Origin of the sequence: Pseudomonas sp. 22515, from assembly GCF_052044625.1 — a bacterium.
GTDB classification, from domain to species: domain Bacteria; phylum Pseudomonadota; class Gammaproteobacteria; order Pseudomonadales; family Pseudomonadaceae; genus Aquipseudomonas; species Aquipseudomonas alloputida.
Map to the genome: position 1 here is coordinate 1 of NZ_JBQENN010000026.1, position 55,540 is coordinate 55,540.

Here is a 55,540-nt window from a genome sequence, read left to right on the forward strand (position 1 = left end):
GGGCTTTGCCCGTGTTCGCGGGCAAGCCCGCTCCCACAGGCGCCAGCTTTTAGAAATTGAGCAAGACAGTTGCTCCCACAAAGATCGCGTGCGGTTTTCAATCAGTTGCACATTTTTCGCGCAGCTTGCTCCACCTCGGCGCACCGAAATTGTGCATGTTTCCGATGCTGGCGACTGGCCAATCCCGACAAAATCACATAACGCTCTGTTTTTCGGCGCTTTGTCCGAACTGGCAAGGTTTCTGCAAAGACCTGTACGAGCCATGCACTGAAGCAGTTCCTTGTGACCAGGCAGTGCGCACGCGGAGCCGGATGCCGACGACGCGTTACAAAGCCAACCGCTGCGCTTAGACTTGAGACGGGTTTGTTTTCCTGGGGCAAGTCCACCAAATCGGGAGAGAGTTTCATGAAGCTAGTCACAGCCATCATCAAGCCGTTCAAGCTGGACGACGTGCGCGAGTCGTTGTCGGAAATCGGCGTGCAGGGCATCACCGTCACCGAAGTCAAAGGTTTCGGTCGGCAGAAGGGCCATACCGAGCTGTATCGCGGTGCTGAATATGTGGTCGATTTCCTGCCCAAGGTGAAGATCGATGTCGCCATCGATGACAAGGACCTTGATCGGGTAATCGAAGCCATCACCAAGGCAGCCAACACCGGCAAGATTGGTGACGGCAAGATTTTCGTGGTGAATCTGGAGCAGGCAATCCGCATCCGTACCGGCGAAACCGATACCGACGCGATTTAAGCAGCAACAAAGCCTCACCAAACCCAACGCCCCAGGAGAAAACAACATGACTCTGCGTAAGATCGCAGGGCTAGGAGCCCTATTGTCCCTCGTAATGCCCGGGCTTGCCCTGGCAGAGGAAGCTGCCCCAGCGCTGAACTCCGGCGACACCGCCTGGATGCTGACCGCAACGGCGCTGGTGCTGTTCATGACCATTCCAGGCCTGGCCCTGTTCTATGGCGGCATGGTGCGTTCCAAGAACGTGCTGTCGGTGATGATGCAGTGCTTTGCAATTACCGGCCTGATGAGCATTCTCTGGGTCGTCTACGGCTACAGCATGGCCTTCGATACCGCCGGTATGGAAAAGGGCGTGCTCAACTTCAACTCTTTCGTTGGCGGCTTCTCCAAGGCCTTCCTCAGCGGCGTCACGCCCAACAGCCTGACCTCGGCCACCGCGCTGTTCCCTGAAGCGGTGTTCATCACCTTCCAGATGACGTTCGCCATCATCACCCCGGCCTTGATCGTCGGCGCCTTTGCCGAGCGCATGAAGTTCTCGGCGATGCTGGTATTCATGGGTATCTGGTTCACCCTGGTGTATGCGCCGATCGCACACATGGTGTGGAGCGGTGACGGTGCCCTGATGTGGGACTGGGGCGTACTGGACTTCGCTGGCGGCACCGTGGTGCATATCAACGCCGGTATCGCAGGCCTGGTCTGCTGCCTGGTACTGGGCAAGCGCAAGGGCTACCCGACCACGCCGATGGCCCCACACAACCTCGGCTATACCCTGATGGGCGCAGCGATGCTGTGGATCGGCTGGTTCGGTTTCAACGCAGGCTCTGCTGCTGCCGCCAACGGTACTGCCGGCATGGCCATGCTGGTGACTCAGATCGCGACCGCCGCCGCCGCCCTGGGCTGGATGTTCGCCGAGTGGGTCGGTCACGGTAAGCCAAGTGCTCTGGGCATCGCTTCGGGCGTGGTTGCTGGCCTGGTTGCCATCACCCCGGCTGCGGGCACCGTCGGGCCGATTGGTGCGCTGATTATCGGCCTGGTTTCGGGTGTGCTCTGCTACTTCTGCGCCACCACGCTCAAGCGCAAACTCGGCTATGACGATTCCCTGGATGCCTTCGGCGTGCACGGTGTTGGCGGCATCATCGGTGCCATCCTCACGGGTGTGTTCGCGGCCCCGGCGCTGGGCGGCTTCGGTACCGTCACCGACATCGGCATGCAAGTCTGGATCCAGGCCAAAGGTGTGATTTTCACCGTGGTCTACACCGCCATCGTCACCTACGTGATTCTCAAGGTGCTGGATGTGGTGATGGGCCTGCGGGTCAACGAAGAAGAAGAGTCGGTCGGCCTCGACCTGGCTCAGCACAACGAACGCGGCTACAACCTGTAACTGCGACGCGGTAAAAAATTGCCCGGCTTGCCGGGCATTTTTTTGCCAGTTTTTCAGCATTTCCCGCACGGCAAACGGTTTATTCGGCACGTTCGTGACGTAGGTAAAAAACTTACAAGCCACAGGGCGTTTATGGTGCTTTGCTTTTTCCACGGGCGCGCTAGAATGCGCGCCGAAGGGTGTTTGACGAGTAGTCCACACACTTCGCCAGCCTTTGCTAGGCTTGCCAATAGCGTGTGGCCAGCAGGGGCTAATGGATTTGTCAGGTCCTGCCAGGAGCAGGGCCTGCTGGGTGCCGCCTCCCATCAGGAGTGCCGACCCAAGGGCAGTGGCCTAACCCACGGCCAGTTGAATTTTCACTGGTGGCTGCCGGTCTACGGCTGCACTGGTCTATAACCAACCTGCTTTTCGCAAGTCATGAGGTAGAACATGAGCGACGACGATCTGGAAAATGATGACCTCGAAGTAGGCGACGAAGACGAGGGTGATGAGGTCCTTGAAGGGGCGGCTGACGACGGCGTGGAAGACGCTGGCGATGACGACAGCAGCCCGGCACCCGTTGCCAAGGGCAAATCCAAGGCAGCAGTCTCGGTAGACGAGATGCCGAGCATGGAAGCCAAGCAGAAAGAGCGTGATGCACTGGCCAAGGCGATGGAAGAATTCCTTTCTCGTGGTGGCAAGGTGCAGGAAGTCGAGGCCAACGTGGTCGCTGACCCGCCCAAGAAGCCGGACAACAAGTACGGCAGCCGCCCTATCTGAGTGGCTGATCGCAAAAAAGCCCGCCGTCGCTGCGGGCTTTTTTACGCCTGTGGGTTTTGTGTTGCCCGTGCCGGCCTCTTCGCGGGCATGCCCGCTCCCACAGGTTCACCACAGGGTTCAGGACCTGCGCGGTCCCTATGGGAGGGGGCGTGCCCGCGAATGGGCCGCAAAGCGGCCCCGTCAGCGCCAGCGTGCAAGCACGTCAGGTAGTTGCGACAGGCGCTGGATCTCGGCGTCCGGCGCCTGATCGCCAGCCCAGGCCTTGCCTTGCGGGTTGAACCACACCGCCCGCAACCCGGCGCGCTGGGCACCGGCAATGTCATCGCCAGGGTGATCGCCGATGTGCACTGCCGCACCCGCGTCCACCTCGCCGCGGCGCAACGCTTCAAGGAATGGTGCAGGGTCTGGTTTGCCGATGCCCAGGTCCTCGGCGCACAGCGCAAAGCGGAAGTAATCCGCCAGCCCTAGCCGGCTGACGTCGGCATTGCCGTTGGTGACCACGCCCAGGATGTATTGATGGCGCAAGATTTCAAGTACCGGCTGCACCTCTGGGAAGATCTCCACCTGGTGGCGGGCATGCAGGAACACTTCGAAGCCTTCGTTGGCCAGCGTCTGTGCGTGCTGCTCGCTGTAGCCGACCTCTTCCAGGGCATGAAACAGCACGCGCCTGCGCAGGGCACTGATGCGGTGCTTGAGGCCGGGCTCTGCTTGCACCAGGCGCTCGCGGATGGCGAACAGGTGTTCCACCGGCACACTGCCGAGGGTGGGTGCGTTGGCCTCGAGCCAGTCGCGCAGCACGACTTCCGCGGTAGCAATCACCGGCGCGGTGTCCCACAGGGTATCGTCGAGGTCGAAGGTGATCAGCTTGATGCTCATGAGTCTGTGCCTTTGCTGCGTTTGGCCCGAGGGTGGGCGCTGTCGTACACCGCGGCCAGGTGCTGGAAGTCCAGGTGGGTGTAGATTTGCGTCGTGCTGATGTCGGCGTGGCCGAGCATCTCCTGCACCGCGCGCAGGTCCTGGGATGATTCCAGCACATGGCTGGCGAAGGAATGGCGAAGCATGTGCGGGTGCAGGTGTTGGCCCAGCTCACGCTCACCGGCGGCCTTTACCCGCAGCCGAACTGCCTGGGGGCTGATGCGATTGCCCTGGCGGGTGATGAACACTGCACGGTCGCGTGGGTTGCCGATGCCGCGCAAGCGGTACCAGGCCTGCAACGCCTCGCGAGCCTTGCGACCCACCGGCAGTACGCGGGCTTTTCCACCCTTGCCCAGTACCTGCACCAGGCCGGCGGCGAGGTCGAGGTGATCAAGATCGAGGTTGGTCAGTTCCGATAGGCGTAGGCCTGAGGAATAGAACAGCTCGAGGATCGCCTGGTCACGCCGGGCAATGAAGTCGTCGTCGACGCCACCATCGAGCAGCTGCAGTGCGCGATCGGTATCCAGTACCTTGGGCAGCCGACGCTCACCTTTGGGTGCGCTCAGGCCGGTGGCCGGGTCGTGCTGGCACAGGCCTTCGCGGTTGAGGTAACGGTACAGGCCGCGTACTGCCGACAGCAGGCGTGCCAGGCTGCGCGGGGACTGGCCATGGTGGTGCAAGCGGGCGATCAGCTGGCGCAGTTGCTGGATTTGCAGCGCCTGCCACTCGGCAATGCCGTGTTCTTTGCAGTAGGCGATGACTTTTTCCAGGTCGCGACGGTAGCCCAGCAAGGTGTGCTCCGACACCTGGCGCTCGTTGCGCAGGTGTGCGCAATAAGCCTCCAGCTGGCGTTTCATCAGCGTACCGAGCGCAGGGTCTGGGTAACGCGTGGCACAACGCGGCCGAGCACTTCGGCGATATAGCCGAGGAAAAGGGTGCCGACGCTGCTCTTGTAGTGTTGCGGGTCGCGGCTGCCGATGGCCAGAACCCCATGCAGCCCTTGGTACTCAAGAGCTGCCACGGCGCTGGAGCCTACTTCTCGGCGCTGTTCTTCACCGAACAGGAAAGCCAGCTCGTGCTCGCGCAGGTTGCCACTGACGGTCTTGCCACCGCCCAGCAGGGCACCGATGGCTTGCTGCGCCTCGGCATTGCTGACCCAGCGCCCCACCGGCGCGACGTTGTCGCCGAACAGGATCAGGCTGACGAAGGGCACCTGGAATTCCTGGCGCAGGCTGTCTTCGACCGCCATTACCACTTCTTCCAGGCTGCCGGCATCGAGCAGGTCAAGGATCAGCCGGCGGGTCTTGTCGAACAGCCGGTCGTTGTCGCGGGCCACGTCCATCAGTTGCGACAGGCGATGGCGCATTTCGATGTTGCGGTCACGCAGCAGCTTGAGCTGGCGTTCCACCAGCGACACGCTGTCTCCTCGCTGGTGCGGGATGTGCTGTTCGATCAGCAGCTCGTCGTGCTCGGCGAAGAAGGTGGGGTGGGCGCGCAGGTAGGCGACCACCGCTTCGGCATCGAGCTCGGCGGACTGCTTGGGTACAACCTTGGGCTGATCGGTCATGGCGGTTACTCGTTTAGAGACGAACCTGTCCTTCGTAGACGCGTACGGCCGGGCCGGTCATCATCACGGGCTTGCCGGGGCCGGCCCATTCGATGTGCAGGCGACCACCGGGCAGGTCGAGGGACACCGGGGAATCCATCCAGCCCTGGCTGATCGCCGCCACGGCTGCGGCGCAGGCGCCGGTGCCGCAAGCCTGGGTTTCGCCGGCGCCGCGCTCCCACACGCGCAGGTTGGCGCGGTGGCGGTCGATGACTTGAATGAAGCCGGCATTCACCCGCTGTGGGAAGCGTGGGTGGTTTTCGATCTTCGGGCCCAGCTCATGCACAGGCGCAGTAAACACGTCGTCTACACGCAGCACGGCGTGCGGGTTACCCATGGACACGGCGGCTATCGAGTACAACTGGCCGTCAACTTCCAGTGGGTAGCTTGGCGCCTGTGCATCGGCGACAAAGGGAATTTCGGCAGGGATGAAGCGCGGCGGGCCCATGTTGACACTCACCTGGCCGTCGTTCTGCACGTCCAGCACGATGATGCCGCTCTTGGTTTCCACGCGGATGCGCTTTTTCGCGGTCAGGCGCTTGTCCAGCACAAAGCGGGCAAAGCAGCGCGCACCGTTGCCGCATTGCTCGACCTCGGAGCCGTCGGCGTTGAAGATGCGGTAGCGGAAGTCCACTTCCGGGTTGTTCGGCGCCTCGACGATCAGCAACTGGTCAAAGCCGATGCCGGTGTGACGGTCACCCCATTGCTTGGCGTGCTTGGGCTGAATGTGCGCGTGCTGGCTGACCAGGTCCAGGACCATGAAGTCGTTGCCCAGCCCATGCATCTTGGTAAAACGCAGCAGCATGGGCTTACTCCGGCAGCAGGCTTTCGCCAGCATACAGTTCGGCGACGGTCTCGCGGCGGCGTACTTCGAACGCCTGGTCGCCGTCGACCAGGATTTCAGCGCAACGGCCGCGGGTGTTGTAGTTGGAGCTCATGACAAAACCATAGGCGCCCGCGGACTCTACGGCCAGCAGGTCACCTTCGGCCAGGTTGAGTACGCGGTCCTTGCCGAGGAAGTCGCCAGTCTCGCAGATAGGGCCGACCAGGTCATAGGCACGGCCTTCGCCTGCACGTGGCTTGACCGCGCTGACACCCATCCAGGCCTGGTACAGGGCCGGGCGGATCAGGTCGTTCATCGCTGCATCGATGATCGCGAAGTCCTTGTGTTCGGTGTGCTTGAGGTATTCCACGCGGGTCAGCAGCACGCCAGCGTTGGCGACGATGTAGCGGCCAGGCTCGAACACCAGGGCCAGGTCGCGCTCGCCCACGCGTTCGCGGATGGCCTTGATGTAGTCGGCCACCCGTGGTGGCTGTTCGTCGCGGTAGCGCACGCCGACACCGCCACCCAGGTCCAGGTGGCGCAGGTGTATGCCGCACTCGGCCAGGCGGTCGACCAGCACCAGCAGGCGGTCGAGGGCGTCGAGGAATGGCTCGACGGTGGTCAGTTGCGAGCCGATGTGGCAGTCGACACCGACCACTTCCAGGTTCGGTAGCTGTGCGGCGCGTACGTAGATGGCCTCGGCATCGGCAATGGCGATGCCGAACTTGTTTTCTTTAAGGCCGGTGGAGATGTACGGGTGGGTACCGGCATCGACGTCCGGGTTGACCCGCAGCGACACCGGGGCAACCTTGCCCATTTCGGCGGCGACTACTTGCAGGCGCTCCAGCTCGTCGGTGGATTCGACGTTGAAGCAGTGCACGCCAACTTCCAGGGCACGGCGCATGTCTTCACGGGTTTTGCCAACGCCGGAGAACACCACGCGGTCGGCACGCCCGCCAGCGGCCAGTACACGCTCCAGTTCACCACCGGAGACAATGTCAAAGCCTGCGCCCAGGCGCGCCAGCACGTTCAGCACGCCAAGGTTGGAGTTGGCCTTGACCGCGAAGCACACCAGGTGCTCGGTGCCTTGCAGGGCGTCTGCGTAGCTACGGTACTGGGCCTCGATGTGGGCGCGCGAGTACACATAGGTGGGGGTGCCGTAACGTTCAGCAATGGCCGACAGGGCCACGCCTTCCGCGAACAGCTCACCGTCGCGGTAGTTGAAAGCGTTCATCTGGTTTCCTTACTGCGCTGGCGACTGCTCGGGCTCGGGCTCGGACTGCAGCTCGGGCTGCTGTTCTTGTACCGGGGCCGGCTTGGCTTTTGGCTGGTGCTGGTGCGACGTGTGCGCTTTGCCGTTATCGCCATCTTCAGGCAGATACAGCGGGCCTTTCTGGCCACAGGCCGAAACGAGGCAGGCAACAGCGACCAGCGCCGCGAAGGAGGAAATCAGGCGCTTCATGGGTGAAATCCTTAGAAAAATGCAGTATTGCGCCCGAGTATACCGAGCGACCGGCGGCTTGCCTATGCAAGGACCGGTCCGCCGGGCGGGCTATGCTTAGCCTCTGCGCAGCCCCCCGTAGGAGCGGGCTTGCCCGCGAAGAGGTCGGTGAACGCAACGGCTAAACCTTTGCATTCGGCGGCAAGCGCCCGTATCTTGCCCGGCTTGCCTGTAACGCAGCCAATTTCGAGGTTCCTGCAATGAGTTTGAGTGAAGCGCGTTTCCATGATCTGGTCGACGCGACCCAACAGGCCCTGGAAGATCTGTTCGACGAGAGCGGTCTGGACCTGGACATGGAGAACTCCGCCGGTGTCCTGACCGTCAAGTTCGAGGGCGGCGCCCAGCTGATCTTCAGCCGTCAGGAGCCATTGCGCCAGCTGTGGCTTGCCGACCGCTCCGGTGGTTTCCACTTCGATTACGACGAAGACAGCGGCAAGTGGGTGTGCGAAAAGAGCGAAGAGTTGCTGGGTGAAATGCTCGAGCGTATCGTCTGGGAGCGGGCCGGCGAGAAGCTGGACTTCGACGAAATCTGACATGAGTAGCGCCCAGGCCCGGCCGCCCAAGCCGCTTTATAGCAACGTCAGCCCTGCAGTGCCGTCACCGTGCATCAGCGTATGCCGGCTGGACGAACAGCGGGTGTGCACCGGTTGCCATCGGCATGTCGAGCACATTCGCGAATGGCGCTCGGCCGATGACGAACGGCGCCGTCAGATCTGCCGCGAGGCCCAGGTCTTGCGCGAGCAGCGCTAAGGCACACTGAGCGCAGGGGCTTGAGTATTTGCCCGGCTGTGGTAGTGTCGGGTTCTGCGTCGGTGACGCCAAAGCCTTCTCAAACCCCGCCCTTGGGCGGGGTTTTGCTTTATTTGCACATTGAAAACTGCCTGTTCAAAGGAGTCTGACTGGATCATGAGCACCAAGCCTTCCCTCATCCTCACCCGATTGGACGTACAACGTCTGGAGCGTCTGATCGACAGCCTCGACGAGAGTACGCCGGGTGTGCTCGCCCTGCAGGACGAGCTTGACCGCGCCGAGCAGGTGGTCGGTCACGAGGAAGTGCCGGCGGGCGTGGTGACCATGAACTCGCGGGTGCACTGCCGTGAGGAAGCCAGCGGCAAGGACTACCACCTGACACTGGTGTACCCCAAGGATGCCGGGCCGGAAGGCAAGGTCTCGATCCTGGCGCCGATTGGCTGCGCTTTGCTGGGGCTGTCGGTGGGCGAGCAGATCGACTGGCCGGCACCGGGGGGCAAGACCCTCAAGCTGAAGCTGCTGGAAGTGGAGTACCAGCCGGAGGCGGCGGGCGATTACGACCTGTAAGGGCCAGGGGGCCGTTTCGCGGCCCGTTTGCAGCGCAAGGCTGTTGCTACAGAGAGATGCACTCTTTTGTCGCCGCCTTGTGCTGCGAGTTCAGGCGCCCTCCGCCAAAACCTGCTCCAACCCCTCATTCAGAGCCTGCTCCAGCACCCGCTTGTAGCTCAGGTAGGCCTGCGTTGCCCCCAGCCGGTCATCCAGCAACTCGGACAAATCCAGGTCGGTGATATAGCACCGGTACTGCGCTGTGCCACGGCGCTGACCGATGATCTGCCTGGCCACCACCGCATACAGCTGCTCACCATGTTCCAGCTCGGAAAACTCCTGCTGGTCGCAGTACAGCGTCACATGCGCCACGCCCGCTACACCCGCCTGGATAATCGCCTGTACCTCATAGTAAGGCTGGTCGCTGCCCTCGGCCGGGGCCAGGCGCGGCTCGATGTTGCGTGCCTTGCCTGGGCCGGTGGGCAGCAGCTGCGCGTAGTGGATATCCAGCGAGGCGGGTCGCAGGCTATCGAGGGGCAGGCGGGCATCGCGGCGCATCACCACCGAGCGCAGAAAACGTTGCAGTGGCAACAGCAGATGCGCTTCGTCATGCAGCGGCAGGCGTTGTTGCCACAATGCGTTGTATTCATCCAGCACATACACATCGGCCCAGCCGCCCTGCAGGCGGTAGAACACCTGAATGCAGGCTGGCCGGCCTTGCTCCAGCACCAGGCGCAGGTCGTGGTCCTGCAGCGCATTGGCATCCAGGTACAGCGGGCTGTAGGTGCCTCGCTCTTCGCCCAGGTAGGCCAGTAGCGCCTCATGCTCGGCCAGGGTCGTCAGGCTGACATGCTCGGGTAACAGCTCCAGCACATGGGTGTGGTGGGCCACTTGCAGCAGGTAGCGGTGGTGGAGCCCTTGATCCCGCAGCAGCTGGGCGGTGTCGAAAATTTCCTCTACGCGCTGGCCGATCGGCTGGGCGCGGCTTTGGCAGAAGCAGCGTACTCGCACCCTTGGCCGGTGGCCGCGCTGCGCCGGGCTGTTGAGGAAGTCGCGCAGGCAGCGCACCAGCGCGTGTTCACCGTCATAGCGCTGGACCAGCACCTCGTTCCAGCTGTTGACGGTGACCTGGTCCAGGGTCAGCACCAGGTTTTCGCGCACGCCAGCGTAGCTCAACGCGTCGGTGCGCTCTGTGGTCATCAAAACGTTCAGCTCGCGGTGGTGGCGCAGCGGGTCGACGCCGACGTTGACCAGCAACAACACCTCATCGGCAACGCTGGGCTGCAAAAGGCGCACTTCGCTGACGGTCGGCAAGGGCAGGGGGACACTTTGCCGCAGACAGCCCAGCAGGTTGAACAGCTCGAATTCCCCAAGGTCGCTGGCCCCTGGATGCAGCGCCATGCGGGTGCTGCTGTCGATCACTCCGTTGCGATGGGCCCAGGTCAGCAGTTCGAGTAGCTCGCGGCAGCGTTTGATCGGGCTGAAGTGCTGCACCTCATGGGTGCTCAGGTTGCCGCTGTACAGCTCCCAGTGGTAGCTGCCCGGCTCCTTGCGGTTGGGTGCCTGGACCAGCGTCAGGGTGCCTTCGGCGAGGTCAGGGGCGATGCCGGGGTTAATCACTTCGACCTTGCCGGCGCGGCGCTCGAAGGCTGCGTACAGGCGCCGGCCCAGCACATTGAGGTCGCGCTGGTCGGCGCGGCTGCTGGCGTTCTGGGTGCGAGCGAACTGGCTGAGGAAGCGATAACTGAGGTTAAGCTCGGCCACCAGCTCACGCCGCTCGACGGCAACCTGCTGCACTTTCCATTGGCTGCGGCTGTCCAGCAGGGCCAACTGGCGCTGGTCCCAGCCCCACTCGTCGGTCAGGCGCTGCAGCAGCCGGCGTTGCCAGCCATGGCTGCGGCCTTGGTCGCTGAGCTTCTTGTTCACCTTCAGGTACAGGCTGCGCCGTACCAGCTCCAGGCGCGCGGGTTCGCCGCGTTGCAGCAGGTAACGTTCGATGCGCCGGTAGACCATCACGTAGGGGTCCAGCTCGTCGAGGTCGAGCTGGTTGGCAAATACTGCCTGCTTGTAGTCCAGGCTCAGGCAGCGCACCGCAGGGTGTTCGCCGGCGTAGGCTTCGGTCAGCAGCAGTTTGAGCAGCGATTTGTAGGGCGAGTCGATGCCTTTGAACAATTGCCACAGGCCAGCGCCGACGAACTCACCGGGCGGAATGTGCGCCAGGTTGCCGAGGTCAAGGGCTTCCTGGCTGCGGATAAAGCGCTTGGACAGCAACGTCTGGGTGTAGCTGTAGTAGTTGTGTTCCTCGTACACCGGTACCAGCCACCACAGCGGCGTACGCCCGGCCAGCCACAGGGTGGTGCGGTAGAACTCGTCCAGCAGCAGGTAGTGCTGGGTGGTGCCGCAGTCGTCGGAGCCGAGCTGGCCATCGCGCTGACCCTGGGCGAAGCCCTGTGTGTCGATCAGGAAAAAGTGTGCTTCGGCGCCCAGGCTTGCCGCCCAGGCCTCCAGCAGCTGGCACTTGCGGCGCAGCTCACCCAGCAGCTGTTCGGGCAAGCCGGGTGCATGGCACACCCACAGGTCCATGTCGCTGTGCTCGGCCTGCGCCAGCGAGCCCAGGCTGCCCATCAGGAACAGGCCGTGGATCGGGCGTGGCGGGTTGCCATGCTGGGCCTTGTAAGTGAACGAGCGGGCCAGGCGTTGGGCATCGGCCACCAACTCGGCGCTTGGCTCGTAAGCCGATACGCCCGCAGGGGTGCTGCCGGAGACGTAACCCGGCAATAGCGGGTGGTTCACGTGAAACAGCAGCGGCAGCAACGACAGTACCTGTTGCTGGCGCGTTGACAGGCCTTCCTTTGCCCGCTGCAGTCGGCCCTGGTTGAGATGCAGGAAGCGCGCACGCAATGTCGCCAGGACCTTGCGGTCGATGCCTTCGTCCAGGTCAGGGCGGATTTCGTGAGGGTGGTTCATTGCGCGCTCGGGCAGGCCATTGAAGCTGTGGCGAGTTTAGCCTGAGTGGCGGGGTCGGATAAGCGGTAATTGAAATTCTGGCGCCATTTTTCCAGCGCTGGCCTGCTCCAGCTTTCGCTGCGCTTCAGGCATGATGGGCGCATTGAGTTCATGTAGAGAGTGTCCAATGCGTGTATGGATCGATGCCGACGCCTGCCCCAAGGCGGCCAAGGATCTGATCGTCAAGTTCGCCCTCAAGCGCAAGTTCGAGGTGGTGATGGTGGCGGGGCAGGCTGTGGCCAAGCCGGCGTTCGCGATCGTGCGTCTGATCGTGGTGCCCAGCGGCATGGATGCGGCCGACGATTACATTGTGGAACACGCCGTGCCTGGCGAGCTGGTGATCTGCAGTGACGTGCCGCTGGCCGACCGTCTGGTGAAAAAGGGCGTGGCCGCACTGGACCCGCGTGGGCGTGAGTTCGACGAGCGCAACATGGGCGACCGTTTGGCGGCACGCAACCTGTTCACCGAGCTGCGTGAGCAGGGTCAGGTGGGGGGCGGGCAGGCGGCCTATGGCGAACGCGAGAAACAGGCGTTTGCCAATGCACTGGACCGGATCATTGCCCGGCTCTCGAAAGGCTGAGCACTGACACGGCTCCTGTCGGCAACAGCCCAGCGTGGCGCGGTGGATGGCACCGACTCTGCCGGTGTTCGCGGGTGAACCCGTTCCTACAGGCGATTGCGCAGGCTTTTCAGATTTGAGCAAGACAGTTGCCCCACAGGTACCGCGTGACCTTGAAGCCTGCGCTGGACCTGTGGGAGCGGGCATGCCCGCGAAGAAGCCGATGCAGTAAGTTACTCGTGCGCCAGCTCCAGCACTCGGTCCACCAGCTTGTAGATCCCGCCCGCCGCCTCGCTGATCGACTTGGCCTCCATGTACGCCGGGGTCGTCACGAGCTTGCGCTGGGTGTCTTCGACAATGTCGTGTACATCGCATTCTTCATGGGTGCCACCCATCTTTTCGACAGCCGCCGCAGTGCCGGCATCGCTCCCGATGGTGCAGACAACGCCCGGCCCATAGATCTTCGCCGCCAGCGCCGGCGAGATGCAGATCAGGCCAACGGGTTTGCAGGCGTCGGCAAAGGCTTCGGCCAAAGCCAGCACGTCTGGGTTCACGCTGCAATTGGCGCCTTCCACGGCAAAGTTGGAGAGGTTTTTTGCTGCCCCGAAACCACCCGGCACGATCAGCGCATCGAAGTCTTCGGCCTTGGCCTCACGGATATCCTTGACCTCGCCGCGGGCAATGCGCGCCGACTCCACCAGCACATTGCGCGATTCGGGCATTTCTTCGCCGGTCAGATGGTTGATTACATGCATCTGTGCGATGTTCGGCGCGAAGCACTGCACCTGCGCACCGCGCTGGTCGAGGCGCAGCAGCGTGATCACGCTTTCGTGGATTTCGGCGCCGTCATACACGCCACAGCCGGAAAGAATCACCGCTACTTTTTTTGTCATGCTCATTACTCCAGTGTCGAGGCGCTAAATGTCCTCTAGTTTGGCAGATGTCGCCATAGGGATTCCTGCGGGGGCGGCCTAATCTTGGTGGATAACGCCTGAGGTCGCGCCCATGGACCTGATACTGCTGGCCGTGCCGTTCTTTTTTGTGCTGATAGCCGTCGAGCTGGTCGCCGACCGCGTGCGCGGCCGGCACAATTTCACCCTGGCCGACTCGATCAACAGCCTGAGTACCGGCGCACTGTCGACCAGTACCGGCCTGCTGACCAAAGGCGTAGGGCTGGTCACCTATGCTCTGGTCTTCGAGCACCTGGCGCTGTTGCAATTGCCGGCGCAGGCAGGGTGGGTCTGGTTGCTGGCCTTTGTCCTGTACGACTTCTGCTACTACTGGCTGCACCGCCTGGGGCATGAGCGCAACGTACTGTGGGCTGCGCACTCGGTGCATCACCAGAGCGAGGAGTACAACCTCACCACGGCGCTGCGCCAGACCAGTAGCGGGTTCCTCTTCTCGTGGTTGTTCTACCTGCCGCTGGCGCTGCTGGGTGTGCCGCCACTGGTGTTCATCACCGTCGCCTCGCTCAACCTGCTGTATCAGTTCTGGGTGCATACCCGGCATATCCCTAAACTTGGCTGGCTGGAGTGGGTGTTGATCACGCCGTCCAATCATCGCGTCCACCATGCGCAAAACCCTGCTTACTTGGATCGCAATTACGGTGGTGTGTTCATTCTCTGGGACCGTCTGTTCGGCACGTTCAAGGAGGAGGACCCGGCCGAGCCGGTGGTGTTCGGGGTGACCACGCCGCTGGCCAGCTGGAACCCGCTATGGGCCAACCTGCAGTTCTATGCCCAGCTCTGGCACGACGCCCGGCGCACCACTAGCCTGTGGGACAAGCTGCGTATCTGGTTCATGCCTACCGGCTGGCGCCCGGCCGATGTGGCCGCACGCTACCCACAGGCCAAACAGGACTTGGCGCTGTTTCGCAAGTTCGAGATTGCCCTGGGGCGCGGGCAGCAAGCCTATGTGGCGGCGCAGTTCGTGGTTTATGTGGCCTTGGGCAGCTACCTGATGGATGTGGCCGACCGCGTGCCGGCCGCCGCGCTGGTGCTAGGCTGGTCACTGATGGCGTTTGGTTTGTTCGTGCTGGGCGCGTTGCTGGAGAACCGGCCCTGGTCTGCACGCCTGGAGCTGGCGCGGTTGTGTCTGAATGCGCCGGCATTGTACCTGGCCGGCGCCTGGGGCTTAGCGGTGGTCGCCCCGCTGGCCTGGTTTCTGCTCGTGGCTTACAGCCTGCTCAGCCTCTGGGGGCTGGGCCTGGCTCGCCGCCCTGCGCTCCGCGCGCAGAGTACGGAAGCGCCGGCGCAGCCACAGCAGGCCACCCAGCGCCACCAGGCCGCCAAGCACCCATAGCTCGTAACGTTTGACGTTGCCTAGCAAGCCTTCGAGGATGGCGCCGAAGTGGTAGGCGGCGGCGCCCAGGGCCACTGCCCAGATGCCCGCGCCAATCCCGTTCAGCAGCAGGTAGCGGCGTGGCGGGTAACCCGACAGGCCGATGGCCACCGGCATGACCGTGCGCAAACCATAGACAAAGCGGAAGCTCAGCACCCAGATATCGGGGTGGCGGCGGATATGGTCCAGCGCCCGGTCGCCCATTGCCTGCCAGCGCGGCTTGCGCGCCAGGATCCTGCGCCCGTGGCGTCGGCCCATGAAGTACCACAACTGGTCGCCCGCGTAGCTGCCGAAGAAGGCCACCAGGCACACCAGATTGATATCCATGTAACCGCGGAACGCAAGGAATCCCGCAAGCACCAGAATGGTCTCGCCTTCAAAGAAGGTGCCTAGAAAAAGGGCGAAGTAGCCGAAATCCTGCAGGAATTGTTGAAGCATTTTCTGAGGTGCTGGCGAAATGAACGCGCAGCCTACCCCTTCGCGCGCGTTCGTGAAAGTGTCCAAATGTGTCTCGACGTGAACATTTCCAGCGCAGACAATGCCAGAGGCCACTTGCCACGGCTTGCCCATGTGTGTAACACGGGCGTCATAATGGGCGCTTATCTTGCCGCTCAATAGATGATAGGGCGTTAACGTCCTCAGGAACGCCAGATGAATAATGAAGTGCTAAGCCCTGTCGCGATCAAGGATGCTCAGGAGCTTCCAGAAGAGATGCTGCAGACCCCGCCAGACCTGCCTCCGGTGGCCGAGCCTGTAGCGGAACAGGTGGTCGAACCTGTGGCTCCGGTGCCCGCGCCGTCCCCGGCCATCGCCGTCCCTGGCCTGGACGACAGCAGCCTGTACATTCATCGCGAACTCTCGCAACTGCAGTTCAATATCCGGGTGCTGGAGCAGGCACTGGACGAGAACTACCCGCTGCTGGAACGCCTCAAGTTCCTGTTGATCTTCTCCAGCAACCTCGACGAGTTCTTTGAGATTCGTGTCGCAGGCCTGAAGAAGCAGATCAACTTCGCCCGTGAACAGGCCGGCGCCGATGGCCTGCAGCCGCACCAGGCGCTGGCGCGTATCAGCGAACTGGTGCACATCGAGGTAGAGCGCCAGTACGCGATCCTCAACGACGTGCTGCTGCCAGAGCTGGAAAAGCACCAGATCCGCTTCATCCGCCGCCGCTACTGGACACCCAAGCTCAAGACCTGGGTGCGCCGCTACTTCCGCGACGAAATTGCCCCGATCATTACTCCGATTGGCCTCGACCCGACTCACCCGTTCCCGCTGCTGGTGAACAAGAGCCTCAACTTCATCGTCGAGCTCGAGGGGGTGGACGCCTTCGGTCGCGACTCGGGCCTGGCGATCATTCCGGCACCACGCCTGCTGCCGCGGGTTATTCGCGTGCCGGAAGAGGTGGGCGGCCCGGGCGCAAACTACGTGTTCCTGTCGTCGATGATCCACGCGCACGCCGACGACCTGTTCCAGGGCATGAAGGTGAAGGGCTGCTATCAGTTCCGTCTGACGCGCAACGCCGACCTGGCGCTTGACTCTGAAGAGGTCGACGACCTGGCCCGCGCGCTGCGCGGCGAGCTGTTCTCGCGCCGCTACGGTGACGCCGTGCGCCTGGAAGTGGCCGACACCTGCCCGAAACACCTGTCGGACTACCTGTTGAAGCAGTTCAGCCTCAGCGAAAGTGAGCTGTACCAGGTCAATGGCCCGGTCAACCTCACCCGCCTGTTCAGCATCACCGGCCTGGACAGCCACCCGGAGCTGCAATACACACCGTTCACCCCGGCGATCCCCAAGCTGCTGGCGAACGCTGACAACATTTTCAGTGTGATCAGCAAGCAGGATATCCTGCTGATGCACCCGTTCGAGTCCTTCACGCCAGTGGTCGACCTGCTGCGCCAGGCCGCCAAGGACCCGCACGTGCTCGCCGTGCGCCAGACCCTGTATCGCTCGGGGGCTAACTCGGAAATCGTCGACGCCCTGGTGGACGCAGCGCGTAACGGCAAGGAGGTCACTGCGGTGATCGAGTTGCGTGCGCGTTTTGACGAAGAGTCCAACCTGCAGATGGCCAGCCGCCTGCAAGCAGCCGGTGCGGTAGTCATCTACGGTGTGGTCGGCTTCAAGACCCACGCCAAGATGATGCTGATTCTGCGCCGCGAGCAGGGCGAGATCGTGCGTTATGCGCACCTGGGTACCGGTAACTACCACGCCGGCAACGCTCGCCTGTACACCGATTACAGCCTGCTGACTTCTGACGATGCGCTCACCGAAGACGTCGGCAAGCTGTTCAGCCAGCTGATCGGCATGGGCAAGACCTTGCGCATGAAGAAGCTGCTGCATGCGCCGTTCACCCTGAAAAAGGGCATGCTCGACATGATCGCGCGGGAAACCCAGTTTGCCCTTGAAGGCAAGCCGGCGCACATCATCGCCAAGTTCAACTCGCTGACCGACGCCAAAGTCATCAAGGCGCTGTACAAGGCCAGCCAGTCGGGCGTGAAAATCGACTTGGTGGTGCGTGGCATGTGCTGCCTGCGCCCGGGCATTCCGGGGGTTTCGCACAACATCCAGGTGCGCTCGATCATTGGCCGCTTCCTCGAGCACACGCGGGTGTTCTACTTCCTCAATGGCGGCGAAGAGCAGATCTACCTGTCCAGCGCCGACTGGATGGAGCGCAACCTCGACAAGCGTGTCGAGACCTGCTTCCCGGTGGAAGGCAAGAAACTGTTGCTGCGGGTGAAGAAGGAGCTGGAAGGCTACCTGACCGACAATACCCACGCCTGGACCTTGCAGCCGGACGGGCGCTACGTGCGCAGCACCCCGACCGGCAACCAGAACCCGCGCAGCGTTCAGGCGACTCTGCTGGAGCGCCTGAGCAACCCGGTCCTCAACGTACGCTGAGGACGAAGCCGACCCGGGCCAGCCACTCCGCCTCGTTGGCGAAGTCGGCCTGGGTCAGCTGGTTCTGCTCCAGCCAACCGTCAGGGAAGGCTACATCCAGGCTGTTGTCCCCACCGTGCAGTTCTACCTTTGGCATTTGCTGAGTGCCGCGGATGTGGTGGAACAGGATGGCAAAGCGCAGCAGCACGCACAGGCGCAGCAGCTTGACCCCTTCATCACCCAGTTCGGCGTAACGGTCCTTGGGGATGTTGCGGCGGTGGCCGCGTACCAGCAGGGCCATCATCTGCTGATCTTCCCGGGAAAAGCCTGCCAGGTCCGAGTGCTCGATCAGATAAGCGCCGTGCTTGTGGTAGTGATAATGGGCAATGTCCAGCCCGATTTCGTGCACTTTCGCGGCCCAGCCCAGTAGATCGCGCCAGTTTCCGTCTTTCAGGTTCCAAGCGTCGGCCACCTGGTCGAATGCGTGCAACGCCTTGCGCTCGACGCGCGCAGCCTGGCCCTGGTCCACGTGATAGCGCTCCATCAGCGAGTTCAGGGTGCGTTCGCGCACGTCTTCGTGGTGGTGGCGGCCAAGCAGATCGAACAGCACACCTTCGCGCAGGGCGCCGTCGCAGTGGTCCATGCGGTTCAGTTCAAGGGCATCGAAGATCGCTTCGAGAATCGCCAAGCCAGCCGGGAAGATAGTGCGGCGGTCTGGCTTGACGCCGTCGAAGTCGATCTTGTCGACTTCACCCAGCTTGAACAGCTTGCGTTTGACCCAGGCCAGGCCTTCGGCGTTGACCTCGCCATTGCCCAGGCCGCCGGCCTTGATGGCAGCGCCGATGGCGCGAATAGTGCCGGATGAGCCGATGGCCTCATCCCAGGTCAGGCGGTGCAGGGCATTTTCGATGCTCATCAGTTCCAGGCGCGCGGCCGTGTAGGCCTGGGCATAGCGGGCGGGGGTGATCTTGCCGTCGCGGAAGTAACGCTGGGTAAAGCTCACGCAACCCATCTGCAGGCTTTCACGCAGCAGCGGCTCGAAGCGCTGGCCGATGATGAACTCGGTACTGCCGCCGCCGATGTCGGCCACCAGGCGCTTGCCGGGGGTGTCGGCCAGGGTGTGCGACACGCCCAGGTAGATCAGGCGCGCCTCTTCACGGCCAGAGATGACCTCCACCGGGTGGCCGAGGATGTCTTCGGCGCGCTGGATGAATTCGTTACGGTTGCGCGCTTCGCGCAAGGCGTTGGTACCGACGATACGCACGGAGCCTGCCGGCATGCCGTTGATCAGCTGGGAAAAGCGCTTGAGGCAATCCAGGCCCCTTTCCATTGCCTCTTCACTGAGCATGCGCTCTTCGTCGATGCCGGCGGCCAGTTGAACCTTCTCGCCGAGCCGCTCAAGGATGCGGATTTCGGTATGGTGGGCCTTGGCCACGACCATGTGAAAACTGTTGGAGCCAAGGTCGATGGCGGCGATCAGGGACAGGTTCTTCGCGATGGTATGCGGCATGATCTGGTTGTTCTCGGTCGTTAACCTGGCAATCGTGCCACGATAGCAGGCTATCGCCAACGCGTGACACTCAGCCGTTGTACTGGCCTTGATGCAAGGCAATGTGCCATTCGATTCTATGACGGCCATATGACAGTTTCGATTCGCGGCGTCTTGCGCAACTATAGTTACACTCAATCGTCCGTGGCTTCCTGTCCGGCGTAGGTGCGGCTATCATGGGCCACGTTTTTTGCTTACGACCCTGGAGATATCCATGAGCAGCGATCTGATCAAACATGTCACCGACGCCTCCTTCGAAGCCGATGTCCTGAAGGCCGAAGGCGCGGTACTGGTCGACTACTGGGCTGAATGGTGCGGTCCATGCAAGATGATCGCTCCGGTTCTGGACGACATCGCTTCCACCTACGAGGGCAAACTGACCGTCGCCAAGCTGAACATCGACGAGAACCAGGAAACCCCGGCCAAGCACGGTGTGCGTGGTATCCCGACGCTGATGCTGTTCAAGAACGGCAACGTCGAAGCCACCAAGGTTGGTGCACTGTCCAAATCGCAGCTGGCCGCATTCCTCGACGCCCACCTGTGATGTGAAAAGGCCCCGCAAATGCGGGGCTTTTCTTTTTCAGAGCACTAGACGCAGAAAAAAGCAAGTGTTACATTCGGCCTCGCACTGCTTTTCCAGTGCCCTCTACATGCCGTCGCCGAAGCATCCCTAATTCGAATCAGTACGCGATCCTGTCGCCATCCAGCGGCGCGGCCTCATTAAGCCAGAAGCTTAATTCTCCCTTCTTACATGATTACGTCATTCCCCTTATGAACCTGACTGAACTCAAGCAAAAGCCGATTACCGATCTTTTGGAAATGGCCGAACAGATGGGCATCGAAAACATGGCCCGTTCGCGCAAACAGGACGTGATTTTCGCCCTGCTGAAGAAGCATGCGAAAAGCGGCGAAGAGATCTCGGGTGACGGCGTGCTGGAGATTCTCCAGGATGGTTTCGGTTTCCTGCGTTCGGCTGATGCGTCCTACCTGGCCGGCCCAGACGATATCTATGTCTCGCCCAGCCAGATCCGCCGTTTCAACCTGCGTACCGGCGACACCATCGTCGGCAAGATCCGCCCACCGAAGGAAGGGGAGCGTTACTTCGCCCTGCTGAAGGTCGATACCATCAACTTCGACCGCCCGGAAAACGCGAAGAACAAGATCCTGTTCGAAAACCTGACGCCGCTGTTCCCGAACAAGCGCCTGAAGATGGAGGCCGGTAACGGCTCCACCGAGGACTTGACCGGTCGCGTCATCGACCTGTGCGCCCCGATCGGCAAAGGCCAGCGCGGCCTGATCGTTGCCCCGCCGAAAGCCGGTAAGACGATCATGCTGCAGAACATTGCGGCCAACATCACCCGTAACAACCCTGAGTGCCACCTGATCGTCCTGCTGATCGACGAGCGCCCGGAAGAAGTGACCGAAATGCAGCGCACCGTGCGTGGCGAAGTGGTTGCTTCCACCTTCGACGAGCCGCCAACCCGCCACGTGCAGGTTGCCGAGATGGTGATCGAGAAGGCCAAGCGCCTGGTCGAGCACAAGAAAGATGTGGTTATCCTGCTGGACTCGATCACTCGACTGGCGCGTGCCTACAACACCGTGATCCCGAGCTCCGGCAAGGTGCTGACCGGTGGTGTCGACGCCCACGCCCTCGAGAAGCCCAAGCGCTTCTTCGGTGCTGCACGTAACATCGAGGAAGGCGGTTCGCTGACCATTATCGCCACTGCGCTGGTTGAAACCGGCTCGAAGATGGACGAAGTGATCTACGAAGAGTTCAAGGGCACCGGCAACATGGAGCTGCCGCTGGACCGCCGCATCGCCGAGAAGCGTGTGTTCCCGGCCATCAACATCAACCGTTCCGGCACCCGCCGCGAAGAGTTGCTGACCGCTGACGACGAACTGCAGCGTATGTGGATTCTGCGCAAGCTGCTGCACCCGATGGACGAAATCGCCGCCATCGAGTTCCTGGTCGACAAGCTCAAGCAGACCAAGACCAACGATGAGTTCTTCCTGTCGATGAAGCGCAAGTAAGCGAGCGTTTCAGGCTGGATTGATTGGGGCCGCCTTGCGGCCCTTNGAGCGGGCTTGCCCGCGAAGGGGTGCAAAGCGGCCCCAATGCATTTTCACCCCCAAACAAGGCCCGAACGGCGCTACACTCTGCACCCCGACCGATACGGCCAACACGAGGCTCCTGCATGCAGTATCGCGACTTGCGCGACTTCATCCGTGGCCTGGAACAGCGCGGCGAGCTCAAGCGCATCCAGGTACCGATCTCCCCCGTCCTGGAAATGACCGAGGTCTGCGACCGCACCCTGCGCGCCAAGGGCCCGGCATTGTTGTTCGAAAAGCCCACCGGCTTCGACATCCCCGTGCTCGGCAACCTGTTCGGTACCCCGGAGCGGGTGGCGATGGGCATGGGCGCCGAGTCGGTCAGCGAACTGCGGGAAATCGGCAAGCTGCTGGCCTTCCTCAAGGAGCCCGAGCCGCCCAAGGGCCTGAAGGACGCCTGGTCGAAGCTGCCGATCTTCAAGAAGGTCGTGTCGATGGCGCCAAAAGTGGTCAAGGACGCGGTGTGCCAGGAAGTGGTGGTCGAGGGTGACGATGTCGACCTTGGCACGCTGCCGATTCAGCACTGCTGGCCTGGCGACGTGGCGCCGCTGATTACCTGGGGCCTCACCGTGACCCGTGGCCCGAACAAGGACCGCCAGAACCTGGGCATCTACCGCCAGCAGGTGATCGGCCGCAACAAGGTGATCATGCGCTGGCTCAGCCACCGTGGCGGCGCCCTCGACTACCGAGAGTGGTGCGAGAAGAACCCCGGCCAGCCGTTTCCGGTCGCCGTGGCCCTGGGCGCTGACCCAGCGACCATTCTCGGCGCGGTGACCCCGGTCCCGGACACCCTTTCCGAGTACGCCTTCGCCGGCCTGCTGCGAGGCAATCGCACCGAACTGGTCAAGTGCCGTGGCAGCAACCTGCAGGTACCGGCAACCGCCGAGATCATTCTGGAAGGGGTGATCCACCCAGGCGAAATGGCCCCGGAAGGCCCTTACGGCGATCACACGGGCTACTACAACGAAGTGGACAGTTTCCCGGTGTTCACCGTTGAGCGCATCACCCACCGGCAAAAACCGATCTACCACAGCACTTACACCGGCCGGCCGCCAGATGAGCCGGCCATTCTCGGCGTGGCGCTGAACGAAGTGTTCGTGCCGATCCTGCAGAAGCAGTTCCCGGAAATCACCGACTTCTACCTGCCGCCGGAAGGCTGCTCGTACCGCATGGCGGTGGTGACCATGAAGAAACAGTACCCAGGCCACGCCAAGCGCGTAATGCTGGGTGTGTGGTCGTTCCTGCGACAGTTCATGTACACCAAGTTCGTTATTGTCACCGATGACGATATCAACGCTCGTGACTGGAACGATGTGATCTGGGCCATTACCACGCGCATGGACCCCAAGCGTGATACGGTAATGATTGACAACACCCCGATCGACTACCTGGACTTTGCGTCACCGGTGTCGGGGCTGGGTTCGAAGATGGGCCTGGACGCTACGCACAAGTGGCCGGGCGAGACTACACGCGAATGGGGCCGGGTCATCGTCAAGGATGAGGCCGTCACCCGCCGTATCGATGAGCTGTGGGATCAGTTGGGAATAGATTGATGCAGGTAACGTTGCAGCCGTCCGGGGCGGTGCTGGCGCTTGAACCCGGGGAAAGGATCCTGGATGGAGCACGGCGGCTGGGCTATGACTGCCCAAACAGCTGCCGCAATGGCAATTGCCATGTTTGCGCCGCGTTGTTGGTTGAAGGACGGGTTCGCCAGGATGGCGAAGTCCGCGACCATGGCGAGTTGTTCACCTGCATTGCCGAACCGCTGGAGGACTGCGTGTTGCTCTGGGACGGTGTGCTTGCCTTGGGCGAGCTGCCAGTGCGCAAGCTGGCGTGCAGCGTCAGTGAGTGCGTCGACGTCGGCGGCGACGTCTGGCGGGTGCGCCTGCGTGCGCCTGCCGGTAAACCTCTGCGTTATCACGCGGGGCAATACCTGATGATCGAACGTGAGGGCGGCAAGCAGGCAGCTTTCTCGCTGGCGTCCGCGCCACATGCCGGGCGTGAACTGGAGCTGCATGTGCTGGCGCGTGAGCCCAGTGCGGTGCAACTGATCGACCAGCTGAGGCGAGATGGCCTGGCGCGCATTGAAATGCCGTTTGGCGACACCCACCTGGCCGAGCTGCCCGACGGGCCGCTGGTGCTGATTGCCGCCGGCACTGGCATGGGCCAGATGCACAGCCTGGTCGAGCACTGCCGGGCTCAGGGCTTCAAGCACCCGGTACACCTGTACTGGGGGGTGCGCCGGCCCGAGGATTTCTATCAGATCGAGCACTGGGACGAATGGCAGCGTCTGCCTAATCTGTTCCTGCATCAAGTGGTCAGCGACCTGTGTGGCTGGGAAGGCCGCTGCGGCATGCTGCATGAAGCGGTCTGCGACGACATTGCCGACCTCAATAGCGTGCATGTGTATGCCAGCGGCTCACCGAACATGATCTACGCCACGCTCGACGCCTTGGTCGAAGCCGGTATGGATGCGCACCGCATGCGTGCCGATGTGTTCGCCTACGCGCCGCGCGGTTAATAACCGAAGTTTGAAAGTGTCGGTATAAGGCGGTAATTGTTACCGCCTTGGCCAATAACTTTCACCGCTGCTGAAACAGTACTTCCCAGTCGTCGGAGCCGTGTATGAAACACGTGCTCAAGGGCTTGAGTATTCCTGCAATTCTGGCCTATGGTTACTGCAAGCGCCCTTGGTAAAGCGGCCTGGGGCCGCAGCGTAATCGAAGCTCGCTACATCCGTAGTTCACAGGAATAATGGCGGCAGCTTATGTCGGCACTTGAAAGTATGTCTTGGGAAGTTTCATACCCTCCGGCACTTGATTTCGGTCAGCAACATACTCGCGAACAGTTGTTCAGCTCCATGAAAACAACCATGTCCAGGCATCAGGGTGGGCCGGTGTGGCTGTTTGCCTATGGTTCGTTGATCTGGCGCCCGGAGTGCAATTCGGTGGAGCGCCAGCGCGCGCGGGTACATGGTTATCACCGTGGCTTGTACCTGTGGTCGCATGAACATCGCGGTACCCCGGAAACGCCCGGGCTGGTGTTTGGCCTGGACCGCGGTGGCTCCTGCAGCGGCTTTGCCTACCGTCTGGATGAACGCAACCTGGACGACTCACTGATGGCCCTGTGGCAACGCGAGATGCCCTATCCGGCATACCGGCCGCACTGGCTCAACTGCCGCCTGGGCGATGGTAGCAAGGTGCAGGCCTTGGGCTTTGTACTGGAGCGGCATCTGCCGTGCTATGCCGGTAACTTGCCGGATACGTTGCTCAGCCAGATCCTGGCCAGTGCCAAGGGGCGGTATGGCACCACGCGTGACTATGTCGAGCAGACCTTGAATGCACTGCGCAGTCACCAGATGCCCGATCGCAACCTGGAAGCGCGATTCAGGCGTTGCCACAATCTGCGCGAAGTGTGAGCAACCTGTTCCGGCCTCTTCGCGGGTAATCCCTGTAGGCGCGGGTTTACCCGCGAATACGGTGGTGGCGACAACGGTGAACGGCGGGTGGAATTGGCTGGCAGGCCCGGCCCTTTCGCGGGTAAACCCGCTGCTACAGGCGACCGCGCAGAGGCCGGTACTGCCTTACCTGGCCAGCACCACCAACTTACCCACCGCCTGCCGTTGCCCCAGCTTCTCGATAGCAGCCCCGGCTTCTTCCAGTGGATAAGTCTGCGACACCAGCGGCTTCAACTTGCCCTCGGCATGCCAGGCAAACAGCTGGTGAAAGTTGGCCGCGTTGTCCTCCGGCTGGCGCTGGGCAAATGCCCCCCAGAACACGCCCAGTACCGCCGCGCCCTTGAGCAGCACCAGGTTGGCCGCCAGCTGTGGAATGCTGCCACTGGCAAAACCCACCACCAGCAGCCTGCCATTCCAGGCCAACCCGCGCACCGCTTGTTCGAACAGCTCGCCACCGACCGGGTCATAGATCACGTCCACGCCCTGGCCGCCGGTCAGGCGTTTGATTTCTTCGCGCAGGTTGGCCTGGCTGTAGTCGATCAGCTCATCCGCCCCGGCAGCCTTGGCCACGGCCAGTTTTTCGGCACTGCTGGCCGCCGCGATCACCCGCGCGCCCATGGCCTTGCCGATCTCCACCGCCGCCAGGCCCACCCCGCCGGAAGCGCCCAGTACCAGCAGGGTCTCGCCGGCTTGCAACTGGCCACGCTGACGCAGGGCGTGCATCGAGGTGCCGTAGGTCATGCCGAAGGCCGCAGCGGTGGTGAAGTCCATGCTCGCCGGGATCGGCAGAACGTTATAGAACGGCACCGCCACTTGCTCGGCGAACGCACCCCAGCCGGTGAGCGCCATGACCCGGTCGCCGACCTTGAACGCGCCGGCCTTTTCGCCGACGGCGGCCACCACGCCTGCTGCCTCGCCACCTGGAGAGAACGGCAGCGGTGGCTGGAACTGGTACTTGCCTTCGATGATCAAGGTGTCGGGGAAGTTGACCCCGGCAGCCTGCACGTCCAGCAGGATCTCGTTCTTCTTCGGCAGTGGGCTGGCCACCTCTTCCAGCACCAGGTTGCGCGCCGGACCCAGGGTTTTGCACAACACAGCTTTCATCGGGGCTATTCCTTTGCGGGTAGTGGCCGATAAGTGTAGGAGGGCCGCTTGGCAGGTCAACGAGCATGGCCCGCCCTGATGGGCCGGCATAAGCCCGGGCTTGGGTTTGAGCGGTGTGCTGGGTAAGCTGGCGCCAACTGTATTGAGGAGCGAATTCGTGAAAGCGTGGATCTTGATGGTGCTGGCGCTGCTGCTGCCGGCTGCGGCCATGGCCGAGGAAGCCAAGGAAGGGGTGCCCAAGGTCGCCTACATCAGTCTGAGCCCGCCCTTCGTTGGCAACTATGCGCTCGACGGCAGCCCGCGGCTGCGCGTGTACAAGGCTGACGTGGCCCTGCGCGTGACGGGCGACGAAGCGGCCAAGACGGTGAAGCACCACGAACCGCTGATCCGTAACCAGCTGGTGGCACTGTTCACCCAGCAGACGGTGGACAGCATGAGCAACGTCGAGGCCAAGGAGCATCTTCGCCAAGAGGCGCTGAAACAGGTGCAGCAGGTGCTGGAGGCGGAAGAGGGCAAGCCGATCGTTGAAGACTTGCTGTTCAACAACCTGATCGTGCAATAACCGCTGATAGTTGCCAGTCCGGCCCCGTGGGGATTGCGCAGGCCCTCGTCCTTGCTCAGGACGTCAGGGTACGGCGGAACCGCGCGAGGGCCACGCTGAAGAACACCAGGCCGATCAGGCCCAGCGCCAGGATATCCGGCCATACCACCGCCCACCCGGCATCCCTGAACAGGATTGCGGCACTCAGGCTGACAAAGTGCGTTGAGGGTGACCCTTGCATCACCCACTGCAGCCACTGCGGCATGCTGTCCAGTGGTGTGCTGCCGCCGGACAGCAACAGCATCGGGATGATCACCGGGATCGCCAGCAGGCCGAACTGTGGCGTCGAGCGCGCCAGGGTGGCGAGGAAAATGCCCAGCGATGTACTGGCGAACAGGTACAGCGCGGTCACGGCCAGGAACAGCCCCATCGAGCCAGACAGCGGCACGCCCAGTGCACCTTTGACGACTACCACCAACGAAATCCAGGTGCAGATCACCACCACCAGCGCATTGCTGCCGATCTTGGCCAGCATGATCTCCAGCGCGGTCAACGGTAGCACCAGCAGGTGGTCGAGGGTGCCATGCTCACGCTCGCGCAGCAGCGCGGTCCCGGTGAGGATGATCGCCAGGATGGTGATGTTGTTGACGATCTGGATCACGGCCAGAAACCAGCCCCCCTCCAGGTTGGGGTTGAACAGCGCCTTGGGGTTGATCAGCACCGGGCTTTGCTCGTTACCACGCTGGCTGTAGTCGAGCAGCTCGCGCTCGAAGATGCGGCCGATGTAGCCGGCGCCCATGAACGCTTGGCTCATGGCTGTAGCATCGACGTTGATCTGCAGCTCCGGCGAGCGCCCGGCCAGCAGGTCGCTCTGGAAGTTCACCGGTATGTTGATGACGAAGGTGTACTGGCCGCTGTCCATGGCCTGGTCCAGGCGCTGCGGAGGCAGCGGCACGGCTGGCTGGAACTCGGGCGGTTGCAGGGCTTCGCTGAGCTTGCGCGAGAGCAGGCTATGGTCTTCATCCACCACCGCCACGCTGGCGTTGTGTACACCGATCACCGAGCCGGCTGCCGGCATGTAGATCGCCACGCTGAAGGCATATAGCAGGAACAGCAGCAGGACGCTGTCATGGCGCAGGCTGGTCAGTTCTTTCAAGCCCAGGCGCAGGGTGTGGTTCAGGCGCGACATGTCAGGCCTCCTGCTTTTTCAGCATTGCCAGGCTCAGGCCGGTGAACGCGGCAAAGAAGCTCAGCAGGATCAGGCACTGCGGCCACAACTCGCGCAGGCCTAACGCCTTGGTGAAGGTGCCGACTGCGATGTCGAGGAAGTAGCCCGCCGGGAACAACTGGCCCATCACCGCTGCCGCGCCGTCCAGCGACGAGCGTGGCACGATCAGCCCGGAAAACTGGATGGTCGGCAGGCTGGTAATGATCATGGTGCCGAGAATGGCGGCGATCTGGGTGCGGGTGAATGCCGAAATCAGCAGGCCCAGGCTGGTGGTTGCCAGCAGGTAGGCCACGCCGCCACATGCCAAAGCCAGTACGCTGCCCTTGAGCGGTACGGCGAACAGCCAGCGGTTCATCGCCACCAGCAGCGCCAGGTTGACCAGGCTCACAGCCAGGTAGGGCATCTGCTTGCCAAGCAGGAATTCCAGGCGGGTGAGGGGTGTGGCGTAGAAGTTGGTGATGGAGCCGAGCTCCTTCTCGCGCACGATGCCCAGTGCCGTGAGCATGGCCGGAATGAAGGCCAGTATCAGTGCCATCACACCCGGGCCGATGGCGTTCACACTGACCACATCCTGGTTGTAGCGGAAACGCGTTTCCAGGCGCACCGGGTCCTGGCGTGGCTGCGGTTGTGGGCTGGCCTTTGCCAGTTGCTCAAGGTTGGCCTGGTGCACGGCTTCCACGTAGTTGCGGCTGGTTTCTGCGCGGAACGGCATGCCTCCGTCGAGCCAGGCAGCCACCACCGGCTGGCGCCCTGCGTACAGATCGCGGCCAAAGCCGGGCGGAATTTCCAGTGCCAGTTTGATTTCCGAGCGTTGCAGGCGCTGGTGCAGCTCGCTGCTGTCGCGGATCGGTGCCTGTTCGGCGAAGTAGCGTGAACCACGGAAGGCCTCGAGGTAGGCGCGACTTTGCGGGCTCTGGTCCTGATCGTGCACGGCGAAGGCGAGGTTTTCCACATCCAGTGAAATGCCGTAGCCGAAGATCACCATCATGAACAGTGCACCCAGTAAGGCGAAGGCCAGGCGCACCTTGTCGCGCAGCAGCTCCTTGCCCTCACGGCCGGCCACTGCGAGCAGGCGACGCAGGCTGAAACCCTGGCGCAGCGGTAGGGTGGGGGTGGACGCCTGTTCCAGCACGCTGCTGTCGGTGGCGGCTGGCGCCAGTTCCTGGGCCTGTTCCAGGCAGCGGACGAACGCGTCTTCCAGCGTGTCGCCCTGGTACTGGTGCTGCAGGGCATCGGGCGTGTCGCAGGCCAGCACCCGCCCGGCGTGCATCAGCGAAATACGATCGCAGCGCTGGGCTTCATTCATGAAGTGGGTGGAGAGGAAAATGGTCACGCCCTGCTCGCGGGACAGTTCTACCAGCAGGCGCCAGAAGTCGTCGCGGGCGGCCGGGTCGACGCCGGAGGTCGGTTCGTCGAGGATCAAGACTTCCGGGCGATGCAGAACCGCCACTGCCAGCGACAGGCGCTGGCGCAAACCAAGGGGCAGGGCGCCAGACGGTTGGTCGGCGATAGCGGCGAGGTCGAAGCGCTCGATCAGCTCATCGATGCGCTGGGCGCTCTCGGCTTTGGGCAAGTCGAACAGGCGGGCATGCAGGGCCAGGTTCTGCCGGGTGCTGAGCTCGCCATACAGAGAGAAACTCTGCGACATGAAGCCGACTCGCTTGCGTGTGGCCAGGTCGCTGGCGTCCACCGGGCGACCCAGCAGGCTGGCGCTGCCCTCGCTGGCCGGCATCAGGCCGGTGAGCACTTTCATGGTGGTGGTCTTGCCGCAACCGTTGGAACCCAGGAAGCCGAAGATCTCCCCGCGCCCAATGGCGAAACTGACCTTGTTCACCGCTGTGAAGTCGCCAAAGCGCAGGGTCAGGTCGTGTGCCTCGATGGCGACCGGGCCGTCCGTGGCTTGGCGCGGCGGGATTGCCAGTGGTTGATGCTGCGCCTTGCCCGCGCCCTGGTAGTGGGTAAAGGCGTCATCCAGTTTGCCGCTCGGGGTGACTGCAGCCAGTTCGTGGCTAGGGCCGGCGGCCAGCAGCCGGCCGCCATCGAGCATCAGGCAATGCTCGAACTGTTCGGCTTCTTCCATGTAGGCGGTAGCCACCAGCAAGGTCAGTTGCGGGCGTTGTGCGCGAACCTGTTCAACCAGCTCCCAGAAGCGCCGCCGCGACAGCGGGTCGACGCCGGTGGTCGGCTCGTCCAGGATAAGCAGGTCTGGCTCGTGGATCAGTGCGCAGCAAAGGCCCAGCTTCTGCTTCATGCCACCCGACAGCTTGCCGGCCGGGCGCTGGGCAAAGCGCTGCAGGTCGGTGGCCTGCAACAGATTGGCCATACGCTGTTCACACTCGCGGCGGCCCAACCCGAACAGGGTGGCGAAAAAACGGATGTTCTCGCTGATCGACAGTTCCGGGTACAGGTTGTTGCCCAGCCCCTGCGGCATGAATGCCACTTTGGGGTAGAGCGCCGTGCGATGGCGGCGTTGGCGGATCGAGCCACCCAGCACCTGCAGCTCTCCCTGCTGTAGGCGTTTCACGCCGGCGATCAGCCCCAGCAGGGTCGACTTGCCCGCCCCGTCAGGGCCTATCAGCGCGCAGCGGGTACCCACAGGGAGGCTGAAGCCTAGTGGGTGGAGGGCTATCACGTCGCCGTAACGGTGGCTGATGCCTTCGGCCAGCAGTGCCGGGGCGTTCATTGCAGGTTGGCCGGCCAGTCCACCTCAGCCGTGCGTACATAGCCGGCGCCTGGCATGCCTGGTTTGGCTTGCGGCACGGCGCCTGGGTCGCTCAGGCGCAGTTTGACCCGGAACACCAGCTTTTGCCGTTCGTCGCGGGTTTCCACCTGTTTGGGGGTGAACTGGGCCTTGGCTGCGACAAAGGCCACCTTGGCCGGCAGTGCGCGCTCGGGCAGGGCGTCGAGCACGATGCGCGCCTGATCGCCTACGGTCAGCCGGCCGCTGGTAGAGGCCGGGAGGTACAGGTTCATGTACTGGTCGCTGGGGTCGATCAGCATCAGCACACGGCCGCCGGCACCCAGCACTTCACCGGGTTCGGCCAGGCGCAGCTGGATGATGCCGTTGATGGGCGCACGCAGGCTGCTGTCGTCGATTTCGCTGGTGAGCTGCGCCACTTGGGCTTCGGCGGCGCCAATGGCGGCCTTGATCGCTGCCAGTTGGGCGCGGGCAGCGACTACTGCTGCGTTGGCCGTGTCAAAGCGCGCCTGCTGTTGGTCGAGCAACTGCTGGCTGGCGAACTTGCGCTGGAAGATTTCGCGCACGCGCTTGAGCTCCTGGCTGGCCAACAGCAGTTCACTCTGGCGCAGTTGCACGGTGGCCTGGGCGGCGGCGTAGTTTTCCCGGGCGCGCAGCACTTCGGCTTCGGCCTGGCTGCGCTGGGCTTCCATGGTGCGTGTGTCGATGCGTGCCAGTAGCTGGCCACGGGTCACGTTGTCGCCTTCATCGACCAGTACTTCGGCCAGGCGACCGGGGATCTTGCTGGCGATCTGCACTTCGGTGGCTTCAAGGCGGCCGTTGCCCATGCTCAGGCCTTCGGGCAACTGGTCGTGAAGCGACTTCCAGTACCCCAGCCCGCCGGCTGCAGCGAGCAGTGCGATCAGTGCAGTGGCGAAGATTCTAGGGGCGTATCGGTTCATCGTTCTGCATCCTTGCGGTCATGCACAGTACATCATGCCTGGCGGCCATGTGTGGCGTGTTGATATCGGTCAAGCCCTTGACCTTAGCTGCGCATTCAGCGCAACGCGACAATCACCGCCCATTGCTCGGGCGTTACCGGCATGACCGACAGGCGGCTGCCTTTTTGCACCAGGGGCAACTCGACCAGACCGGCCTGCTGTTTCAGCCACCCCAGTTCCAGCACCCTTGGAAAGGTTTGTACGTGGGCCACATCCACCGCGCTCCACGGGTTCTTGTCGATCGTGGCCTTGGCATCGTGATAATGGCTTTCCGGGTCCAGCGCGGTCGGGTCCGGGTAGGCCGTGCGGGTGATTTTGGCAATGCCGGCGATGCCGGGTTGCGGGCAGCTGGAGTGGTAGAAGAAGAATTCGTCACCCACGCTCATGGCCCGCAGAAAATTACGCGCCTGATAGTTGCGCACGCCGTCCCAGCGCGCTTCGCCCAAGCGTGCGAGGGCTTCGATGGAGAGCTCGTCGGGCTCGGATTTCATCAGCCAGTAAGCCATGGATGCTGCTCCTGAAAAGGTTTGAAATAACCTGTTGCACGAAACCGACAGCCGGTTGGCGTCAAGGTTTGCGTGCGGACGCATGTTGTCGGAAAATGCGCCCCGTTTAAAGCGCGTGCGCCGGCGGTACCCAGAATATCGCCGAGTACTGAACAGTTTGCCTGGGGGGCAATCTTCGATGAATCAACGTAAAAAGCCGGATCTGCTGTGGATCCTGGTGTTCATTTTTGGCCTGGGTGTGGTCACTACCGGTTATGCGCAAGGGTTCTGGGAGCGCAAGCTGGACAACGCCTATCAGATGCCGGTCGACGCCAGCCAGCCACAACGTTGATACCCCCGCTGGCGCCGCTCAACGTGGCGCCAGGTACCAGCCACGGTCCGAGACCGTGCCCTTCAGCGGTACATCCCAACTGGCCTGCGCCAGCCGCTCGACCTTCTGGCATTCATGCGCCAGCCCCAGCAGCAACGGTTTTTTCCAGGTTTGCCGACGCGCCTGGTAGGCCAGGCTGCGATCATAGAAGCCACCGCCCATACCCAAGCGGCCGCCCACTTCGTCAAAACCGACCAGCGGTAGCAGAATCAGATCCAGCGCCCAGATCGGCCGCTGGCGTTTGCGATCGATGATCGGCTCTGGAATACGGAAGCGGTTGGGCTTGAGCTTCTCACCCTGCTCAAAACGCTGGAACACCATGCGCGTGCGCGGCCAGGCGTGCAGCACCGGCAGGTAGGTGCACTTGCCGCGACGCTGGGCTTCGCGCATCAGCAGGCGAGGGTCGATTTCACCGTCGTTGGGCAGGTACAGGGCGATGTGGCGGGCGCGGCGGAACAAGGGGTGTTGCGCCAGTTGGCGGTACAGGCCGAGGGTGGCCTGGCGTTGCTGGGCAGGGGTAAGGGCGCGGCGGGCATTGCGAAGCAGGCGACGAAGCTGGGGGCGGGTGAGCGGCACGTTTTCGGTCATGGCACGGGCAATCCCAGATGTGCTGGCTTGGTACGAACAGTGCCTGCGCGGTGAATCGTCGTACAAAGCTTGAATAAAGTCGGCCAAAACGAATTGCCCGCCTTGGGGGGCGGGCAAGAAAATTCAGGCTCCCCGATAAGACCGCTATCGGTGTAGCCCTTGAACCCGAAAGTTCAAGGTGGAGATTGCAGGGGGCGTTAAGGCTTTCCGTCGGGCGGACATGCACACCGGCCCCAGCGTGCAACCCCCGTGGTTGTGCGTATCGGCTCAGGGACATAACCGACTGGCGCATCCCCCAGGGAGTGGCGCCAGTATACCAATCTCAGCCGATTTTGGTATCCGTGTCGTCGGACAAAGCCTTATCTACCCGATCCAGCAGGTCGCGCACCTGTTCGCGGTTTGTGCCGCTGACCGGCGCATCGTTGCGGTCTTCCTGGCGGTGCAGCATTTCGTGGGTAATGTTCAACGCCGCCATCACCGCGATGCGGTCGGCACCGATCACCTTGCCGCTGCTGCGGATCTCGCGCATCTTGCCGTCCAGGTAGCGCGCAGCGCTGACCAGGTTGTTGCGCTCTTCCGGCGGGCAGATGATCGAGTATTCCTTGTCGAGGATCTGCACGGTGACGCTATTGCTTGAACTCATGAGTCTTGCTCCAGAGCCTTGAGGCGTAAAATCATCGACTCGACTTTGCGCTTGGCGATCTCGTTCTTTTCGATGAGGTGGGCGCGCTCTTCGCGCCAGGATTTTTCCTGAGCTACTAGGAGTGCATTTTGCCGTTTTAGTTGCTCGACGCGTTCGATCAGCAACTCGAATCGGCTCATCAGTGCCTGCAGGTCGTTCTCTTGCGTGGGTTGCACTCGATTCGCTCCGTCGTTGAGTCACCTGGCGATGATGCCTCTCCCTGGGCGGCAACGGCCAGTGCCGATGGTCTTGGCGCGCCTGCCGGTGCTAGGATACAAGGTCTTCATTCTAGACATTGCGCCGTCTGGCGCCTAGCTGCCCATGCCCAATACTCAATCGCCCTACAACGCTTTCGCCATGCTGCTCTCGAGCAATGGCCATCCTGTCACCCCGGCCGAACTGCACGGCCTGCTGATTGGCCGCAGCTGCGCCGGCGCCGGCTTCGATGCCGATGCCTGGTTGGCCGATGCCGCCCAACTGCTGGAAATCGAGCCTGGTGACAGTGTCCGCAACGCCTTGGTCGGCTTGCAGGAAATGGTCAAGGGCGAGCTGACCAGCGACGACATGGCGATCGTCCTGCTGCTGCCTACCGATGATGCTGCACTGAGCGACCGCGCCACCGCGCTGGGCCAGTGGTGCCAGGGCTTCGTGACCGGTTTCGGCCTGAACGCTGGCGGTAAGGACTTGTCCGATGAGGCCAAGGAAGTGCTGCAGGACCTGGTGGCCATTTCGCAGGTCCAGGAAGCGCTCGAAGAGTCCGAAGACGGCGAGAGCGACTACATGGAAGTCATGGAATACCTGCGTGTGGCGCCCCTGCTGCTGTTCTCCGAACTGGCCAAGCCGGCCGCACCCGCACCCAAGCCCTCGCTGCACTGATCAACCAGGGGTAGTCTGCCCATGAGCCACATTCCCAAGGCCGAGTATGCCCGTCGGCGCAAGGCGCTGATGGCGCAGATGGTCCCCAACAGCATCGCCATTCTGCCCGCCGCTGCGGTTGCCATCCGCAACCGCGACGTCGAGCACGTGTACCGCCAGGACAGCGACTTCCAGTACCTCAGCGGCTTCCCGGAGCCCGAGGCGGTGATTGCTTTGATTCCAGGGCGCGAGCATGGCGAGTACGTGCTGTTCTGCCGTGAACGCAACCCCGAGCGCGAGCTGTGGGACGGCCTGCGGGCCGGCCAGGAAGGGGCGGTGCGCGATTTCGGCGCTGACGATGCCTTCCCCATCACGGATATCGACGAGATCCTGCCTGGCCTGATCGAAGGCCGCGAGCGGGTCTACAGCGCCATGGGCAGCAACCCGGAGTTCGACCGCCGGCTGATGGACTGGATCAACGTGATCCGCTCCAAGGCACGCCTGGGCGCCCAGCCACCGAACGAGTTCGTTGCGCTGGATCATCTGCTGCACGATATGCGCCTGTATAAATCGGCGGCGGAAGTGAAGGTGATGCGTGCTGCCGCGGACATTTCTGCGCGGGCCCATGTGCGGGCCATGCAGGCCTGCCGCGCCGGGCTGCACGAGTACAGCCTGGAAGCCGAGCTGGACTACGAATTCCGCAAGGGCGGGGCGAAGATGCCGGCCTACGGCTCGATCGTTGCGGCCGGGCGCAATGGCTGCATCCTGCACTATCAACAGAACGATGCGCCGCTCAAGGATGGCGACCTGGTGCTGATCGACGCCGGCTGCGAAATCGACTGCTATGCCAGCGACATCACCCGCACCTTCCCGGTCAGTGGGCGGTTTTCGCCCGAGCAGAAGGCCATCTACGAGCTGGTGCTAAAGGCGCAGGCGGCGGCGTTTGCCGAAATAGCCCCCGGCAAGCACTGGAACCACGCCCATGAGGCGACCGTGCGGGTCATCACCGCGGGCCTGGTGGAGCTGGGCTTGCTCGAAGGTGATGTGCAGGCGCTGATCGACAGCGAAGCGTATCGCGCCTTCTACATGCACCGCGCCGGGCACTGGCTGGGCATGGATGTGCATGACGTGGGCGAGTACAAGGTGGGCGGCGAGTGGCGGGTACTGGAACCCGGCATGGCGCTGACCGTGGAGCCGGGTATCTACATTGGCGCCGACAATCAGGCCGTGGCCAAAAAGTGGCGCGGCATTGGGGTAAGGATCGAGGACGACGTGGTAGTGACCAGGCAAGGTTGTGAAATCCTGACTTCGGGCGTGCCGCGTACCGTCGCCGAGATCGAGGCGCTGATGCAGGCTGCCCGCAAGGCCGTGGCATGAGCCGGGTAAACCTGGCGATCATCGGCGGTGGCCTGGTTGGCGCAAGCCTGGCGTTGGCCCTGCAGGCCGGCGCCAAGGCACGCGGCTGGAAGATCCTGCTGATCGAGCCGTTCGCCCCCGGCGACAGCTACCAGCCCAGCTACGATGCGCGCTCGTCGGCATTGTCCTTCGGCACCCAGCAGATTTATCAGCAACTGGGCCTGTGGCAGGTCATCGGCCGCCGCGCCGAGCCTATTCGCCAGATTCACGTGTCCGACCGTGGTCGCTTTGGCGCCACCCGCCTGGATGCCCTGGAAGAGGGCGTACCGGCGCTGGGTTACGTGGTGGAAAACGCCTGGCTCGGCCAGTGCCTGTGGCAAGGGCTGGACAGCGAGGTGGTGAGCTGGCGCTGCCCGGCCGAAGTGACCTCGATGCAGGCCATCGAACGCGGTTACCGCCTGCGGCTGAACGACGACACCCAGCTGGAGTGTGACCTGGCGGTACTGGCCGATGGTGGCCGCTCTGGCCTGCGCGAGCAGTTGGGTATCCATGTGCGCCACACGCCGTACCAGCAGAGCGCGTTGATCGCCAACATCACCCCGGGTGAGGCCCACGGCGGCCAGGCTTTCGAACGCTTCACCGAAGAGGGCCCCATGGCCTTGCTGCCGTTGCCGGAAAACCGCTGCGCACTGGTGTGGACTCGCCAGGGCATGGATGCGCGGCGCCTGGCCGACATCGACGAGCGCAGCTTCCTGCGCGAACTGCAGGGGGTGTTCGGCTACCGCTTGGGCGCGCTGCGCCAGGTAGGCGCACGGCACCTCTACCCGCTGTCCTTGATCGAGGCCCAGGAGCAGGTGCGGCCGCACCTGGTGGTGCTGGGCAACGCAGCACACAGCCTGCACCCCATCGCGGGCCAGGGTTTCAATCTGTCGTTGCGTGACGTGCAATCCCTGGCCGAGGCGCTGCTGGTGGGTCCACAGCAGCCTGGCGACCTGAGCACGCTGCAGGCCTATCACCAGCGCCAACGCCTGGACCAGGCGATGACCATCGGCTTCTCCGACCAGGTCACCCGCCTGTTTGGCAGCAATCAGCCGTTGCTGGCTGCCGGGCGCAACCTTGGCCTGCTTGGGCTCGACCTGCTGCCACCGGCAAAAAGCTGGTTCGCCCGCCAGGCCATGGGCCTGGGCACCCGCCCAGATTCGCGGGGCCAGGCATGAGCAACCCGCGTAAACTGGCGCGTCGGGCGCGCATGCTGCGCTGGATGCTGAACCTCTACCCACCATACCTGGGTGCCGGTATCCGTGTGCAGCACATCAGCCCGGACCTGCGTAGCGTCAAGGTGGCGATGAAACTGACTCGCTGGAACCGCAATTACGTCGGTACCCAGTTCGGTGGCAGCCTGTATGCCATGGTCGATCCGTTCTACATGCTGCTGTTGATCGAGCAGCTGGGGCGTGACTACATCGTCTGGGACAAGGCCGCCAGCATCGATTTCATCTCGCCGGGCAAAGGCCCGGTGTATGCCGAATTCCACGTCGATGATGCGCTGCTGCAGGAAATCCGCCAGCAGGCCGCCACCGGCAAGAAATGCCTGCCGCGTTTGCAGGTCGATATCCGCGATGGCGCCGGCGAGTTGGTGGCGCGGGTCGATAAAACCCTATACGTGCGGCTCAAGCCGCAAGCGAGGCTGGCGTAAGGCATGGACATGCGCGCAGATCTGTTGATTGTGGGTGCCGGTATGGTCGGCAGCGCCCTGGCCTTGGCGTTGCGCCACAGTGGCCTGCAAATTTTGTTGCTCGACGGTGGCCCGCTGACGGTCGTACCTTTCGATGCCCAGGCCCCGTTCGAGCCGCGTGTCAGCGCGCTATCGGCGGCCAGCCAGCGCATCCTCGAGCGCCTTGGCGCTTGGGACGGCATTGCCCAGCGACGCGCCACGCCGTATTCCGACATGCATGTGTGGGATGGCAGCGGCACCGGTCAGATTCACTTCTCGGCGGCCAGTGTGCATGCCCAGGTGCTCGGCCATATCGTCGAGAACCGGGTGGTGCAGGACGGCCTGCTGGAGCGCCTGCACGACAGCGACATCGGCCTGCTGGCCAATGCGCGGCTGGAGCAATTACGCCGCTCTGGCGATGAGTGGCTGCTGACGTTGGCCGATGGCCGGCAACTGCGTGCACCGTTGGTGATCGCCGCCGACGGTGCCAATTCGGCGGTGCGGCGTCTGGCCGGCTGCGAAACCCGCGAATGGGACTACCTGCACCATGCCATTGTCACCAGCGTACGTTGCAGCGCCGGGCACCAGGCCACGGCCTGGCAGCGCTTCACTGACGAAGGGCCATTGGCCTTTTTGCCCTTGAGCCGCGATGGCCAGCAAGACTGGTGCTCAATCGTATGGTCGACCACTCCGGAGCATGCCGAGCAGCTGATGGCGATGGGTGAAGCGGCCTTCCTGCAAGCCCTCGGGCGTGCCTTCGAGGGCCGCCTGGGCGACGTGTTGCAGGCCGACCCAAGGGTATGCGTGCCGCTGCGTCAGCGCCACGCCAAGCGCTATGTGGGTGAAGGCCTGGCATTGATTGGCGATGCCGCGCACACCATCCACCCGCTGGCCGGGCAGGGTGTGAACCTCGGCTTCCTCGACGCGGCGGTGCTGGCCGAGGTGCTGGTCAATGCTTGCGAGCGCGGCGAGAGACTGGCCGATGTGAAGGTGCTGAGCCGTTACGAGCGCCGGCGCATGCCACACAACCTGGCGTTGATGGCGGCGATGGAGGGCTTCGAGAGGTTGTTCCAGGCCGATCCGCTGCCGTTGCGCTGGTTGCGCAACAGCGGGTTGAAACTGGTGGAGCAGATGCCGGAGGCCAAGGCGCTGTTTGTGCGCCAGGCGTTGGGTTTGAGTGGTGACCTGCCAGATCTGGCCAAGGCTTGAGAGTGGCGGGGCCGCTCTGCGGCCCTTTTCGCGACACTAGGCCCCACAGCGGTACGCAATCTCCTGTGTGGGCCTTGTGTCGCGATCGGCTGCGTAGCAGCCCCTTGCAACATCCGGTAACGGCTAGGTAGGTGAGCCAGAAAATGGGATTCACTACCATTCGCACCTCTCATACGATCGAGGAGTGCTTAAAATGTTGCCACGCAAGCCCCTACTGGCCGCCTTGGCCCTGACCCTGTTCGGCGGCACTGCCCAGGCAGCGGACGAAGTGGTGGTGTACTCCTCGCGCATCGACGAGCTGATCAAGCCGGTGTTCGATGCCTATACCGCCAAGACCGGGGTCAAGATCAAGTTCATCACCGACAAGGAAGCCCCGCTGATGCAGCGCATCAAGGCCGAGGGCGACAACGGCGTGGCCGACCTGCTGCTGACCGTCGATGCAGGCAACCTGTGGCAGGCCGAGCAGATGGGCATCCTGCAGCCGATCGAGTCCGACGTCATCGACCAGAACATCCCGTCGCAGTACCGCGCCTCGTCCCATGACTGGACCGGCCTGAGCCTGCGTGCCCGTACCATCATTTACTCCACCGAGCGGGTCAAACCCGAGGAGTTGAGCACCTACGAAGCCCTGGCTGACAAACAGTGGGAAGGCCGTCTGTGCCTGCGTACGGCCAAGAAGGTGTACAACCAGTCGCTGACCGCCACCCTGATCGAAACCCACGGTGAGGCCAAGACCGAGCAAATCGTCAAAGGGTGGGTCAACAACCTGTCCACCGATGTGTTCTCCGACGACAACGCAGTGATCCAGGCCATCGAGGCCGGGCAGTGTGATGTGGGCGTGGTCAACACCTACTACTACGGCCGTCTGCACAAGCAGAACCCGAACTTGCCGGTGAAGATCTTCTGGCCCAACCAGGGCGACCGTGGTGTGCACGTGAACCTGTCGGGCATTGGCCTGACCAAGCATGCGCCACACCCGGAGGCCGCGAAGAAACTGGTGGAATGGATGACCGGCGAAGAAGCGCAAAAGCTGTTTGCTGATATCAACCAGGAGTTCCCGGCCAACCCGAAGGTGAAGCCATCGGAGGAAGTGGCGGCGTGGGGCAGCTTCAAGGCCGACAGCATTCCGGTGGAAATTGCCGGCAAGCGCCAGGCTGAAGCCATTCGCTTGATGGATCGGGCTGGCTACAACTAAGCGCCAGGCCTTATCCTCTTTGGGCCCGTTAGGGCCCTTTCGCGGGTNGGGTTTACCCGCGAACGACCGCGCAGCGGTCGCAATCGCACTCGAGATTTCAGCCTTGCCCCACACCCCTCAACGCCGCTGGTACCTCCCGGTCTCCCTGATCGCCGCCTTGGTGCTGCTGCCCCTGAGCGTGCTGCTGTTGTCCTGGCAATCCATCGACCTGCAGATCTGGTCCCACCTGCTCGACACCCAGATGGGTCGCCTGCTCGGCAATACCCTGACCCTGGTGGTGGGTGTGGGTGTGGGTGTCACCGTGCTGGGTGTCAGCCTGGCCTGGCTCACCAGCCTCTGCGACTTCCCCGGTCGACGCTGGCTGGACTGGGCGCTGATGTTACCGTTCGCCATCCCGGCCTACGTGCTGGCGTTCGTCTTCGTCGGCCTGCTGGACTTTGCAGGCCCGGTGCAAAGCGCCCTGCGCGAGGTGTTCGGGCCAATGCGCCTGCCTCGTGTGCGTTCCACCGGTGGGGTAATCACCGTCCTGGTGCTGGTCTTCTATCCCTATGTCTACTTGTTGGCGCGCACGGCTTTCCTGGCTCAGGGCAAGGGCTTGATGGAGGCGGCGCGGGTACTTGGGTTATCGCCCCTGCAGGCTTTCTGGCGGGTGGCCTTACCCATGGCTCGGCCGGCGATCGGTGCCGGTATCGCCCTGGCGCTGATGGAAACCCTGGCCGACTTCGGTGCAGTGGCCGTATTCAACTTCGACACTTTCACCACGGCCATCTACAAGACCTGGTACGGCTTCTTCAGCTTGTCCAGTGCGGCCCAGCTGGCCAGCCTGCTGCTGCTGGCGGTGATGCTGGTGTTGTACGGTGAGCGCCGCGCCCGCGGTGCCAGCCGGAGCGGCAACGAACGGCCGCGCGCGCAGGCGCTGTATCACCTGCGCGGCCTCAAGGCGCTGTTGGCCAGTGGCTGGTGCCTGCTGGTGTTTGCCTGCGCTTTCGTCATCCCGCTGCTGCAGTTGGTGGTGTGGTTCTGGCAGCGCGGTCGGCATGACCTGGATGAGCGTTATGTCGGCCTGGTGCTGCACACCCTGTACCTGGGCAGCATGGCGGCGCTGGTCACGGTGTGCGTGGCGCTGCTGCTGGCTTTCGCCCGGCGCCAGGCACCGACGGGCGGTATCCGCGCCGGGGTTGGCCTGGCCAATCTGGGGTATGCCCTGCCCGGTTCGGTGTTGGCGGTATCGATCATGCTGGCCTTCAGTTACCTCGACAACCACCTGGTCATCCCGCTGTCCAGCTGGATGGGCGGCGCCGGCAAGCCGCTGCTGCTAGGCAGCCTCTCGGCGTTACTGCTGGCCTACCTGGTGCGCTTCATCGCGGTGGCCTACGGGCCGCTGGAGAGCAGCCTGGAGCGCATCCGCCCGTCACTCCCTGAGGCCTCGCGCAGCCTGGGTGTTGGCGGCGCAAGATTGTTTTTCAAGGTGTATCTGCCGCTGCTGGTACCGGGGGCACTTAGCGCCGCGCTGCTGGTGTTCGTCGATGTGCTCAAGGAAATGCCCGCCACCTTGCTGATGCGGCCGTTCGGCTGGGACACCCTCGCCGTGCGGGTGTTCGAGATGACCAGCGAAGGCGAGTGGGCACGCGCCTCGCTGCCGGCACTGACCTTGGTATTGGTGGGGCTGCTGCCGGTCATCGGCCTGATTCGCCGTTCGGCACGTCGACCCGGTCACAGTCACTGAGGATGTCAGTTTGCGACCTTGCGGCTACAATGCGCGGCATTCGCGCGGCGGGTGTGAGTAACAAGAAAAGCTGACGACCCAACGTCATCGACCGCCGCCGCTTCGCCACGCCCGGAAGGAGAAACCCATGGGACAGCGCACGCTTTTGTATGACCTGCACCTGGCGCTAGGCGCCAAGACGGTCGATTTCGGTGGCTGGGACATGCCCCTGCACTATGGCTCGCAGGTCGAGGAGCACCACCAGGTGCGCAGCGATTGCGGCGTCTTCGATGTCTCCCATATGACCGTGATCGATGTCGACGGCACTGATGCCACTGTTTGGCTGCAGCGCTTGCTGGCCAACGATGTGGCCCGCCTCGACGACACCGGCAAGGCGCTGTATAGCCCACTGCTGAACGAACAGGGCGGTGTAATCGATGATCTGATCGTCTACCGCACGGAAACCGGCTATCGCCTGGTCAACAACGCCGCCACCCGTGCCAAGGTGCTCGATTGGCTGCAATCGCAGCGTGCCGGGTTTTCCGTGGACTTCCAGGTCCGCCCTGATCTGGCCATCCTTGCCATCCAGGGGCCGCGGGCCCGCGAAAAGGTCGCGGCCCTGCTCAGCCCCGCGCGCGCTGCACTCATCCGCGAACTGCGCCCGTTCGAGGGCGTTGCTGACGGCGACTGGTTCATTGCCCGCACCGGCTATACCGGTGAGGACGGCCTGGAGATCATCTTCCCGGGCGATCAGGCGGTGGCCTTCTTCAACGACCTGGTCGGCGCCGGTATCGCCCCAAGCGGCCTGGGCGCCCGCGATACCCTGCGCCTGGAAGCCGGCATGAACCTGTACGGCCAGGACATCGACGAAAACCACACCCCGCTCACCTCCAACCTGGGCTGGAGCATCGCCTGGGAACCGGCCGAGCGCGACTTCATCGGCCGTGTCGGCCTGCTTGCGGAAATCGAGCACGGCGTGCAGGAAAAACTGGTGGGTCTGGTGCTGGAAGAGCGCGGTGTACTGCGCGCCCATCAGGTCGTGCGTGTAGCCGGCATTGGCGAAGGGGAGATCACCAGTGGTAGTTTCTCGCCTACGCTGAGCAAGTCCATTGCGTTGGCGCGCGTGCCTATGGCTACCGGTGATCGGGCCGAGGTGGAAATTCGCGGCAAGTGGTACCCGGTGCGGGTGGTCAAACCGACCTTCGTGCGCCACGGCAAGATCCTGATCTGAACAATTTATAACCGGCGGGCGTACCGCTGAGCCAATCGAGGAATTCAAGACATGAGCAATATCCCCGCCGAACTGCGTTTTGCCGAAAGCCATGAGTGGGCTCGCCTGGAAGCCGACGGCAGCGTGACCGTGGGTATCAGCGATCACGCCCAGCAAGCCTTGGGTGATGTGGTGTTCGTCGAACTGGCTGAAGTCGGCAAAGTGTTTGGCGCTGGCGACGCTGCAGGTGTGGTGGAGTCGGTCAAGGCCGCTTCGGACATCTATGCCCCGGTCGGTGGCGAAGTGATTGCGGTCAACGAAGAGCTGGCCGATAGCCCTGAACTGCTCAACGAAGAGCCTTACGGTTCGTGGATCTTCAAATTGAAGCCAAGCAACCCGGCCGAGCTGGACAACTTGCTGGATGCGGCTGGCTACCAGGCGCTGATTGGCGAGTAAGACCGCGTCGCTTGCTTCGCGGCTAAAGCCGCGAAGAGGCCGGGCCTGCAGACAAGTTTCCCCGCACAATCGGCAATCCCTTCCTAGACTTGTAAGTCTCCATGAGGCCTGGTCTAGGAAGAGAGCGTCGTCATGTCCCAGTCGCCATCCCTGCATCAACTGCAAGAGCTCAACCCATTTCTGCGCCGCCACCTGGGCCCCGATGCCACAGAGCAGCAGGCCATGCTCAACGCGCTGGGTATCGCCAGCCGCAACGAGCTGATCGAGCAGACCGTTCCCCCAGACATCCGCCTCAATCGCCCCCTCGACCTCCCTGCGGCACTGGACGAGCAAGCCGCCCAGGCCAAGCTGGCCGGTTATGCCGAACAGAACCAGGTCTGGACCAGCCTTATCGGCATGGGCTACCACGGCACCATCACCCCCACGGTCATCCTGCGCAACGTGCTGGAAAACCCCGGTTGGTACACCGCCTACACGCCCTACCAACCCGAAATTGCCCAAGGCCGGCTGGAGGCGCTGCTGAACTTCCAGCAAATGGTCATCGACCTCACCGGCCTGCCTCTGGCCAATGCCTCGCTGCTTGATGAAGCCACCGCTGCCGCCGAAGCCATGGCCCTGGCCAAGCGGGTGGCACGCAACAAGAGCAACGCCTTCTTCGCCGACGAGCACTGCCATCCGCAGACCCTATCGGTACTCAAGACCCGCGCCGAGGGGTTCGGCTTCGAGCTGATCGTCGATACTGTGGATAACCTTGCCAAACACTCGGTGTTCGGCGCTTTGCTGCAGTACCCCGACACCCACGGCGAAGTGCGCGATTTGCGCCCGCTGATCGACCAGTTGCACGGCCAACAGGCCTTGGCCTGCGTAGCCGCTGACCTGCTGAGCCTGGTGGTGCTGGCACCGCCCGGAGAGCTGGGCGCCGATGTGGTGCTGGGTTCGACCCAGCGCTTTGGTGTGCCGATGGGCTACGGCGGGCCTCACGCGGCCTATTTCGCCTGTCGCGACGACTACAAGCGAGCCATGCCGGGGCGCATCATCGGCGTGTCCCGCGATGCCCGTGGCAACACCGCATTACGGATGGCCCTGCAAACCCGCGAGCAGCATATTCGCCGCGAAAAGGCCAACTCCAACATCTGCACGGCCCAGGTGCTGCTGGCCAACATTGCCGGCTTCTACGCGGTGTACCACGGCCCGGAAGGCCTGCAGCGCATCGCGCAGCGTGTGCACCGGCTGACCTTCATCCTGGCTGCCGGCCTTGAGGCCAAAGGCATCAAACGCCTCAATCAGCACTTCTTCGACACCCTTACCCTGAATGTTGGTGGTGCCCAGGCTGCCATCATTGAAAGCGCCGAGGCAGCGCACATCAATTTGCGCATTCTCGGTCGCGGGCACCTGGGCGTGAGCCTGGACGAAACCTGCAACGAACAGACGGTGCTGCGCCTGCTCGACATCTTCCTGGGGGTGGATCATGGCCTGGAAATCACCGCCCTCGACCAGCTGGCCCTGCCTGAAGGCATCCCCGCCAGCCTGGTGCGACGCACGCCATTCCTCGCCCACCCCGTGTTCAACCTGCATCACAGCGAAACAGAGATGCTGCGCTACCTCAAGCAGCTAGAGAACAAGGACCTGGCGCTGAACCAGTCGATGATTCCGCTGGGCTCGTGCACCATGAAGCTCAACGCCACCAGTGAGATGATCCCCATCACCTGGTCCGGTTTTGCCCAGCTGCACCCGTTCGCTCCGGCGGCCCAGGCGGCAGGCTACAAGGCGATGATCGACGAACTGGAAAGCTGGCTGTGCGCGATCACCGGTTTCGATGCGATCTGCATGCAGCCCAACTCCGGTGCTCAGGGTGAATACGCCGGCCTGATGGCCATTACGCGCTATCACCGCAGCCGCCATCAGCCGATGCGCACGTTGTGCCTGATCCCGTCGTCGGCCCACGGCACCAACCCGGCGTCGGCACAGATGGCCGGCATGGACGTGGTGATCGTCGATTGCGACAACGATGGCAACGTCGACCTGGCTGACCTCAAAGCCAAGGCACACGCGGCCGGGGAGCGTCTGTCGTGCCTGATGATCACCTACCCCTCGACCCACGGTGTGTACGAGGAAGGGATACGCGAAATCTGCGATGTGGTGCACCAGCACGGCGGCCAGGTTTACATGGACGGTGCCAACCTCAATGCGCAGGTGGGCCTGGCGCGCCCCGCAGACATTGGGGCCGATGTTTCACACATGAACCTGCACAAGACGTTCTGCATTCCCCACGGCGGTGGCGGCCCGGGTATGGGGCCGATCGGTATCCGCGCGCACCTCAAGCCGTTCGTCGCCAGCCACCCGGTGGTGCCGGTGCCTGGGCTGGACCCGAACAACAGCGCGGTCAGCGCCGCGCCCTGGGGCAGCGCAAGCATCTTGCCGATCAGCTGGATGTATATCGCCATGATGGGCCCGCAGCTGGCCGACGCCAGCGAGGTGGCTATCCTTTCGGCCAACTACCTGGCCAGCCAGTTGGGCGCGGCGTTCCCGGTGCTATACCGCGGCCGCAACCAGCGCGTGGCGCATGAATGCATCCTCGACCTGCGGCCATTGAAAGCGCTGACAGGCATCAGCGAAGAGGACGTGGCCAAGCGCCTGATGGACTATGGCTTCCACGCACCGACCATGTCGTTCCCGGTGCCGGGCACGCTGATGGTGGAGCCGACCGAGAGTGAGTCGAAGGCCGAGCTGGACCGGTTCGTCGAGGCGATGCTGGCGATTCGGGCGGAAATTGACGAAGTACAGCAGGGCAACTGGCCTGCGGAGAACAACCCGCTGAAGCATGCACCGCATACCTTGGCTGATGTGCTGGGGGGATGGGACAGGCCGTATAGCCTGGAGCAGGCCGTGGCCCCCAGTGCTCACGTGCGCCAGCACAAATACTGGCCGGCGGTGAACCGGGTAGACAACGTGTATGGGGACAGGAACCTGTTCTGTGCGTGTGTGCCGGTGGAGGCTTATCGCTGAGGTTGGTGTTGGATGCTTCGCGGGTGCCTGTAGGAGCGGGTTTACCCGCGAAGCAGGCGACGCAGTTACTCGGCTACTGCATTTTTGGCCAGGATGGCATTGGCCAACTCCATGTCGGAAGCCTGCATCCCTGGGTTCTCTGCCCGTGCCTCGCGCATGGCCGCTTCCAGGAACGGCCCGCGGATCGCGCCTTCGCTGGCGACGAAGCTGCTGGCGTCATCCTGCGCGGCCACTACCAGCTTGTGATCTCGCGAGGTCAGGTAGCTCGATGCCGTGGTAGCACCGGAAGTCATCACGTTACGCCAGAAGGTATCGGCCATGGCCGAGCCAATAGGCAGCGAAAGCAAGGTAGCGGCGGCAATGGCGGTTTTGAGACGCATGTTGAAACACCTCGAAGGGTGATGGTTGAAGATGCGCGCTTGGATCTTTTCGGGCGAGGCAAGTTCCTTGAATACAAAGGACTTTTCGTCAGTTGCAGACGCGCAGCACTTCCTCGGCACGGGTCTGTCCAGCGGCCACTTTGGCCTCGCCGCAATGGCGCAGGTCAATCAGGCCATCGGCCAGCGCCTGGCGCCGCAATCGGGTCAGGTCGGCATGAGGGCCGATCAATGCGCGCAAGGTGTCGCTGGGCTCGAGTAGTTCGAATAATCCTGTGCGCCCCTGAAAACCGGTGCCGCGGCAGGCTCGGCAGGTGGCTGATGAACCTGCCTGGCAGTCGGTGCAGACGGTTCGCACCAGGCGCTGGGCCATTACCCCGATAAGCGTCGCCTTGATCAGGTAGTCGGCCACACCCAGCTCTTGCAAGCGGGTAATTGCTGCACAGGCGTCGTTGGTATGCAGGGTCGACAGTACCAGGTGCCCAGTCAGCGCTGCCTGAACTGCCACCAGGGCGGTTTCGCGGTCGCGAATTTCGCCGATCATGATGATATCGGGATCTTGGCGCAGCATGGCCCTGACCGCGTTGGCAAACCCCAGGTCCAGCGCGGGCTGTACCTGCAGCTGGTTGAAGGCTGGCTCCAGGCGCTCGATCGGGTCTTCGATGGTGCACAGGTTGACCTGTGGGGTGGCCAACAGTTTGAGGCTGGTGTACAGCGTGCTGGTTTTGCCGGAGCCGGTGGGGCCGGTGACCAGGATGATGCCTTGGCGCTGACGTAGCAGGCGCTGCCATTGGGCCAGTTGCTGGCCGTGCAGGCCAAGGCGTTCGAAGCCCTCTTGCAACTGTTGCGGGTCGAACAGGCGCAGCACCAGTTTCTCGCCAAACGGGGTGGGCAGGGTCGAAAGCCGCAGCTCCACCTCGCCACCACCGGGCAGGCGGCTTTGCAGCCGGCCGTCCTGCGGCCGGCGCTTCTCGGCAACGTCCATGCGGCCCAGGTGTTTCAGGCGGCTGACGAGGGCCAGGGTGACCCCGGCGGGGAAGGCATAGACGGTGTGCAGCAGGCCATCGATGCGGTAGCGCAATTGGCCCTGTTCGCGGCGTGGTTCCAGGTGGATATCGCTGGCGCGTTGCTCAATGGCGTACTGCAGCAGCCAGTCGACGATATGCACAATGTGTGCGTCGTCTGCGCTGGCCTCGGCCTGGCGTTTGCCCAGCTCCAGCAATTGCTCAAGTTCCCCCAGGCTGGCCGACTGCTGGTATTGCGCGCCTTTTACCGACTGGGCCAGGCGGTGAAACGACTGCGCTGACTGACGGATCTGCTGCGGGCTGGCCAGTACGCGACGGATCGATCGGCCGAGGCTACGGGCCAGGTCGGCCTGCCAGTCATCCTGGAAAGGCTGGGCGCTGGCGACGGTGACGCTTGCGGCATCGGCCGCGACGATGAGGATGCCGTGGCGCTGGGCGAAGGCTGGGGAGATCAGGCCGGTGACCTGGGGCAGGTCGAGTTGCATAGGGTCGATGCGCAGGTAGGGTTGGCCGACCTTGTCGGCCAGCCATTGGCAAAGGTACTCCAGGTCCAGAGGCTGGCCAGGGTGCTGGCGGCTTTCCAGGCTGCTGGCGGCGATGTGTTCCAGCGGGTGGCTACCGGGGTGGGCGGCGGCGTGTTCGAGTACTTGCAGGGTATCGCTGGCGTGCAGGTGCTGGTCAGCGAGCAGGGCCTGGAGCACGCGCTTGAGGTCGAGTGCCAGGTTGTCGGGGGTGTGCATGGTTGGCGTCCGTGCCTGATCGGATAGTGTTGATCAAGGCTAGCCGGGCGGCGGGTGGCTATTGGAGGTGAAAGGTTTCGGGATTTTGCTGCGCCTGTTCCGGACGCTTCGCGGGTGAACCCGCTCCTACAGGGATCGCACGGGCCTTGAGTGCTATGCGGTACAGGCCCGGCAGAGAGGGGGGTCAGACCACTGCCAACGCCACTCGCTGCAAGTTGGTCAGGCTCACCTCACCCACACACACCAGGTTACGCAGTTTCTGTGCAATGACCTCGGCCCGGTGCCAGCTCAACCCGCCAATGCCGATTTCGATATCCAGCCAGTCATCCTGCTGGCTGACCTGCACGCTATGCGGGGTCAGGAACTGCAAGGCGAACAGGTTGAGCACCCGGCACAGGCTATCGGGCTCGGCCTCGGCCTGCAGGCGATAGTGCACGGTGCTGTGGGCGTTGGTGGCGGCCCAGGCGTCGGTACGGGGCTGTGCGTTCATGCTGGTCTCCGCAAATGAGGGAGAAATTCTTGCACGTTGGTGGCGGAATTTTTTCGCTATGATTGGGTGATTTCGCCTTATTGGTGAATTCTTTTATTCAATAAAATCTGATGTGGAGAATAAACAATGCACAGCGAGCTGGACGCCTACGACCGTCGCATCCTCGAACTGCTGCAGGAGGACGCTTCGCTGTCCAGTGCACAGATCGCCGAGCGCGTCGGGCTGTCGCAATCGCCGTGCTGGCGGCGCATTCAGCGGTTGAAGGAAGAGGGGGTGATTCGTGGGCAGGTGACCTTGCTGGACCGCAAGAAGGTCGGCCTGAACACGCAGATTTTCGCCGAAGTGAAACTGAACGCCCACGGGCGCTCCAACTTCACCGAGTTCACCGAGGCGATCCGCGGGTTCCCTGAGGTGCTGGAGTGTTATGTACTGATGGGGGCTGTGGACTTTCTGCTGCGAATCGTCACGTCGGACATCGAGGCCTACGAGCGGTTCTTCTTCGAAAAACTGTCGAACGTGCCGGGGATTCAGGAGGTGAATTCGATTGTGGCGCTTTCCGAGATCAAGTCCACCACTAGCCTGCCGCTATCGCGTTGAGGCCATTCGCGGGTAAACCCGCTCCTACGACTGGCCCCACGCCTGGCGCGGATCCTACGTAGGAGCGGGTTTACCCGCGAAGCAGGCGACGCGGTATCACGCCTTGAGCAGGTGCTTCCAGCCGCGGCTCTGGTCCACCGCCCGAGCCTGTTCGATACGCGCTTCCAGCACTTCATCGCTGATAGGCTGCTCGGCCAGCTCGTGCAGCTTTTTCAGGTCGCCGTACAAGCGGTCCATTTGCGGCGCTTCCAGCACCTGGCGGGCGTGGTGCAGCCAGGCCAGAAGTTGCTCGATACGTGGCAGCTGCTCAGCCAGGTCTTCCGGGCGCTGGGTGTACAGCGGCAGCTTCAGCGCGCGGCCTTCCTCGCCCAGCAGGTGACCCAGCCAGCTGGCCAACTGCGCCTTGCCCTGGCGTTCGCCGCGGCCCTTGCGCTCTGTGGTCCAGGTCCGGGCCATCAGCCAGCGTGAGGTTTCCAGCGAGAACTGGCCCCAGCGTACGTCTTCCAGTTCTTCGGCGAACTGCTCGGGCGCGGCGCGACGGATGTCTTCGTCATCGTTGCCGGCCTGAACCAGCGGGCGCCAGTCTTCAAGCAAGGCATCAAGGCTGGTGCGCAGGTCGCGGGTGGTGGCGCGCGGTGCTGCCTGGCCCAGGCTGGCGGTGAGCGCGCGCAGCTCGCTCAGGCACTCGACCCAGTCCTGGAGCAGGCGCCAGTGACCGTTGTGGCGGTACTGCTCGGCCAGGCGCTGGCTGCTGCCCAGCAGTTGCCAGGCGAGGGCGGCATAGGCGTCGTCCAAGGCCATTTCGGCTTCCAGCGCGGTGTGCGGCAGGTCCAGCTCGTAGCTGTCCGGTTCCAGCAGGCGGTAACCGCGCTCAGCCTTGCTGATGTCGCACGGCATCAGTGGCAGGCTGGCGGCCAGTTCTGCAGCCAGTTCCAGCAGTGCTTGCGGTTCACCTTCACGCAGCTCCAGCTCCAGCTCGCAGATCTCCTCCTTGCGCTTGCCGGCGATCACGAAGCCTTGGTCCAGCGCGGCCTCGATCACCACCTTGCTCTTGCCACGGCCCCAGGCGATTTCAGCGTATTCACGGCTGAAGTCGGTGGTGAACAGCGGCTTGATGGTTTTCTTGTCCAGGTTGGCCAGTTGCTCGGGCCAGCAGGTGGCGTCCAGCTTCTTCAGGTCGAGCTTGACCTTGTCCAGGTTCCATTCGTACTCGTTGCGCTCTGACAGGCCAGCCACGCTCTGACCGCGGCACTTGAGAGTTTGGATGACAGCGTCGCCATCGCGGCGCAGGCGCAGGGCGACACGGGCGGCGGACAGCTCACGCTCGGGGGTGTCGAAGTACTGGTTGAGCAGTTCACGGGTCTGCCAGCCGGACTTGTTGCGCTTTTTCAGCAGAGGGTGCTCGCGCAGGGCGGCAAGGGTCTCGCGGCTGGCGCGGAGCTTCAGTTCGGTTTCTTTGTGCATCACAGACTCGAAAGAGGGGGCGTGGTTGGCAGAGAGTCTACAGCAGTCAGCCCTCAACGGTTTATTCCAGACAGCGGATAGTCCTATGATGGGCAACGTTTCCGAGGAGTACGCGCATGCCGTTGCCGACGCTGAAAGACCAGTTTGCCGCCTTGATCGCCGCGCCTTCGGTTAGCTGTACCCAACCTGCGCTGGACCAGTCCAACCGCCAGGTTATCGACCTGTTGGCCGGTTGGCTCGGCGACCTGGGTTTCAAGTGCGATATCCAGCAGGTCAGCCCCGGCAAGTTCAACCTGCTGGCCAGCCGTGGCACCGGCCCGGGAGGGCTGGTGCTGGCCGGGCACAGCGATACCGTGCCCTATGACGAACAGCTGTGGGCCAGCGACCCGCTGAAGCTGACCGAAGCCGATGGCCGTTGGGTCGGCCTGGGCAGCTGCGACATGAAGGGCTTCTTCGCCCTGGTCATCGAAGCGGTCATCCCGCTGCTGGAGCACGACTTCAAGGAGCCGCTGCTGATCCTTGCCACCTGCGATGAAGAAAGCTCCATGTCCGGCGCCCGTGCCCTGGCCGAGGCCGGCCAGCCACTGGGGCGTGCAGCGGTCATCGGTGAGCCTACCGGGCTGCGGCCGATCCGCATGCACAAGGGCATCCTCATGGACCGCATCGACATCCTCGGCCGCAGTGGCCATTCGTCGGATCCAAGCCTGGGCCGCAGCGCCATGGAAGCCATGCATGCGGTCATGGGCGAGCTGATGGGCCTGCGCCAGCACTGGCAAAACACCTATAGCAACCCCCAGTTCACCGTGCCGACCCCGACCATGAACTTCGGCTGCATCCACGGTGGTGACAACCCCAACCGCATCTGCGGCCAGTGCGCCCTGGAGTTCGACCTGCGGCCGCTGCCGGGCATGGACGTGGACCAGCTGCGCGCAGCCATTCGCGAAAAGCTGGTACCCGTGGCCGAGCGCCATGAGGTGCGCATCGACTATGCACCGCTGTTCCCGGAGGTGCCGCCGTTCGAGCAGGCTGCCGATGTCGAACTGGTACAGGTCGCGGAGCGCCTGACCGGCCATCGCGCTGAAGCGGTGGCGTTCGGCACCGAAGCACCTTATCTTCAGCAACTGGGCTGCCAGACCATCGTGCTGGGCCCTGGCGACATTGCCTGCGCCCACCAGCCCGGCGAATACCTTGAAATGTCACGAATCGAGCCTACCGTGCGTCTATTGCGTGACCTGATCCGGCACTATTGCCTGCACTAAACGTCAATCGAACTGATTCGTTCCTGCCTAGAGGAGACCGCGCGTGACCGCAAGCCTGTTCCGACGATGATCCTGAACGCCCCCTGCATCGCCGTTCTCCGTCCACTTATCCACAGGCCCTGTCATGCCCGATTACGTCAACTGGCTGCGTCATGCATCCCCCTATATCAATGCCCATCGCGACTGCACCTTTGTGGTCATGCTCCCTGGCGATGGGGTGGAACACCCTAATTTCGGCAACATCGTCCACGACCTGGTGCTGCTGCACAGCCTGGGCGTGCGCCTGGTGCTGGTGCATGGCTCGCGCCCGCAGATCGAAAGCCGGCTGGCCGATCGCGGCCTGACCCCGCACTACCACCGGGGCATGCGTATTACTGATGCGGCTACCCTGGACTGCGTGATCGATGCCGTCGGCGCCCTGCGCCTGGCCATTGAAGCGCGGCTGTCGATGGACATCGCCGCTTCGCCGATGCAGGGCTCGCGCCTGCGCGTGGCCTCCGGCAACCTGGTCACTGCGCGGCCGATCGGCGTGCTCGAAGGCGTGGACTACCACCACACTGGCGAAGTGCGCCGGGTCGACCGCAAGGGCATCAGCCGCTTGCTCGACGAGCGTTCCATCGTGCTGTTGTCGCCCTTGGGCTACTCGCCTACCGGGGAAATCTTCAACCTGGCCTGCGAAGACGTGGCTACCCGTGCGGCCATCGAACTGGGTGCCGACAAATTGTTGCTGTTCGGCGCCGAGCCGGGCCTGTTGGACGCTGACGGTAGGCTGGTGCGTGAACTGCGCCCGCAGCAGGTTGCTCCGCATCTGCAGCGTCTAGGCAGCGATTACCAGGGCGAACTGCTGGATGCTGCGGCCGAGGCTTGCAAAGGCGGTGTGGCGCGCAGCCATATCGTCAGCTATGCCGAGGACGGCGCGCTGCTCACCGAGCTGTTCACCCGGGGCGGTGGCGGTACGCTGGTGTCGCAGGAGCAGTTCGAAGTGGTGCGCGAGGCGACCATCGAGGACGTCGGTGGCCTGCTGGAGTTGATCAGCCCGCTGGAAGAGCAGGGCATCCTGGTGCGCCGTTCGCGCGAAGTGCTGGAGCGAGAGATCGAGCAGTTCAGCGTGGTCGAGCGCGAGGGCATGATCATCGCCTGTGCGGCGCTGTACCCGATTGCCGATTCCGAGGCCGGGGAGCTGGCTTGCCTGGCGGTGAACCCGGAGTACCGCCATGGCGGACGTGGCGATGAGCTGCTGGAACGCATCGAGAGCCGGGCACGGCAGATGGGCTTGAGTACTTTGTTCGTGCTGACTACGCGCACTGCGCACTGGTTCCGCGAGCGCGGTTTTGCGCCCAGTGGCGTGGAGCGGCTGCCGGCGGCGCGGGCTTCGCTGTACAACTACCAGCGCAATTCGAAGATTTTCGAGAAGCCCCTGTAAGCCTGGGCCGCCCTCTTCNGAGCCCGCGAAGAGGGCGACACCGGTCTCAAACAAAAACGCCGCCCTTGAGGGGCGGCGTTTTTTGTTTACACGGTATGCAGGTACCAGTTGTACTCGAGGTCGGAGATCGAGTGCTCGAACTCTTCCAGCTCGCTTTCCTTGCACGCGACAAAGATGTCGATGTACTTCGGATCGATGTACTTGTTCAGGATTTCGCTGTCGTCCAGCTCGCGCAGGGCATCGCGCAGGTTGTTCGGCAGGCTCTGCTCCAGCTGCTCGTACGAGTTGCCTTCGATCGGCTCGCCCGGTTCGATCTTGTTGGTCAGGCCGTGGTGCACGCCCGCCAGCACCGCCGCCATCATCAGGTACGGGTTGGCGTCGGCACCGGCCACGCGGTGCTCGATGCGCACGGCGTCCGGCGAGCCGGTCGGTACGCGCAGGGCCACGGTGCGGTTGTCCAGGCCCCAGCTTGGCGCGTTCGGTACGTAGAACTGCGCGCCGAAGCGGCGGTACGAGTTGACGTTCGGGCAGAGGAACGCCATGGACGCGGGCAGGGTCTCGAGCACACCGCCGACAGCGTGACGTAGCGCGGCGTTCTGCTCGGGATCCTCGCTGGTGAAGATGTTGTTGCCATCTTTGTCCAGCACGGAAATGTGTACATGCAGGCCGTTACCTGCCTGGCCCGGGTAGGGCTTGGCCATGAAAGTGGTGTCCATTTCATGGTCGTAGGCGATGTTCTTGATCAACCGCTTGAGCAGTACCGCGTAATCGCAGGCCTTGAGCGGGTCGGGCACGTGGTGCAGGTTGACTTCGAACTGCGCCGGGGCGCTTTCCTTGACGATGGCGTCGGCCGGGATGCCTTGCTCCTTCGCGCCTTCGAGGATGTCCTGCAGGCAGTCGGCATACTCGTCGAGGTCGTCGATCAGGTACACCTGGGTCGACTGCGGGCGCTTGCCCGAGATTGGCGAGCGCGGCGGCTGCGGGCGGCCATTCACGTTCTCCTGGTCGATCAGGTAGAACTCCAGCTCGAATGCGGCGCAGATGGTCAGGCCCATATCGGTGAACTTGCTCACCACCTGACGCAGCACTTCACGCGGGTCGGCGAAGAACGGCTCGCCTTCCAGCTCGTGCATGGTCATCAGCAGCTGGGCGGTAGGGCGTTTTTGCCACGGCTCATTACAGAGCGTGTCGGGGATGGGATAGCAGATGCGGTCAGCATCGCCGATGTCCAGGCCCAGCCCGGTGCTTTCGACGGTGGAACCGTTGATGTCCAGGGCAAAGAGGGAGGCCGGCAGATTGATGCCTTTCTCGTAAACCTTGTGGAGGCTGGTGCGCTCTATGCGCTTGCCACGCACCACACCATTCATATCTGCAATCAGAAGGTCAACGTAGAGAACCTCAGGATGTTCCTTAAGGAACGCGTTCGCTTCGTTAAGCTGAACGGCACGCGGGGGTACCGACATGATGCAACACCTTTGTTGTTAAAAATATCAATCAAGGGGGGCTTGCAGGACCAGTCAACCGAAAAGCCATACTGATGTCAAGCCAACCCCATGACGCCCTGAAATGGCACATCTACGGCAGATTTGCTGCATATCGGGGCAGGCCATTATCCGCTATTTCTGCCTGAAAGGGTGATCTCAAACGTGCCGTGTTTTATTTTTTACGGAAGTGTTGTGTAAAAAAATGAACAAGGCTAAGCTCGGTCACAACCCAGAACACAATAATACGAGGGTCACATGGTCCGCTTGCCGCGACCTGAAAGTACTGCGTGCGCAGTGCAATCGGGTACTTCCGTCGTTTTTGCAAGCTTCGTCAATGGCGTGGTCGCCCTGGCCGCAATAAT

General features: G+C 63.0%; 51 protein-coding genes, 1 other RNA gene and 2 pseudogenes. 30 read left to right on the forward strand and 24 right to left on the reverse strand.

The features are described from left to right. From ACTJJN_RS21485 to sutA, 4 genes are all read left to right on the forward strand, one after another. Positions 1–271, forward strand: a 271-nt coding sequence (locus ACTJJN_RS21485; RefSeq protein WP_440781600.1) for a hypothetical protein, incomplete at its 5' end; no start/stop codon positions are given. 134 nt (positions 272–405) lie between these two features. Further along, positions 406–744, forward strand: coding sequence for a P-II family nitrogen regulator (gene glnK / locus ACTJJN_RS21490; RefSeq protein WP_002555808.1), 339 nt, complete (start codon positions 406–408; stop codon positions 742–744). Between the two features lie 46 nt (positions 745–790). After that, entirely contained in the window at positions 791–2,122 is a 1,332-nt protein-coding gene (locus ACTJJN_RS21495) for an ammonium transporter (RefSeq protein WP_003253642.1), read from the forward strand. A 429-nt stretch (positions 2,123–2,551) separates the two neighbouring features. Beyond that, a complete protein-coding gene (sutA, locus tag ACTJJN_RS21500) occupies positions 2,552–2,881 on the forward strand; it encodes a transcriptional regulator SutA (protein ID WP_003253643.1) in 330 nt (109 codons plus the stop codon). 180 nt (positions 2,882–3,061) lie between these two features. On the opposite strand, the gene ACTJJN_RS21505 is transcribed toward sutA, so the two are convergent. The 6 genes from ACTJJN_RS21505 to lptM are packed head-to-tail and all read right to left on the reverse strand — an operon-like array spanning position 3,062 to position 7,687. Next, complete coding sequence (locus tag ACTJJN_RS21505) at positions 3,062–3,757, reverse strand: HAD family hydrolase (RefSeq protein ID WP_088512605.1); 696 nt, start codon at positions 3,755–3,757, stop codon at positions 3,062–3,064. Next, positions 3,754–4,653 carry a tyrosine recombinase XerC gene (xerC, locus tag ACTJJN_RS21510; protein ID WP_003253645.1) on the reverse strand — a complete coding sequence of 300 codons (900 nt, stop codon included), beginning with the start codon at positions 4,651–4,653 and terminating at the stop codon, positions 3,754–3,756. The genes ACTJJN_RS21505 and xerC overlap by 4 nt, the downstream gene beginning before the upstream one ends. After that, positions 4,653–5,363: a DUF484 family protein gene (locus tag ACTJJN_RS21515; RefSeq protein ID WP_003253646.1), complete on the reverse strand. Its 711-nt coding sequence runs from the start codon at positions 5,361–5,363 to the stop codon at positions 4,653–4,655. The genes xerC and ACTJJN_RS21515 overlap by 1 nt, the downstream gene beginning before the upstream one ends. A 13-nt stretch (positions 5,364–5,376) precedes the next feature. Then, positions 5,377–6,207: a diaminopimelate epimerase gene (gene dapF, locus ACTJJN_RS21520; protein WP_003253647.1), complete on the reverse strand. Its 831-nt coding sequence runs from the start codon at positions 6,205–6,207 to the stop codon at positions 5,377–5,379. Between the two features lie 4 nt (positions 6,208–6,211). Next, positions 6,212–7,459 (reverse strand): diaminopimelate decarboxylase, encoded by a 1,248-nt coding sequence (gene lysA, locus ACTJJN_RS21525; protein WP_010955746.1) that lies wholly within the window; start codon positions 7,457–7,459, stop codon positions 6,212–6,214. Positions 7,460–7,468: 9 nt separating this feature from the next. Beyond that, positions 7,469–7,687, reverse strand: a complete 219-nt coding sequence (gene lptM, locus ACTJJN_RS21530; RefSeq protein ID WP_014754810.1) for an LPS translocon maturation chaperone LptM — start codon at positions 7,685–7,687, stop codon at positions 7,469–7,471. A 239-nt stretch (positions 7,688–7,926) separates the two neighbouring features. Between lptM and cyaY the strand changes: the two genes are divergently transcribed. The 3 genes and pseudogenes from cyaY (at position 7,927) to rnk (ending at position 9,043) form a co-directional block, all read left to right on the forward strand. Next, positions 7,927–8,259, forward strand: coding sequence for an iron donor protein CyaY (gene cyaY / locus ACTJJN_RS21535; RefSeq protein ID WP_004575827.1), 333 nt, complete (start codon positions 7,927–7,929; stop codon positions 8,257–8,259). 1 nt (position 8,260) lies between these two features. Continuing rightward, positions 8,261–8,486, forward strand: a pseudogene (locus ACTJJN_RS21540) (DUF1289 domain-containing protein). Between the two features lie 146 nt (positions 8,487–8,632). Then, a complete protein-coding gene (gene rnk, locus ACTJJN_RS21545; protein ID WP_003253652.1) occupies positions 8,633–9,043 on the forward strand; it encodes a nucleoside diphosphate kinase regulator in 411 nt (136 codons plus the stop codon). Between the two features lie 90 nt (positions 9,044–9,133). On the opposite strand, the gene ACTJJN_RS21550 is transcribed toward rnk, so the two are convergent. Further along, positions 9,134–11,989 (reverse strand): class I adenylate cyclase, encoded by a 2,856-nt coding sequence (locus tag ACTJJN_RS21550; protein WP_070096551.1) that lies wholly within the window; start codon positions 11,987–11,989, stop codon positions 9,134–9,136. Between the two features lie 166 nt (positions 11,990–12,155). On the opposite strand from ACTJJN_RS21550, the gene ACTJJN_RS21555 reads away from it, so the two are divergent. Continuing rightward, positions 12,156–12,608, forward strand: coding sequence for a YaiI/YqxD family protein (locus ACTJJN_RS21555; RefSeq protein ID WP_014592810.1), 453 nt, complete (start codon positions 12,156–12,158; stop codon positions 12,606–12,608). Between the two features lie 212 nt (positions 12,609–12,820). On the opposite strand, the gene elbB is transcribed toward ACTJJN_RS21555, so the two are convergent. Next, on the reverse strand, positions 12,821–13,480 hold the full coding sequence (gene elbB, locus ACTJJN_RS21560; RefSeq protein WP_440781601.1) for an isoprenoid biosynthesis glyoxalase ElbB: 660 nt from the start codon (positions 13,478–13,480) through the stop codon (positions 12,821–12,823). A gap of 112 nt (positions 13,481–13,592) precedes the next feature. Between elbB and ACTJJN_RS21565 the strand changes: the two are divergent. Beyond that, positions 13,593–14,219: pseudogene (locus tag ACTJJN_RS21565) on the forward strand (sterol desaturase family protein); the annotation flags it as partial. 501 nt (positions 14,220–14,720) lie between these two features. Here the strand turns inward: ACTJJN_RS21565 and ACTJJN_RS21570 are convergent. Further along, positions 14,721–15,365 carry a DedA family protein gene (locus tag ACTJJN_RS21570; protein ID WP_017148020.1) on the reverse strand — a complete coding sequence of 215 codons (645 nt, stop codon included), beginning with the start codon at positions 15,363–15,365 and terminating at the stop codon, positions 14,721–14,723. 213 nt (positions 15,366–15,578) lie between these two features. Between ACTJJN_RS21570 and ppk1 the strand changes: the two genes are divergently transcribed. Continuing rightward, a complete protein-coding gene (ppk1, locus tag ACTJJN_RS21575) occupies positions 15,579–17,822 on the forward strand; it encodes a polyphosphate kinase 1 (RefSeq protein ID WP_014754802.1) in 2,244 nt (747 codons plus the stop codon). Here the strand turns inward: ppk1 and ppx are convergent. Next, entirely contained in the window at positions 17,809–19,311 is a 1,503-nt protein-coding gene (ppx, locus tag ACTJJN_RS21580) for an exopolyphosphatase (protein ID WP_440781602.1), read from the reverse strand. The two genes, ppk1 and ppx, sit on opposite strands and share 14 nt — an antisense overlap. A 253-nt stretch (positions 19,312–19,564) precedes the next feature. Between ppx and trxA the strand changes: the two genes are divergently transcribed. The 5 genes from trxA (at position 19,565) to ACTJJN_RS21605 (ending at position 24,877) form a co-directional block, all read left to right on the forward strand. After that, the gene (gene trxA / locus ACTJJN_RS21585) at positions 19,565–19,894 is read left to right on the forward strand and encodes a thioredoxin TrxA (RefSeq protein WP_003253660.1); all 330 of its coding nucleotides are present in this window, start codon (positions 19,565–19,567) and stop codon (positions 19,892–19,894) included. Between the two features lie 227 nt (positions 19,895–20,121). Continuing rightward, positions 20,122–21,381, forward strand: a complete 1,260-nt coding sequence (gene rho / locus ACTJJN_RS21590; RefSeq protein WP_003253661.1) for a transcription termination factor Rho — start codon at positions 20,122–20,124, stop codon at positions 21,379–21,381. A 164-nt stretch (positions 21,382–21,545) separates the two neighbouring features. After that, complete coding sequence (gene ubiD, locus ACTJJN_RS21595; protein ID WP_003253663.1) at positions 21,546–23,012, forward strand: 4-hydroxy-3-polyprenylbenzoate decarboxylase; 1,467 nt, start codon at positions 21,546–21,548, stop codon at positions 23,010–23,012. Then, complete coding sequence (locus tag ACTJJN_RS21600; RefSeq protein ID WP_003253665.1) at positions 23,012–23,980, forward strand: CDP-6-deoxy-delta-3,4-glucoseen reductase; 969 nt, start codon at positions 23,012–23,014, stop codon at positions 23,978–23,980. The genes ubiD and ACTJJN_RS21600 overlap by 1 nt, the downstream gene beginning before the upstream one ends. Before the next feature lie 246 nt (positions 23,981–24,226). Further along, positions 24,227–24,877, forward strand: a complete 651-nt coding sequence (locus ACTJJN_RS21605) for a gamma-glutamylcyclotransferase (protein ID WP_012054059.1) — start codon at positions 24,227–24,229, stop codon at positions 24,875–24,877. Positions 24,878–25,042: 165 nt separating this feature from the next. Here ACTJJN_RS21605 and ACTJJN_RS21610 read toward each other — a convergent pair whose 3' ends face one another. Beyond that, positions 25,043–26,020 (reverse strand): NADPH:quinone oxidoreductase family protein, encoded by a 978-nt coding sequence (locus ACTJJN_RS21610; RefSeq protein ID WP_003253669.1) that lies wholly within the window; start codon positions 26,018–26,020, stop codon positions 25,043–25,045. A 157-nt stretch (positions 26,021–26,177) separates the two neighbouring features. Between ACTJJN_RS21610 and ACTJJN_RS21615 the strand changes: the two genes are divergently transcribed. Continuing rightward, entirely contained in the window at positions 26,178–26,582 is a 405-nt protein-coding gene (locus ACTJJN_RS21615) for a flagellar basal body-associated protein FliL (protein ID WP_003253671.1), read from the forward strand. A gap of 55 nt (positions 26,583–26,637) precedes the next feature. Here the strand turns inward: ACTJJN_RS21615 and ACTJJN_RS21620 are convergent, their stop codons facing one another. The 4 genes from ACTJJN_RS21620 to ACTJJN_RS21635 form a co-directional block, all read right to left on the reverse strand. Beyond that, positions 26,638–27,750, reverse strand: a complete 1,113-nt coding sequence (locus tag ACTJJN_RS21620; RefSeq protein ID WP_014754797.1) for an ABC transporter permease — start codon at positions 27,748–27,750, stop codon at positions 26,638–26,640. 1 nt (position 27,751) lies between these two features. Further along, a complete protein-coding gene (gene rbbA / locus ACTJJN_RS21625; RefSeq protein WP_014754796.1) occupies positions 27,752–30,472 on the reverse strand; it encodes a ribosome-associated ATPase/putative transporter RbbA in 2,721 nt (906 codons plus the stop codon). Next, positions 30,469–31,428 carry an HlyD family secretion protein gene (locus ACTJJN_RS21630; RefSeq protein ID WP_003253678.1) on the reverse strand — a complete coding sequence of 320 codons (960 nt, stop codon included), beginning with the start codon at positions 31,426–31,428 and terminating at the stop codon, positions 30,469–30,471. The genes rbbA and ACTJJN_RS21630 overlap by 4 nt, the downstream gene beginning before the upstream one ends. A gap of 95 nt (positions 31,429–31,523) precedes the next feature. Further along, positions 31,524–31,973, reverse strand: a complete 450-nt coding sequence (locus tag ACTJJN_RS21635; protein WP_014861351.1) for an EVE domain-containing protein — start codon at positions 31,971–31,973, stop codon at positions 31,524–31,526. A 178-nt stretch (positions 31,974–32,151) separates the two neighbouring features. On the opposite strand from ACTJJN_RS21635, the gene ACTJJN_RS21640 reads away from it, so the two are divergent. Continuing rightward, on the forward strand, positions 32,152–32,304 hold the full coding sequence (locus tag ACTJJN_RS21640) for a hypothetical protein (RefSeq protein WP_003253683.1): 153 nt from the start codon (positions 32,152–32,154) through the stop codon (positions 32,302–32,304). A gap of 18 nt (positions 32,305–32,322) precedes the next feature. Here the strand turns inward: ACTJJN_RS21640 and ACTJJN_RS21645 are convergent, their stop codons facing one another. From ACTJJN_RS21645 to ACTJJN_RS21660, 4 genes are all read right to left on the reverse strand, one after another. Then, positions 32,323–32,931 carry a 5-formyltetrahydrofolate cyclo-ligase gene (locus ACTJJN_RS21645; RefSeq protein WP_003253685.1) on the reverse strand — a complete coding sequence of 203 codons (609 nt, stop codon included), beginning with the start codon at positions 32,929–32,931 and terminating at the stop codon, positions 32,323–32,325. A gap of 125 nt (positions 32,932–33,056) precedes the next feature. Next, a non-coding RNA gene (ssrS, locus tag ACTJJN_RS21650) (6S RNA) lies at positions 33,057–33,236 on the reverse strand. A gap of 17 nt (positions 33,237–33,253) precedes the next feature. After that, positions 33,254–33,574, reverse strand: coding sequence for a cell division protein ZapA (locus ACTJJN_RS21655; RefSeq protein WP_003253687.1), 321 nt, complete (start codon positions 33,572–33,574; stop codon positions 33,254–33,256). After that, positions 33,571–33,753 carry a TIGR02449 family protein gene (locus tag ACTJJN_RS21660; RefSeq protein WP_029886233.1) on the reverse strand — a complete coding sequence of 61 codons (183 nt, stop codon included), beginning with the start codon at positions 33,751–33,753 and terminating at the stop codon, positions 33,571–33,573. Before ACTJJN_RS21660 ends, ACTJJN_RS21655 begins: the two co-directional genes overlap by 4 nt. 181 nt (positions 33,754–33,934) lie before the next feature. Between ACTJJN_RS21660 and ACTJJN_RS21665 the strand changes: the two genes are divergently transcribed. The 10 genes from ACTJJN_RS21665 to gcvP all read left to right on the forward strand — a co-directional run bounded on the left by ACTJJN_RS21665 (position 33,935) and on the right by gcvP (position 46,319). Then, entirely contained in the window at positions 33,935–34,489 is a 555-nt protein-coding gene (locus tag ACTJJN_RS21665; RefSeq protein ID WP_010955725.1) for a YecA/YgfB family protein, read from the forward strand. Between the two features lie 21 nt (positions 34,490–34,510). Further along, on the forward strand, positions 34,511–35,845 hold the full coding sequence (gene pepP, locus ACTJJN_RS21670; RefSeq protein WP_003253692.1) for a Xaa-Pro aminopeptidase: 1,335 nt from the start codon (positions 34,511–34,513) through the stop codon (positions 35,843–35,845). Continuing rightward, complete coding sequence (ubiH, locus tag ACTJJN_RS21675; protein ID WP_014754794.1) at positions 35,842–37,041, forward strand: 2-octaprenyl-6-methoxyphenyl hydroxylase; 1,200 nt, start codon at positions 35,842–35,844, stop codon at positions 37,039–37,041. Before pepP ends, ubiH begins: the two co-directional genes overlap by 4 nt. Then, positions 37,038–37,520, forward strand: a complete 483-nt coding sequence (locus ACTJJN_RS21680) for a DUF4442 domain-containing protein (protein WP_003253696.1) — start codon at positions 37,038–37,040, stop codon at positions 37,518–37,520. Before ubiH ends, ACTJJN_RS21680 begins: the two co-directional genes overlap by 4 nt. 9 nt (positions 37,521–37,529) lie before the next feature. Continuing rightward, the gene (locus ACTJJN_RS21685; RefSeq protein ID WP_178085901.1) at positions 37,530–38,747 is read left to right on the forward strand and encodes a 2-octaprenyl-3-methyl-6-methoxy-1,4-benzoquinol hydroxylase; all 1,218 of its coding nucleotides are present in this window, start codon (positions 37,530–37,532) and stop codon (positions 38,745–38,747) included. Between the two features lie 193 nt (positions 38,748–38,940). Next, positions 38,941–39,942, forward strand: a complete 1,002-nt coding sequence (locus tag ACTJJN_RS21690) for an extracellular solute-binding protein (RefSeq protein WP_012054051.1) — start codon at positions 38,941–38,943, stop codon at positions 39,940–39,942. Positions 39,943–40,045: 103 nt separating this feature from the next. Further along, positions 40,046–41,668, forward strand: a complete 1,623-nt coding sequence (locus ACTJJN_RS21695; RefSeq protein WP_012054050.1) for an ABC transporter permease — start codon at positions 40,046–40,048, stop codon at positions 41,666–41,668. 127 nt (positions 41,669–41,795) lie between these two features. Beyond that, positions 41,796–42,878, forward strand: coding sequence for a glycine cleavage system aminomethyltransferase GcvT (gene gcvT, locus ACTJJN_RS21700; protein WP_003253703.1), 1,083 nt, complete (start codon positions 41,796–41,798; stop codon positions 42,876–42,878). A 51-nt stretch (positions 42,879–42,929) separates the two neighbouring features. Beyond that, positions 42,930–43,313 carry a glycine cleavage system protein GcvH gene (gcvH, locus tag ACTJJN_RS21705; RefSeq protein WP_014754789.1) on the forward strand — a complete coding sequence of 128 codons (384 nt, stop codon included), beginning with the start codon at positions 42,930–42,932 and terminating at the stop codon, positions 43,311–43,313. 132 nt (positions 43,314–43,445) lie between these two features. Continuing rightward, the gene (gene gcvP, locus ACTJJN_RS21710) at positions 43,446–46,319 is read left to right on the forward strand and encodes an aminomethyl-transferring glycine dehydrogenase (RefSeq protein WP_440781603.1); all 2,874 of its coding nucleotides are present in this window, start codon (positions 43,446–43,448) and stop codon (positions 46,317–46,319) included. 65 nt (positions 46,320–46,384) lie between these two features. Here the strand turns inward: gcvP and ACTJJN_RS21715 are convergent, their stop codons facing one another. The 3 genes from ACTJJN_RS21715 to ACTJJN_RS21725 form a co-directional block, all read right to left on the reverse strand. Continuing rightward, the gene (locus tag ACTJJN_RS21715) at positions 46,385–46,699 is read right to left on the reverse strand and encodes a DUF2388 domain-containing protein (protein ID WP_004575834.1); all 315 of its coding nucleotides are present in this window, start codon (positions 46,697–46,699) and stop codon (positions 46,385–46,387) included. A gap of 88 nt (positions 46,700–46,787) precedes the next feature. Then, positions 46,788–48,461, reverse strand: coding sequence for a GspE/PulE family protein (locus ACTJJN_RS21720; RefSeq protein ID WP_221101047.1), 1,674 nt, complete (start codon positions 48,459–48,461; stop codon positions 46,788–46,790). 184 nt (positions 48,462–48,645) lie between these two features. Further along, positions 48,646–48,951 carry a hypothetical protein gene (locus ACTJJN_RS21725; RefSeq protein ID WP_003253715.1) on the reverse strand — a complete coding sequence of 102 codons (306 nt, stop codon included), beginning with the start codon at positions 48,949–48,951 and terminating at the stop codon, positions 48,646–48,648. Positions 48,952–49,077: 126 nt separating this feature from the next. On the opposite strand from ACTJJN_RS21725, the gene ACTJJN_RS21730 reads away from it, so the two are divergent. Further along, entirely contained in the window at positions 49,078–49,548 is a 471-nt protein-coding gene (locus tag ACTJJN_RS21730; protein WP_003253717.1) for an Lrp/AsnC family transcriptional regulator, read from the forward strand. A gap of 96 nt (positions 49,549–49,644) precedes the next feature. On the opposite strand, the gene ACTJJN_RS21735 is transcribed toward ACTJJN_RS21730, so the two are convergent. Then, positions 49,645–51,012, reverse strand: coding sequence for a CYTH domain-containing protein (locus ACTJJN_RS21735; protein ID WP_012054046.1), 1,368 nt, complete (start codon positions 51,010–51,012; stop codon positions 49,645–49,647). A gap of 116 nt (positions 51,013–51,128) precedes the next feature. Here ACTJJN_RS21735 and argE point away from each other — a divergent pair, with 116 nt between their 5' ends. After that, positions 51,129–52,271: an acetylornithine deacetylase gene (gene argE / locus ACTJJN_RS21740; protein ID WP_012054045.1), complete on the forward strand. Its 1,143-nt coding sequence runs from the start codon at positions 51,129–51,131 to the stop codon at positions 52,269–52,271. Positions 52,272–52,395: 124 nt separating this feature from the next. Next, positions 52,396–53,694, forward strand: a complete 1,299-nt coding sequence (argA, locus tag ACTJJN_RS21745) for an amino-acid N-acetyltransferase (RefSeq protein ID WP_003253723.1) — start codon at positions 52,396–52,398, stop codon at positions 53,692–53,694. 86 nt (positions 53,695–53,780) lie between these two features. On the opposite strand, the gene ACTJJN_RS21750 is transcribed toward argA, so the two are convergent. Further along, complete coding sequence (locus ACTJJN_RS21750; RefSeq protein WP_003253725.1) at positions 53,781–55,157, reverse strand: glutamine synthetase family protein; 1,377 nt, start codon at positions 55,155–55,157, stop codon at positions 53,781–53,783. Positions 55,158–55,540: the final 383 nt, after the last annotated feature.

What these genes read in the sequence shown, in the direction of transcription:
- glnK (WP_002555808.1), top strand. Translation starts at nt 406, where the DNA reads ATGAAGCTAGTCACAGCCATCATCAAGCCGTTCAAGCTGGACGACGTG.
- ACTJJN_RS21495 (WP_003253642.1), top strand. Translation starts at nt 791, where the DNA reads ATGACTCTGCGTAAGATCGCAGGGCTAGGAGCCCTATTGTCCCTCGTA.
- sutA (WP_003253643.1), top strand. Translation starts at nt 2,552, where the DNA reads ATGAGCGACGACGATCTGGAAAATGATGACCTCGAAGTAGGCGACGAA.
- ACTJJN_RS21505 (WP_088512605.1), bottom strand. Translation starts at nt 3,757, where the DNA reads ATGAGCATCAAGCTGATCACCTTCGACCTCGACGATACCCTGTGGGAC.
- xerC (WP_003253645.1), bottom strand. Translation starts at nt 4,653, where the DNA reads ATGAAACGCCAGCTGGAGGCTTATTGCGCACACCTGCGCAACGAGCGC.
- ACTJJN_RS21515 (WP_003253646.1), bottom strand. Translation starts at nt 5,363, where the DNA reads ATGACCGATCAGCCCAAGGTTGTACCCAAGCAGTCCGCCGAGCTCGAT.
- dapF (WP_003253647.1), bottom strand. Translation starts at nt 6,207, where the DNA reads ATGCTGCTGCGTTTTACCAAGATGCATGGGCTGGGCAACGACTTCATG.
- lysA (WP_010955746.1), bottom strand. Translation starts at nt 7,459, where the DNA reads ATGAACGCTTTCAACTACCGCGACGGTGAGCTGTTCGCGGAAGGCGTG.
- lptM (WP_014754810.1), bottom strand. Translation starts at nt 7,687, where the DNA reads ATGAAGCGCCTGATTTCCTCCTTCGCGGCGCTGGTCGCTGTTGCCTGC.
- cyaY (WP_004575827.1), top strand. Translation starts at nt 7,927, where the DNA reads ATGAGTTTGAGTGAAGCGCGTTTCCATGATCTGGTCGACGCGACCCAA.
- rnk (WP_003253652.1), top strand. Translation starts at nt 8,633, where the DNA reads ATGAGCACCAAGCCTTCCCTCATCCTCACCCGATTGGACGTACAACGT.
- ACTJJN_RS21550 (WP_070096551.1), bottom strand. Translation starts at nt 11,989, where the DNA reads ATGAACCACCCTCACGAAATCCGCCCTGACCTGGACGAAGGCATCGAC.
- ACTJJN_RS21555 (WP_014592810.1), top strand. Translation starts at nt 12,156, where the DNA reads ATGCGTGTATGGATCGATGCCGACGCCTGCCCCAAGGCGGCCAAGGAT.
- elbB (WP_440781601.1), bottom strand. Translation starts at nt 13,480, where the DNA reads ATGACAAAAAAAGTAGCGGTGATTCTTTCCGGCTGTGGCGTGTATGAC.
- ACTJJN_RS21570 (WP_017148020.1), bottom strand. Translation starts at nt 15,365, where the DNA reads ATGCTTCAACAATTCCTGCAGGATTTCGGCTACTTCGCCCTTTTTCTA.
- ppk1 (WP_014754802.1), top strand. Translation starts at nt 15,579, where the DNA reads ATGAATAATGAAGTGCTAAGCCCTGTCGCGATCAAGGATGCTCAGGAG.
- ppx (WP_440781602.1), bottom strand. Translation starts at nt 19,311, where the DNA reads ATGCCGCATACCATCGCGAAGAACCTGTCCCTGATCGCCGCCATCGAC.
- trxA (WP_003253660.1), top strand. Translation starts at nt 19,565, where the DNA reads ATGAGCAGCGATCTGATCAAACATGTCACCGACGCCTCCTTCGAAGCC.
- rho (WP_003253661.1), top strand. Translation starts at nt 20,122, where the DNA reads ATGAACCTGACTGAACTCAAGCAAAAGCCGATTACCGATCTTTTGGAA.
- ubiD (WP_003253663.1), top strand. Translation starts at nt 21,546, where the DNA reads ATGCAGTATCGCGACTTGCGCGACTTCATCCGTGGCCTGGAACAGCGC.
- ACTJJN_RS21600 (WP_003253665.1), top strand. Translation starts at nt 23,012, where the DNA reads ATGCAGGTAACGTTGCAGCCGTCCGGGGCGGTGCTGGCGCTTGAACCC.
- ACTJJN_RS21605 (WP_012054059.1), top strand. Translation starts at nt 24,227, where the DNA reads ATGTCGGCACTTGAAAGTATGTCTTGGGAAGTTTCATACCCTCCGGCA.
- ACTJJN_RS21610 (WP_003253669.1), bottom strand. Translation starts at nt 26,020, where the DNA reads ATGAAAGCTGTGTTGTGCAAAACCCTGGGTCCGGCGCGCAACCTGGTG.
- ACTJJN_RS21620 (WP_014754797.1), bottom strand. Translation starts at nt 27,750, where the DNA reads ATGTCGCGCCTGAACCACACCCTGCGCCTGGGCTTGAAAGAACTGACC.
- rbbA (WP_014754796.1), bottom strand. Translation starts at nt 30,472, where the DNA reads ATGAACGCCCCGGCACTGCTGGCCGAAGGCATCAGCCACCGTTACGGC.
- ACTJJN_RS21630 (WP_003253678.1), bottom strand. Translation starts at nt 31,428, where the DNA reads ATGAACCGATACGCCCCTAGAATCTTCGCCACTGCACTGATCGCACTG.
- ACTJJN_RS21635 (WP_014861351.1), bottom strand. Translation starts at nt 31,973, where the DNA reads ATGGCTTACTGGCTGATGAAATCCGAGCCCGACGAGCTCTCCATCGAA.
- ACTJJN_RS21640 (WP_003253683.1), top strand. Translation starts at nt 32,152, where the DNA reads ATGAATCAACGTAAAAAGCCGGATCTGCTGTGGATCCTGGTGTTCATT.
- ACTJJN_RS21645 (WP_003253685.1), bottom strand. Translation starts at nt 32,931, where the DNA reads ATGACCGAAAACGTGCCGCTCACCCGCCCCCAGCTTCGTCGCCTGCTT.
- ACTJJN_RS21655 (WP_003253687.1), bottom strand. Translation starts at nt 33,574, where the DNA reads ATGAGTTCAAGCAATAGCGTCACCGTGCAGATCCTCGACAAGGAATAC.
- ACTJJN_RS21660 (WP_029886233.1), bottom strand. Translation starts at nt 33,753, where the DNA reads ATGAGCCGATTCGAGTTGCTGATCGAACGCGTCGAGCAACTAAAACGG.
- ACTJJN_RS21665 (WP_010955725.1), top strand. Translation starts at nt 33,935, where the DNA reads ATGCCCAATACTCAATCGCCCTACAACGCTTTCGCCATGCTGCTCTCG.
- pepP (WP_003253692.1), top strand. Translation starts at nt 34,511, where the DNA reads ATGAGCCACATTCCCAAGGCCGAGTATGCCCGTCGGCGCAAGGCGCTG.
- ubiH (WP_014754794.1), top strand. Translation starts at nt 35,842, where the DNA reads ATGAGCCGGGTAAACCTGGCGATCATCGGCGGTGGCCTGGTTGGCGCA.
- ACTJJN_RS21680 (WP_003253696.1), top strand. Translation starts at nt 37,038, where the DNA reads ATGAGCAACCCGCGTAAACTGGCGCGTCGGGCGCGCATGCTGCGCTGG.
- ACTJJN_RS21685 (WP_178085901.1), top strand. Translation starts at nt 37,530, where the DNA reads ATGCGCGCAGATCTGTTGATTGTGGGTGCCGGTATGGTCGGCAGCGCC.
- ACTJJN_RS21690 (WP_012054051.1), top strand. Translation starts at nt 38,941, where the DNA reads ATGTTGCCACGCAAGCCCCTACTGGCCGCCTTGGCCCTGACCCTGTTC.
- gcvT (WP_003253703.1), top strand. Translation starts at nt 41,796, where the DNA reads ATGGGACAGCGCACGCTTTTGTATGACCTGCACCTGGCGCTAGGCGCC.
- gcvH (WP_014754789.1), top strand. Translation starts at nt 42,930, where the DNA reads ATGAGCAATATCCCCGCCGAACTGCGTTTTGCCGAAAGCCATGAGTGG.
- gcvP (WP_440781603.1), top strand. Translation starts at nt 43,446, where the DNA reads ATGTCCCAGTCGCCATCCCTGCATCAACTGCAAGAGCTCAACCCATTT.
- ACTJJN_RS21715 (WP_004575834.1), bottom strand. Translation starts at nt 46,699, where the DNA reads ATGCGTCTCAAAACCGCCATTGCCGCCGCTACCTTGCTTTCGCTGCCT.
- ACTJJN_RS21720 (WP_221101047.1), bottom strand. Translation starts at nt 48,461, where the DNA reads ATGCACACCCCCGACAACCTGGCACTCGACCTCAAGCGCGTGCTCCAG.
- ACTJJN_RS21725 (WP_003253715.1), bottom strand. Translation starts at nt 48,951, where the DNA reads ATGAACGCACAGCCCCGTACCGACGCCTGGGCCGCCACCAACGCCCAC.
- ACTJJN_RS21730 (WP_003253717.1), top strand. Translation starts at nt 49,078, where the DNA reads ATGCACAGCGAGCTGGACGCCTACGACCGTCGCATCCTCGAACTGCTG.
- ACTJJN_RS21735 (WP_012054046.1), bottom strand. Translation starts at nt 51,012, where the DNA reads ATGCACAAAGAAACCGAACTGAAGCTCCGCGCCAGCCGCGAGACCCTT.
- argE (WP_012054045.1), top strand. Translation starts at nt 51,129, where the DNA reads ATGCCGTTGCCGACGCTGAAAGACCAGTTTGCCGCCTTGATCGCCGCG.
- argA (WP_003253723.1), top strand. Translation starts at nt 52,396, where the DNA reads ATGCCCGATTACGTCAACTGGCTGCGTCATGCATCCCCCTATATCAAT.
- ACTJJN_RS21750 (WP_003253725.1), bottom strand. Translation starts at nt 55,157, where the DNA reads ATGTCGGTACCCCCGCGTGCCGTTCAGCTTAACGAAGCGAACGCGTTC.